49 protein-coding genes and 1 pseudogene (2 of these 50 cut by a window edge) are annotated in these 57671 nt (G+C 44.6%); 11 read left to right on the plus strand and 39 right to left on the minus strand.

Annotation, left to right across the window (positions count from 1 at the left end):
• The 15 genes from ACYVRS_RS06735 to ACYVRS_RS06805 all read right to left on the minus strand — a co-directional run.
• Positions 1–470: the 5' portion of an ABC transporter ATP-binding protein gene (locus ACYVRS_RS06735; RefSeq protein ID WP_312497437.1), read on the minus strand. It extends 418 nt beyond the left edge of the window; only the first 470 of its 888 coding nucleotides appear in the window; its start codon is at positions 468–470; its stop codon lies beyond the left edge, outside the window.
• Positions 471–472: 2 nt separating this feature from the next.
• Entirely contained in the window at positions 473–1303 is an 831-nt protein-coding gene (locus ACYVRS_RS06740) for an ABC transporter permease (protein ID WP_054116127.1), read from the minus strand.
• Positions 1303–2262 (minus strand): ABC transporter permease, encoded by a 960-nt coding sequence (locus ACYVRS_RS06745; protein WP_054116126.1) that lies wholly within the window; start codon positions 2260–2262, stop codon positions 1303–1305. The genes ACYVRS_RS06740 and ACYVRS_RS06745 overlap by 1 nt, the downstream gene beginning before the upstream one ends.
• A gap of 66 nt (positions 2263–2328) precedes the next feature.
• On the minus strand, positions 2329–3912 hold the full coding sequence (locus ACYVRS_RS06750) for an ABC transporter substrate-binding protein (RefSeq protein WP_461203011.1): 1584 nt from the start codon (positions 3910–3912) through the stop codon (positions 2329–2331).
• Between the two features lie 14 nt (positions 3913–3926).
• On the minus strand, positions 3927–4754 hold the full coding sequence (locus ACYVRS_RS06755; RefSeq protein WP_461203012.1) for a MetQ/NlpA family ABC transporter substrate-binding protein: 828 nt from the start codon (positions 4752–4754) through the stop codon (positions 3927–3929).
• A 273-nt stretch (positions 4755–5027) separates the two neighbouring features.
• Positions 5028–6122, minus strand: a complete 1095-nt coding sequence (locus ACYVRS_RS06760) for a PLP-dependent transferase (RefSeq protein ID WP_461203013.1) — start codon at positions 6120–6122, stop codon at positions 5028–5030.
• Between the two features lie 11 nt (positions 6123–6133).
• The gene (locus tag ACYVRS_RS06765; protein WP_461203014.1) at positions 6134–7342 is read right to left on the minus strand and encodes a MalY/PatB family protein; all 1209 of its coding nucleotides are present in this window, start codon (positions 7340–7342) and stop codon (positions 6134–6136) included.
• Positions 7332–8300 (minus strand): homoserine O-succinyltransferase, encoded by a 969-nt coding sequence (locus ACYVRS_RS06770; RefSeq protein WP_312497432.1) that lies wholly within the window; start codon positions 8298–8300, stop codon positions 7332–7334. The genes ACYVRS_RS06765 and ACYVRS_RS06770 overlap by 11 nt, the downstream gene beginning before the upstream one ends.
• A 405-nt stretch (positions 8301–8705) precedes the next feature.
• Positions 8706–9473, minus strand: coding sequence for a C39 family peptidase (locus tag ACYVRS_RS06775; RefSeq protein WP_461203015.1), 768 nt, complete (start codon positions 9471–9473; stop codon positions 8706–8708).
• Positions 9474–9553: 80 nt separating this feature from the next.
• Complete coding sequence (locus ACYVRS_RS06780; RefSeq protein WP_461203016.1) at positions 9554–9868, minus strand: GNAT family N-acetyltransferase; 315 nt, start codon at positions 9866–9868, stop codon at positions 9554–9556.
• The gene (locus ACYVRS_RS06785; RefSeq protein WP_461203017.1) at positions 9798–10085 is read right to left on the minus strand and encodes a hypothetical protein; all 288 of its coding nucleotides are present in this window, start codon (positions 10083–10085) and stop codon (positions 9798–9800) included. The genes ACYVRS_RS06780 and ACYVRS_RS06785 overlap by 71 nt, the downstream gene beginning before the upstream one ends.
• Positions 10086–10282: 197 nt before the next feature.
• A complete protein-coding gene (locus tag ACYVRS_RS06790) occupies positions 10283–10897 on the minus strand; it encodes a hypothetical protein (RefSeq protein ID WP_461203018.1) in 615 nt (204 codons plus the stop codon).
• A gap of 178 nt (positions 10898–11075) precedes the next feature.
• Entirely contained in the window at positions 11076–11957 is an 882-nt protein-coding gene (gene rsmA, locus ACYVRS_RS06795) for a 16S rRNA (adenine(1518)-N(6)/adenine(1519)-N(6))-dimethyltransferase RsmA (RefSeq protein ID WP_461203130.1), read from the minus strand.
• Complete coding sequence (rnmV, locus tag ACYVRS_RS06800; protein WP_312497428.1) at positions 11954–12529, minus strand: ribonuclease M5; 576 nt, start codon at positions 12527–12529, stop codon at positions 11954–11956. The genes rsmA and rnmV overlap by 4 nt, the downstream gene beginning before the upstream one ends.
• Positions 12519–13292, minus strand: coding sequence for a TatD family hydrolase (locus ACYVRS_RS06805; protein WP_461203019.1), 774 nt, complete (start codon positions 13290–13292; stop codon positions 12519–12521). Before ACYVRS_RS06805 ends, rnmV begins: the two co-directional genes overlap by 11 nt.
• A gap of 185 nt (positions 13293–13477) precedes the next feature.
• Between ACYVRS_RS06805 and ACYVRS_RS06810 the strand changes: the two genes are divergently transcribed.
• Both ACYVRS_RS06810 and ACYVRS_RS06815 read left to right on the plus strand, forming a co-directional pair.
• Entirely contained in the window at positions 13478–14197 is a 720-nt protein-coding gene (locus ACYVRS_RS06810) for a hypothetical protein (protein ID WP_461203020.1), read from the plus strand.
• A 171-nt stretch (positions 14198–14368) separates the two neighbouring features.
• On the plus strand, positions 14369–15223 hold the full coding sequence (locus ACYVRS_RS06815; RefSeq protein ID WP_312540461.1) for a metallophosphoesterase: 855 nt from the start codon (positions 14369–14371) through the stop codon (positions 15221–15223).
• Positions 15224–15311: 88 nt separating this feature from the next.
• On the opposite strand, the gene ACYVRS_RS06820 is transcribed toward ACYVRS_RS06815, so the two are convergent.
• The 3 genes and pseudogenes from ACYVRS_RS06820 to ACYVRS_RS06830 form a co-directional block, all read right to left on the minus strand.
• Positions 15312–16211, minus strand: a complete 900-nt coding sequence (locus ACYVRS_RS06820) for a metal ABC transporter solute-binding protein, Zn/Mn family (RefSeq protein WP_461203131.1) — start codon at positions 16209–16211, stop codon at positions 15312–15314.
• Between the two features lie 60 nt (positions 16212–16271).
• Positions 16272–17072: pseudogene (locus ACYVRS_RS06825) on the minus strand (iron chelate uptake ABC transporter family permease subunit); the annotation flags it as partial.
• Position 17073: 1 nt separating this feature from the next.
• Positions 17074–17796 (minus strand): metal ABC transporter ATP-binding protein, encoded by a 723-nt coding sequence (locus ACYVRS_RS06830; protein WP_461203021.1) that lies wholly within the window; start codon positions 17794–17796, stop codon positions 17074–17076.
• 228 nt (positions 17797–18024) lie between these two features.
• Between ACYVRS_RS06830 and ACYVRS_RS06835 the strand changes: the two genes are divergently transcribed.
• Positions 18025–19542, plus strand: a complete 1518-nt coding sequence (locus ACYVRS_RS06835; protein ID WP_461203022.1) for a flavocytochrome c — start codon at positions 18025–18027, stop codon at positions 19540–19542.
• A gap of 125 nt (positions 19543–19667) precedes the next feature.
• Here the strand turns inward: ACYVRS_RS06835 and ACYVRS_RS06840 are convergent, their stop codons facing one another.
• The 15 genes from ACYVRS_RS06840 to ACYVRS_RS06910 all read right to left on the minus strand — a co-directional run bounded on the left by ACYVRS_RS06840 (position 19668) and on the right by ACYVRS_RS06910 (position 39743).
• Complete coding sequence (locus tag ACYVRS_RS06840; protein WP_461197795.1) at positions 19668–20630, minus strand: D-2-hydroxyacid dehydrogenase; 963 nt, start codon at positions 20628–20630, stop codon at positions 19668–19670.
• The gene (locus tag ACYVRS_RS06845; RefSeq protein WP_461203023.1) at positions 20627–21946 is read right to left on the minus strand and encodes an APC family permease; all 1320 of its coding nucleotides are present in this window, start codon (positions 21944–21946) and stop codon (positions 20627–20629) included. The genes ACYVRS_RS06840 and ACYVRS_RS06845 overlap by 4 nt, the downstream gene beginning before the upstream one ends.
• Positions 21947–22067: 121 nt before the next feature.
• Positions 22068–23282, minus strand: coding sequence for an MFS transporter (locus ACYVRS_RS06850; protein ID WP_313538709.1), 1215 nt, complete (start codon positions 23280–23282; stop codon positions 22068–22070).
• A gap of 209 nt (positions 23283–23491) precedes the next feature.
• On the minus strand, positions 23492–24997 hold the full coding sequence (locus ACYVRS_RS06855) for an aldehyde dehydrogenase family protein (RefSeq protein ID WP_461203024.1): 1506 nt from the start codon (positions 24995–24997) through the stop codon (positions 23492–23494).
• Positions 24998–25157: 160 nt separating this feature from the next.
• On the minus strand, positions 25158–25760 hold the full coding sequence (locus tag ACYVRS_RS06860; RefSeq protein ID WP_054116107.1) for a YczE/YyaS/YitT family protein: 603 nt from the start codon (positions 25758–25760) through the stop codon (positions 25158–25160).
• A 119-nt stretch (positions 25761–25879) separates the two neighbouring features.
• Positions 25880–27364, minus strand: coding sequence for a response regulator (locus ACYVRS_RS06865; RefSeq protein ID WP_461203025.1), 1485 nt, complete (start codon positions 27362–27364; stop codon positions 25880–25882).
• Positions 27354–29102 (minus strand): sensor histidine kinase, encoded by a 1749-nt coding sequence (locus tag ACYVRS_RS06870; protein ID WP_461203026.1) that lies wholly within the window; start codon positions 29100–29102, stop codon positions 27354–27356. Before ACYVRS_RS06870 ends, ACYVRS_RS06865 begins: the two co-directional genes overlap by 11 nt.
• Positions 29095–29715, minus strand: a complete 621-nt coding sequence (locus tag ACYVRS_RS06875) for a YesL family protein (RefSeq protein ID WP_461203027.1) — start codon at positions 29713–29715, stop codon at positions 29095–29097. The genes ACYVRS_RS06870 and ACYVRS_RS06875 overlap by 8 nt, the downstream gene beginning before the upstream one ends.
• 255 nt (positions 29716–29970) lie before the next feature.
• Positions 29971–31440, minus strand: a complete 1470-nt coding sequence (locus ACYVRS_RS06880; RefSeq protein WP_312497413.1) for an ABC transporter substrate-binding protein — start codon at positions 31438–31440, stop codon at positions 29971–29973.
• Between the two features lie 23 nt (positions 31441–31463).
• A complete protein-coding gene (locus ACYVRS_RS06885; RefSeq protein ID WP_461203028.1) occupies positions 31464–32384 on the minus strand; it encodes a carbohydrate ABC transporter permease in 921 nt (306 codons plus the stop codon).
• A 13-nt stretch (positions 32385–32397) separates the two neighbouring features.
• On the minus strand, positions 32398–33279 hold the full coding sequence (locus ACYVRS_RS06890) for an ABC transporter permease (RefSeq protein ID WP_313538337.1): 882 nt from the start codon (positions 33277–33279) through the stop codon (positions 32398–32400).
• A gap of 209 nt (positions 33280–33488) precedes the next feature.
• Positions 33489–34871, minus strand: coding sequence for a glycoside hydrolase family 1 protein (locus tag ACYVRS_RS06895; protein WP_461203029.1), 1383 nt, complete (start codon positions 34869–34871; stop codon positions 33489–33491).
• Positions 34868–35737, minus strand: a complete 870-nt coding sequence (locus ACYVRS_RS06900) for an ROK family protein (RefSeq protein ID WP_312540446.1) — start codon at positions 35735–35737, stop codon at positions 34868–34870. The genes ACYVRS_RS06895 and ACYVRS_RS06900 overlap by 4 nt, the downstream gene beginning before the upstream one ends.
• A 3-nt stretch (positions 35738–35740) precedes the next feature.
• Complete coding sequence (locus tag ACYVRS_RS06905; RefSeq protein WP_461203030.1) at positions 35741–38422, minus strand: alpha-mannosidase; 2682 nt, start codon at positions 38420–38422, stop codon at positions 35741–35743.
• A 31-nt stretch (positions 38423–38453) separates the two neighbouring features.
• On the minus strand, positions 38454–39743 hold the full coding sequence (locus tag ACYVRS_RS06910; protein ID WP_461203031.1) for a glycoside hydrolase family 125 protein: 1290 nt from the start codon (positions 39741–39743) through the stop codon (positions 38454–38456).
• A gap of 158 nt (positions 39744–39901) precedes the next feature.
• Between ACYVRS_RS06910 and ACYVRS_RS06915 the strand changes: the two genes are divergently transcribed.
• From ACYVRS_RS06915 to ACYVRS_RS06940, 6 genes are all read left to right on the plus strand, one after another.
• Positions 39902–40960 carry a GntR family transcriptional regulator gene (locus ACYVRS_RS06915; protein WP_313538325.1) on the plus strand — a complete coding sequence of 353 codons (1059 nt, stop codon included), beginning with the start codon at positions 39902–39904 and terminating at the stop codon, positions 40958–40960.
• A 5-nt stretch (positions 40961–40965) separates the two neighbouring features.
• Complete coding sequence (locus ACYVRS_RS06920) at positions 40966–43113, plus strand: GH92 family glycosyl hydrolase (protein ID WP_461203032.1); 2148 nt, start codon at positions 40966–40968, stop codon at positions 43111–43113.
• A gap of 251 nt (positions 43114–43364) precedes the next feature.
• Positions 43365–45200 carry an FAD/NAD(P)-binding protein gene (locus ACYVRS_RS06925; RefSeq protein ID WP_313538321.1) on the plus strand — a complete coding sequence of 612 codons (1836 nt, stop codon included), beginning with the start codon at positions 43365–43367 and terminating at the stop codon, positions 45198–45200.
• 82 nt (positions 45201–45282) lie between these two features.
• Complete coding sequence (locus tag ACYVRS_RS06930) at positions 45283–46221, plus strand: AAA family ATPase (protein WP_054116096.1); 939 nt, start codon at positions 45283–45285, stop codon at positions 46219–46221.
• Positions 46222–46223: 2 nt separating this feature from the next.
• Positions 46224–47258 (plus strand): DUF58 domain-containing protein, encoded by a 1035-nt coding sequence (locus ACYVRS_RS06935; RefSeq protein ID WP_461203033.1) that lies wholly within the window; start codon positions 46224–46226, stop codon positions 47256–47258.
• Positions 47255–49411 (plus strand): DUF4129 domain-containing transglutaminase family protein, encoded by a 2157-nt coding sequence (locus tag ACYVRS_RS06940; protein ID WP_461203034.1) that lies wholly within the window; start codon positions 47255–47257, stop codon positions 49409–49411. The genes ACYVRS_RS06935 and ACYVRS_RS06940 overlap by 4 nt, the downstream gene beginning before the upstream one ends.
• 86 nt (positions 49412–49497) lie before the next feature.
• Here ACYVRS_RS06940 and ACYVRS_RS06945 read toward each other — a convergent pair whose 3' ends face one another.
• Positions 49498–52146: a cation-translocating P-type ATPase gene (locus ACYVRS_RS06945; RefSeq protein WP_461203132.1), complete on the minus strand. Its 2649-nt coding sequence runs from the start codon at positions 52144–52146 to the stop codon at positions 49498–49500.
• 365 nt (positions 52147–52511) lie between these two features.
• On the opposite strand from ACYVRS_RS06945, the gene nfsA reads away from it, so the two are divergent.
• Entirely contained in the window at positions 52512–53255 is a 744-nt protein-coding gene (nfsA, locus tag ACYVRS_RS06950; RefSeq protein WP_312497403.1) for an oxygen-insensitive NADPH nitroreductase, read from the plus strand.
• A gap of 58 nt (positions 53256–53313) precedes the next feature.
• Here the strand turns inward: nfsA and ACYVRS_RS06955 are convergent, their stop codons facing one another.
• Positions 53314–53670 carry a hypothetical protein gene (locus tag ACYVRS_RS06955; RefSeq protein ID WP_461197805.1) on the minus strand — a complete coding sequence of 119 codons (357 nt, stop codon included), beginning with the start codon at positions 53668–53670 and terminating at the stop codon, positions 53314–53316.
• 198 nt (positions 53671–53868) lie between these two features.
• Here ACYVRS_RS06955 and ACYVRS_RS06960 point away from each other — a divergent pair, with 198 nt between their 5' ends.
• On the plus strand, positions 53869–54177 hold the full coding sequence (locus tag ACYVRS_RS06960; protein WP_461197806.1) for a DUF5960 family protein: 309 nt from the start codon (positions 53869–53871) through the stop codon (positions 54175–54177).
• Between the two features lie 13 nt (positions 54178–54190).
• Here the strand turns inward: ACYVRS_RS06960 and ACYVRS_RS06965 are convergent, their stop codons facing one another.
• The 4 genes in view from ACYVRS_RS06965 to ACYVRS_RS06980 are tightly spaced (each overlapping or abutting the next) and all read right to left on the minus strand, a layout consistent with a single transcriptional unit that may run on beyond the window.
• Positions 54191–54874, minus strand: coding sequence for an ABC transporter ATP-binding protein (locus ACYVRS_RS06965; protein ID WP_312497401.1), 684 nt, complete (start codon positions 54872–54874; stop codon positions 54191–54193).
• Positions 54875–56110 carry a hypothetical protein gene (locus ACYVRS_RS06970; protein ID WP_461197807.1) on the minus strand — a complete coding sequence of 412 codons (1236 nt, stop codon included), beginning with the start codon at positions 56108–56110 and terminating at the stop codon, positions 54875–54877.
• On the minus strand, positions 56103–57119 hold the full coding sequence (locus ACYVRS_RS06975) for a hypothetical protein (RefSeq protein ID WP_461203035.1): 1017 nt from the start codon (positions 57117–57119) through the stop codon (positions 56103–56105). Before ACYVRS_RS06975 ends, ACYVRS_RS06970 begins: the two co-directional genes overlap by 8 nt.
• Positions 57092–57671, minus strand: partial view of a hypothetical protein gene (locus tag ACYVRS_RS06980; protein WP_461203036.1) — the 3' portion only. It continues 122 nt past the right edge of the window; 580 of the gene's 702 nt are visible here — the last part of the coding sequence; its start codon lies off the right edge, out of view; the stop codon is at positions 57092–57094. Before ACYVRS_RS06980 ends, ACYVRS_RS06975 begins: the two co-directional genes overlap by 28 nt.

Genomic DNA, 57671 nt, shown 5'->3' on the forward strand with positions numbered 1-57671 from the left:
ATCACCCGCTGCCGCATTCCCCCAGACAATTCATGGGGATATTGTTTCATTCGTTGTGCAGGTGATGGAATCCCCACTTTGGTCAATTCCTGGATTGCTGCAGTTTGGGCCGCTTTCTTACTGATCGATCGATTGCGGCGAATAACTTCGACTAAATGATAGCCAATCGTTCGCAGCGGGTTCAAGGAGGTCATCGGATCTTGAAAAATCATCGCGATCGGCAATTTCCGACGATTGCTGATGGCTTGCCCATCAAATTCATAATGGTCAAACTGATCACTGACATGTTCGGGCAAGAGGTCCATCACACTTTTCATGGTCATACTTTTGCCACTGCCTGATTCGCCCACGATCCCCACCACTTGCCCTTTGGGGATCGACAGGTCAACATCTTTGACCAACTGTTTTTGGCCTTGCTTATTACTGAAGGTGACCGAAAGGCCTTTGATCGATAATAATTCCTTTGTCATGGTCACACCTCTCTTTGAAGGACATGTTTGATCATGTCGCCAATATTATTGAAAGAATAAATGGTAAAAATCACGAATAACCCTGGTAAGATTGCCATATACGGTGCCCGTTGCAAGCTGTTTTGGGCGTTTTGCAACAGACTGCCCCACGAGGCCATAGGCTGCTGAATCCCCAGACCAAGGAAACTTAAGGCAGATTCAGTCATGATGGCACTGGAAATACTGGCAGAAGCCGCCACGATCAGGGTTGGTAAGACTGCCGGGAAGATATGTTTAAATATAATACTGATGGCGGAACGACCGATAAATTTGCCATAGGCAACATACTCTCGCTCTTTGGCCGCCAATGTTTCCCCACGGATCAAGCGGGCGATGCTCATCCATGAAAAACCGCCGATCACAATGATGATCGTGGTCAAACCAGGACGCAAAAAGACACTTAATACGATCACAAGAACCAACCATGGAATCGAGGAAAGAACATCCACGATCCGCATCAATAGACTGTCGATCCAGCCACCGAAATACCCTGCTGTCAGTCCTACCAGCGTTCCGATACACGTCGCAGTGATCATCGCCAAAACCCCAACGAATAAGGAGACACGGCCGCCATAGACCACACGGATAAAGTAATCTCTCCCCACTTCATCGGTCCCAAATAAGTGAGTCCAACTTGGGGGTTGTGACATATTGCTGACATCCGTAGCATTGGGATCAATGGGAATCAACGGCGCCGCCAAGGATAGGATGATCAGTAATGTCAAAAAGATCACTGAAAACAGATAGACAGGAGAAGACAGGATCGTTCTTCTCATTGCTTTTAATCGTTGCATTATTTGCTGCCCCCTTTACGGATCCGAGGATCAACCACCGAGTATAATACATCGGCCAGTAAATTCCCCATGATGACCAGGGTTGCAGATAGCAGCATGATGGCCATGATCACAGGATAATCTAAACTTTTGGTCGCACTCATCAAGTATGGCCCAACACCTGGCCAGCCATAAATCGTTTCGGTAATAATCGCACCAGTGACCAGCATCGGCAAAGCCAAGCCAATCTGTGTCACGACTGGAATCAAGATATTACGGCTGATATGCCGGCTGAAAATCTGCCATTTACTGGCATGAAAAGCTTGCTGAACCATGACGTAGTCTTCTGAAACTTGTTGTGTTGCTGAAGCGCGAATATATCTCGTCAAGTCAGGGAAAAAAGCCACTGTCAATGTGACATAGGGCAAGATAAAGTGCTGAATAAAATCACCAAAATCTCCTTCTTTGCCCACCGTATGCATCCCGATGATCGGAAACATATTCAGCAGATAACCGAACACATAAATCAAGATCATGGCAAACCAAAAAGTTGGTACCGCAATGCCCAGAGAAGCAATGGCATCAATGATCCGATCCCAGATTTTCCCTTTATTGGCTGCTGCCAATAAACCTAAAAGAATGGCTAAGATCAATGCAGTCAAATAAGCCGGCAAGACCAGACGAATCGTGTTCGGGATCCGCGTAGCCAATTCGGAGGAGATACTATTTTGAGAAACCAGGGAAAATCCTAGATTTCCGGTGAAGATATTTTTGATCCATAGGAAATATTGGACCAAGAATGGTTGATCCAACCCATAACGTTGACGCAGCAAGTCGACTTGCTCTTGCGTCATGTTGGGCGTCGTGATCGAGTCGATCACGTCATACGGTGCGATATGTATGAGAGAAAACACAATAAACGATATCACGAAAAGCAAGGGGATCGCTTGCAAGATTCGTTTGGCAATATATTGGAACATGACAGACCTACTTTCTTGTTCATCAAAAAAAGGCTGTGATAAACACGCTTTATCACAGCCAATGGATTACTTGATCGTCAATTTAGACATATCTTCGAAAGTGTAGATTGGGATCAAAGATGCGTCCTCTACATTTCCGATTCGGTTATTGACCGCTAAAATTTTCTTGTTGTCAACGATTGGATAAATGATGGCTTCATCTGCAATAACTTGTTGTAATTCATCATATAGATCCGCCCGTTTGTCAGCGTCTAGCTCTACAGCAGCTTCTGCAAACAACGTATCGATCGATTCAATGTTGGCTTGGAAGTAGTTAGAACCACCACCTGTCGTAAATAGACGCGCATACAAATCAGGATCATTCCCCATGATATAACCGCCAAGGAATAGATTGTATTTGGTTGAGTCCGCTTTTTTCAATTCAGTGAAAATCGCTGTGCCATCGCCACCTTCAAGATTGACTGTGATGCCAGCTTGTTGCAACTGTTGTTGGATCAATGTCGCCTGGATCGTTTGTGCTGGATCTGTCGATGTGAAGGCGATGTTCAGTGTTAAATCTGATACGCCTGCTTCTTGTAACAGTTCTTTGGCTTTATCGACATTGGTGTCATATTTTTCCACATCTTCTGTGACATATGGATTATTTGGCGGTAAGAATGAGTATGGTGTGGCATAATACTCGTCACTCAAATACGCCCCTTGATTCAATTCATCTTTGTTCAAGGCATATAACACGGCTTGACGGACTTTGACATCTTTCAATTCATCAGTATTGGTGTTCAAGCCTAAGTAACCGATCCGGTTTTCGGTGTATGGATAGACTGTGATTTGAGAATCGTCTAAATCTTCAATATCAGAAGGCAAGACCACCGCTGCATCAACTTCACCTTTTTGCAAGGCCACTTTTGCTGTATCGGTACTTTCAATGATTCGCAACGTCACATTTTTGATCGATGGCGCACCTTCAAAGTAGTTTTCATTGGCTTCAAAGGTGAAGTATTCGCCACGTTTGTATTCTTTTAATTTATATGGACCGGTACCTACTGGTGATTCAGGCAATTCTGCCACTGAAAAATCCGTTACATCTTTATAGATATGTTCAGGAATAATGTATGTTTCAGTCGCGATATTGCTGACTGCGGAAGCGCTTGGTGAAGGCAATACAAATTTCACCGTGTAGTCATCGACTTTTTCGATCGAGATCGGCTGATCGTCAACCCATAATGAATCCGCATTGCCGTTCTCTTTTTTGACTTTTTGTTCGTAAGTGAAGACCACATCATCTGCGGTAAAGTCTTCGCCATCAGACCATTTGATGTCTTGTTTCAATTTAACAGTCACAGATAGACCATCATCAGCAGCTTCAACCGAATCTGCCAAAACATTTTTCGTTGTGCCATCTGCTTCAACTGCAACTAAAGGTGAATAAATCATGTTCGTTACAGTCAATCCCCAGCGGTCACTGGTATTGATTGGGTTTGTTGATGAAGGATCGCCACTGATCGCATAAGTGAATGTTGAATCATCTGCTGCTGCAGTGGTTGAACTATTTGTCGTTTCATCCGTACTATTTGAAAAACCACAAGCTGCGAGCGCGAATCCCAACCCGATCACAGCGATACTTGCTAAACCTTTTTTCCAATTTTTCATATCCATCCTACTTCCTATTCCCATACAGGTATACTCGATTTTTTTGTTACATCCTCTATAATTGCTTTGACTTCATCCGTCTGATAATACTTGACGACCGTTTGATAGACTTCGTTGTCTTTTTCATCCGCACGCGCGGCGATCACATTGTAATATGGTTGAGAAGAATCTGCCACTGGTTCCAGATAAATCGCATCTTCTGTCGGGATCAAGCCGGCATCTACGGCCATACCATTGTTGATCAGTGAAATATCGACATCCGTCAATGCCCGAGCGGTTTGATTGGCATCCAACAATTCGAAATTCAGTTGTTTCGGATTATCCGTCACATCGCTGGTTGTAGGCAATAACCCTTTGTCTGCATCTAAAGTGATCAAGCCAGCTGTTTGCAGCAACAAGAGCGCGCGACTTTCGTTGGATACATCATTGGGCAATGCCACTGTTGCGCCATCCGCTAACGCACTGATATCGCTGATTTTCTCCGAATAAATCCCCAACGGATTCAATGTCGTATAAGCAATAGTCGTATTTGAATAGCCGCTTTCTTCATTGACATTGTCCATGAAGATCTCTGTCAAGGCAGCATGCAAATCGATGGAGCTATCTTCTAGCGCCACGATGGGCTGCCGATAATCGGTAAATTTAACGAGTTGCAAATCAATATGTTCTTTTTCTTTCAATTCTTCTTGAACATGTTCCCACGCTTCATTTTGCTCTCCGACAACACCCAATTTGACCACTGTTGTTTCCTCTGCTGCATTACTGTTGCCGCAGGCCGCCAGTGCCCCAATCGTCAATAAGCTAACCAAGCCGATCGACAAATGAACCGAATATTTTTTCATCTTCCTTTTATCCCCTTTTGTTCCCTCCTCAGATCAGCCAATTGCCTTGAACGAATGTCGCAATGGCAACTAGACCAATTGCCGACATCCGCATCTATTCGCCTTGCCTTTCTTCAAACAATCGATTGAAGAGCCACAGTACGTACGCAAAGACATCGGAATGACCATTCATATGTAGTGTAACTTTATCCTATACAACTGAAACTGTCAATAAAATCACTTCATATTAAATGGACCATTTTTTGGCATATACCGAACTGATCTTTGATCGGTTTATTGAAACACGTGCAACGCTTGTTCTAAATCATTGATCAAGTCTTGCGGATTTTCGATCCCGATCGAAATCCGCAACAAATCCGGCGTCAGACCATATGATTCCCGTAATTCTTTCGGGATATCAGCATGGGTCTGGGTCGTTGGATAGGTGATCAGACTTTCTACACCTCCTAAACTTTCAGCAAATGTAAATACCGTTAATGCCCGCAAAAAGGCACTGATTTTCTCCGCATCATGGACACGGATACTGATCATGGCACCAGCTTCTGGATAAAGCACATCTTTGACCAGTGGATGGTCTTTCAAGTAGGCGACGATCGCCTTGGCATTGGTTTCTTGTTTTTCAAAACGCAGCGGCAAGGTCTTTAAGCTGCGGATGAATAACCACGTATCGAAACTGCTCAATGTAGGTCCTGACGTATTGGCAAGAAAATAGAGTCTTTCCCCTAATGTCTGCGTCTTCGCCACGACGACGCCCGCCAAAATATCATTGTGTCCAGACAAAAACTTGGTGCCGGAATGGATCACGATATCCGCCCCTTCTGTTAAAGGCAGTTGTCGTAAAGGCGTCAAAAAGGTATTATCGACGATCAGCAGTGCCTCATATCGGTGGGCAACCTCCGCCGTTGATGCAATATCTGTGATCGTCATCAACGGATTGGTCGGTGTTTCCAGAAACACCGCTGTTAAACCAGGCGCGGCTTTTGCAGCCAATTCTTCGATTGAACTGAAGGTATCAAACGTGGCGATTTGGCGCTTCTCCAATTCATCAAAGTAACGAAAGCTGCCGCCGTAAAGATCACGGGAAACTAAGAAGCGACTACCGCTAGGAAACAAGTCAAAGATCAAGGCAATCGCGCTCATGCCTGAACTGGTCACCACCGCTTTCGCCCCTTTTTCCAACTTGGCAAGGCCGTCTTCCAAAATATCCCGCGTAGGATTTTTGGTGCGGGTGTAATCATACCCCGTACTTTGACCGAGTTCTGGATGGGCAAACGTCGTAGATAAATAGATGGGGGCACTGATTGCGCCGGTTTGTTTGTCTGAACGATTGCCTAGCTGTGCAAGAAATGTTGCTGTATCAATTGTCATGGGTATCCTCCTCAAATGTCTGTTGTTTGTATCTGTTGTTTGTATCTGTTGATAGATCGAATCAATTGATCTAACGCTGCTGCAATGATCGCCGGTGTTGTCGCAAGATTCAGACGAATAAAACCAGCATATGCTTGTGAGAACCACGCCCCATAATCAACGGCCAATCCTGCCTCGTCTTGCACCAGTTGTTTGAGATTGTCTATGCCTAATCCGCGCATGTCGATCCATAACAAGTATGTTCCTTCAAGTGGCGCTGTCTGCACTTCTGGTACCGCTTGTCGCAAACCATGTGCCACAGTCTCCGCATTTTGTGCCACGATGGCCAAAATATGTTCAAGCCATTCATCTCCATGTTGATAGGCGGCTTTGGCGGCGGTCAACCCAAAGATATTGACTTCTGTCTGTTTGTATTGTTTGGCCCATGCATCGTATCGCTGCTGGAGTGTTTCACTTGGCAGCCAGATATGCGAGTGCAGCAAACCGGCTAAATTAAAGGTTTTTGATGGCGAATTGACCACGATCACGCCTTCAAAATCTAGGGATGCCGCAACGGTCATTGCAGATACAAATCGATGGCCCGGTAGAATCAAATCACCATGGATCTCATCTGCGATCACCAGCACCTGGTATTTTTGGCAGATCGCCAGCAACTGTTTGATCTCATCTGCATACCAGACCCGTCCTGCCGGATTATGGGGCGAACAGAAGATAAATAGTTTCACCGATTCTTCTTTGATTTTGCGTTCAAAGGCGTCAAAATCAATTTGGTATGTATCGCCTTGTGCTTGTAATGGTGCTTCGATGATTCGCCGTTTGGTATCTTTGATACTATCGAAAAACGGATAGTACACAGGGGGCTGGATCAAAATCGCATCTCCCGCTTTTGTGAAACAATGAAGCAAATCATACAATGATTGGACCACTCCTGTGGAAAACCTTAGCCAATCCTCCTGGAACGACGTTTGCCAATGTCGCTCTTGCCAGCCTTGATACGCGGCGACATAATCCTTGGGCACGATGCTGTATCCAAATGCCCCTTGCGCGACACGGCGATGCAATGCCTCGGTCACAGCAGCAGGTACTGCAAAGTCCATATCTGCCACCCACAATGGCAGCAAATCTTTGCCGTCAAATCGTTGGTCCACCAGATCCCACTTCAATGAATCGGTCTGCGTCCGTTGACGTGCATATTCTGAAATAAAGCTGTCAGTCGTCATTGATATGCGCTCTCCCCTCCAATTCACTGCCAATCCGATAGCCTTCTTTGGTCGGTTTGATGGTCAGATCGTATGGTGTCCGTTGATAGGTTTCATTGATCCAATTGCTAAAGAACAGTGAGGCATGTCCACGCCAGCGATTGGTGATTTTACCACCTAAATGATCGTTCGCAAAATAGTGGCTAGGTAACGCTGTATCTAATCCCCGTTCCATGTCTCGCAAATATTCTTCATTCAACGTGGTGGTATGGTATTCAAAATGCCCCAGCAAAAAAACATTTTTATGATTCTCAGAAACAAACATGGTCGGTCCTGTTTCTCGGCCAGCTGCCAATACTTCTAGTGGTAGTTGTGGCAGCTTGGTTTCATCAATTCCCGTATAGCGCGAGTGGGGTGTGTAGAAAACATCGTCAAACCCACGAACCAATGGATGAAAATGGGTGACTTCTTGTTCAAAGACACCAAATAGTTTTTGCGGATACCTGACTTTATCGATGCCATAATGGTAATAAAGTCCAGCTTGTGCCCCCCAGCAAATATGCAAGACTGACGTACAGTTGGTTTGGCTCCAGGCCATGATTTCTTGTAATTCTTGCCAATAATCAATGGCTTCAAAAGGCATTTTTTCTACAGGCGCCCCAGTGATGATCAAGCCATCGAAGCGTTGCTGCTGGATCACAGAAAATGCTTCATAGAATTTTTCCATATGGTTCAAGGAGGTATTCTTACTTTCATGGTCGGCCATTTTTAATAACGTGACCTCGATTTGCAACGGGCTTTGGGAAAGCAGGCGCAACAGTTGGTTTTCAGTAGCGATTTTTTGCGGCATCAAATTGACGATGGCGATTTTTAAAGGACGTATCTCTTGCTGCGCTGCTTTGTGCTGCAATAAAGCGAAGACATTCTCTTTTTGCAGGACCGTCGCGGCTGGCAACTCTTTGGGAATAATGATCGGCATTTCTTTCTCTCCTTTTGCTTTGATGGTGCATTTCTTATGGGGGAGATATTTTGATCGATCGCGCGAACAAAATACAAAAAAGCCGCCCCTTTTGCCTTACAGCAAAAGGGACGACTGACGCGCGTTACCACCCTCATTCGTGTTATTCTCACAAATAACACCTCAACAGTACACTATGATACTTGGCGCGGTAACGGGCGCATTCCGTTTGTTTGGCGTGAACCAAATAAAAAACTCGGAGTTCATCTTCACAGATCGCCTCATTCTCCTTTCTCACCAACCGGAGTCTCTGTACCTTCGTCGATCTGCTACTCTTCTCTTCAACGTTCATCAAATTCTATACGTAATTTTCAAAAATTATAATTGTTTTTTCATCTACTGTCAACGAGAACTTTCAGCATTTTTTCATTTTTGTAAATAAAGATACTGTTGCCCCATCTTCTCGTAAATTTCAGCAAGATCCGTTTTACGGACCGCACGGTCTTTGTAACCATAGGGATCATTGACGTACATTGTCTCTTCATCGATGCCAGTGATGACGACGCTATGGATCAACGCAGTCACATAGATCGGGCCATTTTTGGTTTCCCACCTGAAAAAATCAGCGTTTGTCGGCACCTGCAGCTCCAACGTTGCGATCATCCAGATAGGTGTTCCGGATGCTAAGACCGTCAAAAGCTCAGAAAAGCTGCGATCACGACCGCTGACAACTTGAACATCTTCTGGTACGACTTTTTTTGCCACTTCAGCGATTGGTTCAACATCCACACCCATCGCCGCATCGCCCCCATAAATATTCCCGACAAAGCCTTCTCGGGGATCACCTCGATAGCTGCCCTCTTCATAGACAGGCACATAGTTGAGGATTGAGGCTAAGGTGTTTTTATCAGTATCGATAGCATAATAATTCAACAGCATCGATAATGCGGTGACTTCACATCCATTGCCCAATGCCACTTCATCAAACTGGTTTTCAAGCGGCACATCTAAACGAATCGCTTCTGCTGTTTCCCCGTTGCTTGATGATGTGGCACTCGTTCCTGCTTCATCCACTAACTGATCCTGCTGAAGGATGAAAGGGGATGCCCCTTGCTCGCTGTCAAAAAAACACCAAAAGAAGACTGCACCAAGGATCAAACATGAAACAATAGCCATAATTGTTTTTTTCTTCATTGGTCCCCTCCTTGCATGCCTTTTATTCATTATACCGAAAACAAATGGACCCGCCTATTCAGATGGATTGTCATTGTGTACTATAGTTCAAATGCTGACGAATATCTCAATGTGCCTTGAACTGACTGGAGCGCTTGCGCATACAATGGTTTGATCATAAATGCCTCATCAGGCACTTCAGCAGAAGAAAAAATTTGATACTTGCTTGCCCGAACATAATGAAATCTAGCATAGTAGGTTGGATCACCTAATATACTGACAAATCGGTCATTCCCTTTTTGCGCTCTTTTGTCAAGTTCATTGACTATTTCTCCGCCAATGCCCTTACTTTGATAGGAAACTGAGACACTCAAGGGCGCCAGCACCAACCCTAAAAAAACGTGCTCCTTTTTCATTGATTACTTCACATGGACTCATCAGTCCATGGCCAACTATTTTCCCGCTTTCAGTGACTGCCACAACTTCTAAATCCTGCACGTAACCTGAGCTGTTGCGAATATTCGTGACTAGTTTTGCTTCATCATTGTATCCGTGATCTGATTGTTCAAAGACTTCGCGAATCAACTGTTCAATTTCTTCCTCATCTTGTGTTTGAATGGTTCGAATGTCCATGCGTCTTTCCTCTCCTTCATGTGCGCTACAATCATATTATATCCTAGAACTAGTTATCTAAAACACGCTTTTTTTTCCTTTACCTACTTGCTTTCTCTTAAGCAACACGTACGATAAAAAAGGCAGAAATGAACGATTGCTCGTCCTTTCTGCCTTTTTGATGCAAGAAAATATCTTATAGTCCTAACCCCACGCTTTTATGAACCCAGCTCTTTTTGTTTTTTCAAAAAACGCTGCTTCGCTTGTTTGAATGCGTTGATTTCAAATTGTTTGCTAAGTGCGCCAGCCACAAAATAGGCCAGATTGAAGTCAATCAAACTATGGATCAATCCGCCAATGCCCATCAAGACAAAGAGAAAATAGTAAAAATTGCCATCAAAAGAAGTCCCTGGGACATTCCCTGTAAAGTAAAAGAGTGCAACCACACCCATCTCGATCACGGAATGGATCAACCCAATCACCAAATTAAACAATTGTAATCTTCCGTTAAACAACGTCGGCTTGCCTTTTTTTAGCAAAATACCTGGATGATTTTGCAAATAAAGGGCACCGATCACGGCAAAAATCACATGGGACAACGCCCGCAACGCGATGATTGGCGGTAATGATAAAAAGAACCCAAATGTCGTCCCTAACGCGACGGCAATTGCCATCGCTGGTAAGAAAAACATCGCAACAAATACTGGTACATGACTGGCCAATGTAAATGACGCCGGTCCGATCACGATTTTGGGCATGACCATCGGTATCACGATCCCCATCCCGATCAGTAAAGCAGCAATGGTCAAATGACGAATAGAATGATTTTTCATTTTTTACGAACTCCTTCAATGTGTCTTGACACGTTTAATGAGCTTATTCTACCTGTATTTATCTCAGGTGTCAAGACACAAGAGGCGCAACACTAGATTCTATACGTCATTGTCTAAAGTCAATAAAAAAAGGAAACGAATCAATCGTTTCCCTCAAAAAATATGTGCGTCAAGCAGATTATTTCCGCGCTAGCATCTCATTACTCAAACGAGCAAACTCTGCCAAGGATAGTGTCTCACCGCGACGTGTAGGATCGATGCCGCTGGCTTCGAGGCTGTTTCGCAACCATGCTTTGGTGTCTTCATCTTTGCCATAAGTATTTTGCAGATTATTCCACAATGTTTTGCGGCGCAATTGAAAGGCTGATTTGGTCAACTTGAAAAATTCTTTTTCGTCCGTTACTGCCACTGCTGGGGTTTCACGCCGGGTTAATTTCAAGATTGCGGAATCAACATTGGGCTGTGGCACGAAGACAGTCTTGGGAACGATAAAAGCCAATTTGGCCTCCATGTAATATTGGACTGCAATCGACAATGAACCATACGCTTTGGTGCCAGGTTCTGCTGAAATACGATCAGCAACTTCTTTTTGCATCATGACAACCATTTCTTGCACAGGCACATTGGATTCCAGAAAGTGCATCATGATTGGTGTCGTGATGTAATAAGGCAAATTGGCCACTACTTTCAGCGGTAGCACTTGATCGAATGCTGTGCTGATGGTCGTTGCCAAGTCTGCTTGCAAGACATCTTGATGAATGACTTTGACGTTTGGATAAGGACGCATCGTATCAGCCAATACCGGGATCAGCCGATCATCGATTTCGAAGGCCACGACTTGTTTGGCCTGTTTGGCTAATTGCTCGGTCAGTGCACCAATGCCCGGTCCAACTTCAATGACATTGGTGTCTTGATCGATTCCAGCTGTATCCACGATTTTGCGCAAAATGTTCGGTTCTGTCAAAAAATTTTGCCCTAAGCTTTTCTTAAAGGTAAATCCATGTTTTGCTAAAATTTCTTTGGTTCTCGAGGGGGTAGCAATATCTCGTTCTTCCATTATTGTTCATCCTCCACTATTTTCATCGCAGCGGCAAATTCAGCTTCTGTGATCCGAAACATTGCCAGCCTTTTTTCTAATTGTTTGCCATTCGTATAACCGATGCGCAAAATATCGCCAAGCCGCTCTCGCTTCTCTTTCGCCCCAGGTCCGGCAATCAAGCCAAAAGCCAACAGCAATTGGCGGTCGATCGGCTGGTTCTCTGCAGCGTCTTGGTCATTGATTGGTGTCACGACTTTTTGCAAAGCTTCTTTCAAGGCCTGATGACTCGCATGTTCTACACCTAAGCTGCCTTTGCCTTTTGGTGCTGCTTGACTACGAGGCAAAAAAGCATGCTTGGCATCAGGAACAGCTTCCATGATTATTTTACGGATTTTTTCTCCTGAAAAATCTGGATCGGTAAAAACGATCACGCCCCGTGTTTCTTGTGCCAATTCAATTTGATCTAAAATGCCTTGATCGATCGCTGAACCAATGGTTTCAATGGTGTCAACATTGAATACTTCTTGGAGTCTGCGGGTATCGTCTTTGCCTTCGACGACAATGATTTCTTCGATCTTTGGCTTAGTTGCCATCGATGTTGAACAGCCGATGGGCATTTTCTCTGGTATAGTCAGCGACTTGTTGCGGTGTCTGATCCCGCAAAGCAGCAATTTGATTGACGACATAATGGGTGTAGCCAGGTTCGTTGCGTTTGCCACGATAAGGAACAGGTGCAAGATACGGCGCATCCGTTTCAACGAGCAAACGATCTTGCGGCACGATTTTGGCTGCCGCTTGTACATCTAATGCTTTCTTGAACGTGACAACGCCGCTAAAAGAAATGTGCATACCTAGGTCAAGAAATTTCTTGGCCCATTCATCATCGCCGCTGAAACTATGCATAATGCCGCCGATATCTTGAACTTTCTCCTCTTTCAAAATTGCATAGGTGTCTTCGATCGCGTCACGGGTATGGATACTGATCGGTAAGCCCCGTTCTCTTGCGATAGCGATTTGTCGGCGAAAAACCCGCACTTGCACATCTTTGGGATCTTCCATCCAATGATAATCCAAGCCAATTTCACCTAAAGCCACAACTTTTGGCACGTCCAGTCGTTCTTCGAGGAATGCTTCAACAGCTGGCGTATAACTGCCCGCTTCAGTAGGGTGCCAGCCGATAATACTATAAATGAACGGATATTCCTTGCTCAACGCAAGTGACTTTTCCACTGTTGGATGATCAAACCCTACCACAGCCATCTCAGTCACACCAAGTTCTTGGGCGCGGGCAATCGTTTCTGGAATATCTTCATTGAATTGTTCTGCATTTAAATGAGTATGGGTATCAAAAATCATGATTAGCCTCCTTAGTTCTCCTATACTCTAGCATATTTTGCGACTTTAAGAAACGAATCATGGTTGCTTTTTTCACTGACTTTAGGAAACTTTCAGCAAGTGGTAAAAAATCCGCCTCAGGTTGGAGGAAGTTCCCCCTGGATTCTCCTATACTGAGTAGTAGATAAACCTATGGAGGTGTAAACATGGAAAAATCAAAAGTTATCGGCAGCCGCTTTTTTTCAACGGATTCGGATTTCCGAAGCAAATCAACGATGAAAAAGCGCTATCAATATTATCGACAACAAAATGCCCACCGACAATTTGGGCCGGATTTCAAACGGGAATTCCAGCACGACTTTCCAAATTTTGCCACTTGGTTGAAATTGCAGCAGCAAGTGCCGCAAACCAATCAAACAAATACCTTTTCCCATTGGGCGATACTCGGCACGTTCACCCTTTTCACTGCAGCGACATTTTCTCAACAGCTCTTATTCCTTTTTGTTCTATTGATCGTTGCCGCATTGGTCAAAGGTCCTGGCATGATCCTGTGGGGGATCCTCTATTCGTTTTTGGTCAGCTTGTTTCCACCTTTAGGTTTGTTGCTTTCAGCCATATTCTTTTTATTGACGATTCGCCAATTGACCAAGAATATGACCTTTGTCCTATCGGCTCTTTATTTCTACAGCTATCCTATCTTGATCACTGTATTGCATCAGTTTACAACATGGAATGACCAATGGTTGTTTTACGGTAGTATCGCATGTGCTTTGATAAGCGGCCATCTGATTTTGAAACGTAATTATCTGTTTGCTTCAAGCAAAGGTGTGGCTTGGGCGTTGATGACGGTGCCCTATGATTGTATCATGGCGCTCGTACCGAAAAAACATAAGGCACGTTTATTTAAATCTCCTAAAATGAAGTAACAACGATTTGTTCCGAAGCACTGGCTTGATTGCCGTTCTTCGGTTTTTTTATGCTTATTGACCAGCCCAAGTTGGGCATCTTTTATTTAGATTTATACGCACTGTTGGATTGCTTTTTGTGCGAGAATCTACTATGCTAGATAAGAGAAAAATCAAAAAAGGAGCCTCGCCATGCTGACCCTTATTATCCTTGCATTCCTCGTCATAGGCGTGCTGCTATACTCCTTTATCATAGAACCCCATCGGTTGACTCAACGCCATTATTTGATTAAAAAAGACAAGCAGACCGTACTGGATATTTCGAAAGCGTATGATATGTATCAAGAGAATGAAACGATCGTGATCGCCCATATCAGTGACTTGCATGTTTCTCACTGGTATAAACCGCGACGCCTGAATCGCATCATCCGTTCAACGATCCAGCAACAACCGGACTTGATCGTTATCACGGGTGATTTGATCGACAATTACAAAAAATGGCCCCATCGTTCCACCAATCGATTAGTCGAAAAACTCAAAAAATTACAGGCACCGATGGGCAAATTGGCTGTCTTGGGTAATCATGATCATCTCCATGATGGTCATTACTTTGTAGCAGAAGTTTTTCGAAACGCAGGTTTCACCCTATTGGACAATGAATCGGTCTTTGGCTCTGACGAAAAAACATCGATGTCGATCACTGGCATTGATATCGACAGTCCGAAAGTCAACTTTTCATATGAATCAACCTTAGCAGAATGGCAGATTTTGTTGTTGCACGAACCTGATTACATCACACGCCTCACCAATCTCCACAGCTATGATTTGATTTTGTCTGGACATAGCCACGGCGGACAGATTCGCTTGCCCTTTTACTATGCGAAAACCAAAGGCGCGCTCACCTATACGGATGGTCTATATATTTTCGGGAAAGAGACACTTCTCAGTGTGTCAAGCGGTATTGGGATGACAAAAATCCCCGCCCGCTTAGGGGTGCCTCCGGAAATGATTTATTATCACTTGGTGCCGCAAAAAGACGACCAATAAGTCAAAAAGAAAACCAGCAAATACAACATTGCCCATGGAGGCATGCTGTATTTGCTGGTTTTTTTAGGTAATAAGATGGGGCTGGTGTTTATTCTTGCGTCAGCCCTGCATAAATAGTCTCTAAGTTCCATTGCATCATTCGATAATAACTATCCCCCTCTTCACCAGGTTCGGCGATCGAATCGGTAAAGACTGTATCATAGATCGGAATGCCTGAATCTCGGGACACACTTTGCATCGGTCTTGTATTGACGCTGCTTTCGACAAACAAGGAAGCCACTTCAGATGATTGCAACTGATCGACCAAATCTTTGATCTGTGCAGGTGTTCCTTCTTCTTCCGTATTGATTTCCCAAATATAGGCTGAAGGCACACCATAAGCTTTAGAAAAGTATTTAAAGGCGCCTTCACTAGTAACGATCAATTTTTTCTCATCCGGGATCGAGGCAAAGTTGGCTTTGGCTTTCTCGTCCAGGGCCGTTAAATCTGCAAAATAATTGTTGAGATTTTCTTCATAGTAGGCTTGGTTATCAGGATCTTTTTCAATTAATCGCTGCGCGATATTTCGCGCATAGATCATGCCATTCTCCAAATTCAGCCAAGCATGAGGATCTGCTTTGCTGTGGTCTTCATCATCAGAAAGGTATAACACATCTACACCGTCGCTGACGGCAAAATAGTCTTGATCTGCGACTTTGTTGGCATTTTCCATCAATTTGGTAAACCAGCCATTTCCCCCTGTTTCCAAATTCAATCCATTATACAAAAGCAAGTCTGCATCTGTCGCCAATCGGACGTCTTCTGCTAACGGTTCGTACTCATGAGGATCTCTGCCTACTGGAACGATACTGTGCAGATCGATTTTGTCACCAGCGATGTTTTTCGTGATATCTGCAATGATCGAATTGGTGACCACAACAGACAGTTTGCCCTCCGTTTGACTAGACGGATGATTGCTTTCTGCCAAGAAGAAGCCGCCAGCTATCACTGCCACGGCCAAAGCAGCAGTTGCTGACCACCGTTTGACTGGACTGGTTTTTTGTTTTGGTGAAAAAAGAAAGCCGAATACAAAGAAGGCACCTGCTGTCAGGACAATACTTGAACCTGCTGCAATATTAAAGGTGTAGCCGATAAACAGACCGACAAAAGATGCCAAACCACCTAACGCGCCAGCAATCAGCATCATCTTTTTCAATTCCTTCGTAAACAAATACGCGGTGGCAGCTGGTGTCACCAATAAGGCCACGATCAAAATCGTACCGACACTTTGCATCGCTGTCACAGCGACTAATGTCAAAAGAAACATCAGCAAGTAGTGATATCGCTGCACTTTCATCCCAAAAGCTTTGGCCATCATTGGATCAAATGAGGTAATCAATAAGGGACGGAAAAAGACAATAATGACTGCCAACACCACCAAAGCAATGATGATCGTCAACCATTTGTCACTATCCTGCACCGCCAAGACATTCCCAAAAAGAATATGGAAGAGATCCGTAGAACTATTGGCCACCCCGATCAAAATAACCCCTAATGCCAAGAAAGAACTAAAGGTGATGCCAATGGCGGTATCACTCTTGATCAAACTATTATTAGAAATATACGTAATGATCATCGAAGCCAACAGACCGAATAAAATCGCGCCGACAAAAAAATGGATCCCAAAAATATATGACAAGGCAACACCTGGCAAAACTGCATGGGAAATCGCATCTCCCATCAATGACATGCCCCGCAAAATAATAAAGCAACCAATCACACCCGCCACGATGCCAATCGCTACTGCTGTGATCAACGCATTCTGCAGAAAATGATAGGTGCCTAAACTAGTAAAAAAAGTTGTGACCATTCTACATCCCGCCTTTCACAATGATCGTATCGCCAAACGTACGTGTTAGATTGGCATCCGTGAACACATCTGCCACAGACCCATAAGCAATCAAGAGTTGGTTCAACATCACCAGCGCATCAAAGTATTCTGTGATTTTCCCTAGATCATGATGGACAATAAAAATCGTCTTGCCTGCCTCACGCAATTGTCTGAGTAATGCCACAATAATCGCTTCACTCGCAGCATCGATACCAGCAAAAGGTTCATCTAGAAAAATGAAATCAGCCTCTTGCACCAATGTCCGTGCAATTAAGACCCGTTGAAATTGCCCACCGGACAACTCGCCAATTTGGCGATCCGTAAAATCGGTCATCTCCACTGCAGCTAAAGCTGTGTTGACTTGCGCCCATTGAGTGGGACGAATCCGCTGCAACAAGCGCATATTCGGATACAGCCCAAGGGATACCACTTCTTTGACAGTAATTGGAAATGTATAATCAATCGCTGATTTTTGTTCTACATACGCAATACGCCTTTGAAATGCTGCTAAAGGCTGATCATCCGCTGTGACAGACCCGGTGGCCGGGATCAATTGCAAGGCCGCTTTGATAAATGTCGACTTCCCTGCCCCATTCGGTCCAATAATCCCCACGATCGATGGCTTTTCTGTCGCAAAAGAAACCGCCTCGACTGCTTGATGTATGCCATCGTATGTAGCAGATATCGATGAAAAAGTAATCATATTCTCACTCCATTTCTATAGTTAAGGTTTATTTATTTTATTTTTTAGGCTAACCTAACTTATCTCTATTATACAAAACTGATTTGGTTTTGCAAGAGGGAGTTTATTTTCAGATTGATAGAAAATAAAAATATTCTCATTTACATGTGATATATTGAACAAATTTTAAAAATATCCGTCGTTTTATGGTACCCTATTAGTTGGAAAAAAGTTTTTAGGAGGAATAAAATGAAGAAATTGGGCAAAACATTCGCAATTGTCGGGGCACTTACGCTGTTAAGCGCTTGTGGTGCTGATTCACAAACAAGCAGCAGCGCAAGCAGTAAAGCTGTCAGCAGTGAAGAAACAGATGCAAATTCAGCTGCATCTGGTCAGGAGTACACGGATCCTAGCGAGTTGGCAGACAGCTATGATGTCGTGATCGTCGGGGCTGGCGGTGCAGGAATGGCGGCAGCCATCCAAGCCAAAGACGCCGGTGCCAATCCAGTCATTTTAGAGAAAATGCCGATTGCTGGCGGCAATACCTTAAAGTCTTCTGCAGGTATGAATGCTTCAGAAACCAAGTTCCAAGAAGCTGAGGGAATTGAAGATTCAAACGACTTATTTTATGAAGAAACATTGGCTGGTGGTAAAGGAACAAATGACAAAGAATTATTACGCTACTTTGTTGATCACTCAGCTGAAGCCATCGATTGGCTTGATTCAATGGGAATCACACTGGATAACTTGACTGTCACAGGCGGGATGAGCGAAAAAAGAACCCACCGCCCAACAGACGGTTCAGCGGTAGGCGAGTATTTAGTCGACGGCTTGATGCGCAATATCCATGAGAACGAAATTCCGATTTTCGTGAATGCAGATGTCAAAGAAATCAATGAAGTTGATGGCCAAGTCAATGGCGTCACCGTCAATGTCGAAGGCAGTGAAAAAACAATCGATGCCAAAGCAGTCGTTGTCACTACCGGCGGATTTGGTGCCAACATGGATATGATCGAAGCATATGATCCAGAGCTAAAAGACTATGTGACGACAAACCAAGAAGGCTCTACTGGTGATGGAATCAAAATGATCGAGGCACTAGGCGGCCAAACCGTTGATTTGGACAAGATCCAAATTCACCCAACCGTCGATCAATCGAAATCATTGTTGATCACTGAAGCTGTTCGCGGTGAAGGTGCGATTCTGGTCAACGCTGACGGTCAACGCTTCTATAATGAAATGGACACCCGTGATAAAGTTTCGGCAGCCATTATTGCATTACCAGAAAAATCAGCCACGTTAGTGTTTGATGCCGGCGTCAAAGAACGGGTGACAGCGATTGACTTTTATGCCTCTCAAGGCCTAGTCAAATCTGCGGATACCATTGAAGCTTTGGCTGAAGAATTATCAATGCCGGAAGAGACATTAGCAGAAACAGTTGCCACTTGGAATGACAGCGTGGCTGCTGGCAAAGATGAGTCTTTTGGCAGAGAAACAGGGATGGACCATGACCTGTCTACTGGTCCTTACTACGCCATCGCGATTGCCCCTGGTATCCACCATACAATGGGTGGCGTCAAGATCAATACCAATACGGAAGTCATCTCAACAGATGATCAAACGATCCCTGGTTTATTCGCAGCAGGAGAAGTCACCGGCGGTCTTCACGGTGATAACCGGATCGGCGGAAATGCCGTTGCAGATATCATTATTTTCGGGCGTCAAGCAGGAACAAAATCTGCGGCCTATGCAGCAGAACAAGAGTAAACAATAAGAAAAACAGCAATGTAAAAGGCGCGGGGCGCTTTTACATTGCTGTTTCTTTTTGAAGAAAATATTCTGCCATCTCTAACGCTAAATAGACTACGGCCTCAGCCATCGATCATTTGCTTTTAGGAAACCACATTTTGCGGCGTATCATTGACAAATGCAGCCAAGTTGCCAACAGCGATCGCCATCAAACGCTGTCTTGTTTCTGTTGGGGCCCAAGCGATATGAGGTGTGAGGTAACAATTCGGTGCTTGCAGCAATGGATTATCCGCTGCTATCGGTTCTTTCGACACCACATCTGCTGCCAACGCTGCGAGTTTCCCTTCAGACAAGGCTTGTGCCACAGCGGCTTCATCCAGCAAGCCACCACGGGCAGTGTTGACCAAGATCGCTGTATCTTTCATATGGCCTAACGCCGTCTGATCAATCATTCCCTCTGTTTCAGGAAATTGCGGAACATGCAGACTGATGATATCTGCTTCTTGATATAGGGATTCTAATGTGACTTGTTTGGCCCACTCAGCTTGTGGGGCTTTTGGCCGATGGTTATAGTAAATGACCTGCATGTGAAAGGCATGGGCGATCGTTGCCACTGCCTGAGCAATTGCACCATACCCAATCAAGCCTAACGTTTTGCCTGCCAATTCCGTCAATGGTGTCTGCCAATAAGAAAAGTCCTTGCTTTGCTGCCAATCCCCCTGATGGACGGATCGATTGTGGTGGCCGACTTGATTGGTCACTTCTAACAACAGTGCAAAGGTCGCTTGCGCCACAGCATTCGTACTGTAACTCGGAATATTGGTCACAATGATTCCTTGTGCTTTGGCTGCTTTTAGATCAACCACATTATAACCAGTGGCCAATACGCCGATATACCGTAATTCCGGACAAGCCTGTAAGACGTCTTCGGTCAATGGCGTTTTGTTGGTGAAGACCGCTGTTGCCTCCCCAATCCGTGTGATGATTTCTGAAGGATCCGTATAGGAGGTTCGATCATATACCGTCAAATCGCCAAGTGCTTCCATTTCCCGCCAATCCAAATCTCCTGGATTCAGCGCATAGCCATCTAGTACAACAATCTTCATTTGATTGCTCCTTTCGCTTTTGCATAATAGATTGGGATCCCCAATGCTGTCACACCTATCCCAATGATCGCGAGCCCTGGGGTCGTGATCATAGTCATCACCAAAATAAAGCAACCGCCAAGTAACGCGATCAATGGCGTGATTGGATACAACGGGACACGGTAAGGTCGGTTCATGTGGGGATCGCGTTTGCGCAATAACAGCACACCTATAAACAATAATACACTAAAGAACCACATCACGAAAACCAGCATATCAGTCAATAAATCGAAGGTACCCAAAAAAATCATGATGCAGGCAATACTGACTTGCAAGATAGCCGCCGCATAAGGGGCATTGGTGCGCTTGCTCAAAGTCGCAAATGTCCGGCTAAAAGGAATCTCGTCGGCCAAAGCCATCGCATAAGGCACCCGCAGACCGGTCATGGTATAGCCATTCAATGCCCCATAGACAGAAATCAAAATCCCGATCGTCACCAATTTACCGCCAAAGCCGCCAAATAAAGCCATCGCTGTTTCTGAAGCACTATTCAAGTTCCCTGCGATTTGATCGATCGGCAAAGTTTTGAGAAAAGCCACATTGATCAACACATAGACCAGTGTCACAAAACTCAAGCCAAAAATAATTGCTTTCGGCAAGTCTTTTTCCGGCTGTTTCATCTCTCCTGCCACATTTCCGACACCTAACCAACCGTCATAGGCAAAAAGCGTGGCCAATAAAGCACTGCTAATACCTGCCAATACTGAATCTTGATTGTTTGAAGAAAAATCAACAAGGGAAACCTCCACCTGACCCGGCAAAATCAATCCAGCCAGAATGATCAACGCGATCGGGATCAATTTGATCGCCAAGGTAAAAGACTGGACCCTTGCAGCTGCTTTCGTCCCCAGCAAATTGATACATGTCACACTGATTGCAGTCACGATCGTCAATGGCATCAAATAATGGCTTGATAAATGAAATAAGTTGATGCATTGCGTCGCGAAAATAATACTTAAAGCCGCGACATTGGCAGGAAAGTAGATGATACTTTGCGCCCAACCAAGCAAAAACGAGGGTAGTTTGCCATAAATTTTTTCAATATAGCGAATAGCCCCACCCGTCTCAGGAATCGCTGTCGCCAACTCAGCCACAGTCAATCCACCGCAAATCGTTAGAAAACCAGCAAGCAGCCAAACCAATATCGTCAAACCGGTTGACTGGGTCTGCTGCACAACTGCGGCGGCTTTAAAGAAAACGCCCGCACCAATCACAGTCCCCATCACGGTCGATAATGCCCCAAAAAAACTGATTTCTTTTTTTAATTGACTTTTCACACCTTCACTTCCTTCACCTTGAATTAGTCAAAGTATAGCGGATAGCTGTAAGCTTGACTAGCACTTTTTGACAAATAAAAAAAGCAAATGCTTTCATCTGATCAGCACTTGCTTCACTCAATTAATCTTGATTTGACAGTATTTCTAGGGGAACTTGTTCTGTTCTGCTGATTCGGTGCAAGAAGGTCAAAGCGACCAATAACAGGAGCGGAAATACAACTGCCGCTAAAATCCCCAGTTGCAGGCTCGCCCCGGACCACTCTACGACATTGCCGACAACAGCTGGGCCTAATGAACAGCCTAGATCACCAGCTAAAGCCAAGTAAGCAAACAACGCTGTGCCGCCATTGCGAATATACTGTGCCGAAAAGCTGAAAATACCTGGCCACAAAATTCCAACTGCAAAACCGCTGATCCCGCAGCCTAAGAAACCAATCAATGGCATCTTTGCTAAACCAATCATGCCATAGGCAATCAAGCACAGGCTTAAACTAAAGACCATAAAGCGCTTGAGGTCGATCCGTTCGCCAAAACGGCCATAAAGCAATCGAGAAGCGCCCATCATGAGGGCGAAAACCATCGGGCCAGATAAATCACCCACCGTTTTTGACACCCCTAAGCCTTGTTCGGCAAACGTTGAAGCCCACTGGCTGACTGCTTGTTCAGACGCACCCGCACAGACCATCATCACAAGCAGCAGCCAAAACGTTTTTAATTTAAATAAGCCGCGCGTAGATAAACCCTGCGCTCCTTCTGCTACGATTGGCGCCAAGGGTACTTTCATAAAAACAAATAAATTGGCTATCGGCAACAATGACCAAATCATCGCCAACAGCTGCCAGCGAACGATCCCGAAAACCGCAAAGAAAAGCGTTGACAACAAGACAACCCCCACATAGCCCCAGCAATAGAAAGAATGCAGCAAACTCATCGCCTTTTCCTTATGGTCAGTTGGACTGGCTTCAACGATTGGGCTCACCAACACTTCTAAAAGCCCCCCGCCAATTGCATATAGAACCACTGCTGCTAACAACCCGCTGAAAGGGGAGGGAAATATGGCTGGAAAAACGGCCAAACCAATCAAACCAGCAGCAGCAAAGCCATGTGCCGCCACGATCGATGGACGATACCCGATGCGGTCGACAAAGAAAATCGCCGCAAAATCAACCAACAATTGGGTCAAAAAATTGATACTCACCAAAAGGGTGATTTGAGTGATTGGTAATTGATACTGAGATTGAAAGGTCAAAAAAAGCAATGGTGCAAAATTGTTGATGATCGCTTGAACAATATACCCCACAAAGCAAGCGGTCAACGTTGCTTGAAAATTTTTCATTTTGTTCCTCCTTTATACCCTCAGTATACGCAATGTTTAGCCGATTAAACCATGGAAAAAACACGCTTTTATGCTAGATTATCTTCGTATTATGTGCTGCCATCCTTTTTAATAAAAAAAAACGTTCCTTTACAGGAACATTTTTTTCTGATGGATAGAGGCGCATACATTATCAAGCGTGAATCTCCGATGACTTCTTATTTGTTACGTTACTGTACAAAAAAGCCAGATGGTGCATCACTGGTGTCGATCATGATGTTTTTTGTTTGTGAATAGGCCTCCAGCATCGATTTGTACGTTTCCCTGCCAATGCCGGATTGCTTATACCCGCCAAATGGTGCACCTGCTGGAATTTGATTGTAGGTGTTGACCCAGACACGCCCAGTTTCTAAGCGTTTGGCTACATCGAGGGCCGTATTCAGATTCTGGGTCCACACGCCGCCACCTAGCCCATAAATGGAATCATTGGCCATCTCTACAACTTCATCGACCGTGTCGAACTTGATCACCACAGCCACAGGGCCAAAGATTTCTTCTTGAGCGATGCGCATGTCGTTGGTCACATTGATCAGCAATGTTGGTTCCATGAAACAGCCCCTGGCCAATTGGTCACGAGTGATGATCGCTCCTCCGGCTTTGACGATCGCCCCTTCACGCTTACCGATGTCAACATATTCAAGGATCGACTGGACTTGTTTTTCGTTGACCTGTGCCCCCATTTGGGTGTCTTCCTCCCATGGTAAGCCAACGCGCACACGCTTGAAACGATCCGCCAGCATTTCAACAAATTTGTCATAAATACCAGATTGGACGAATATTCTCGAACCCGCACAGCAGACCTGTCCTTGGTTAAAGAGGATGCCCAACTGCGCCCCATCCAATGCTTTTTCTAGTGGCATATCGTTAAAGAAAATATTCGCCGACTTGCCGCCTAGTTCCAATGTGGCAGGAATCAAACGTGCTGCAGCTGATTTTGCCACATTGTAGCCAACCTCGGTCGAGCCAGTAAAGGCCAACTTCGCGATACCTTCATGGTGCAGCATGTATTCACCAGACTTGCTGCCTTTTCCTGTAATGACATTCAAGACGCCTTTTGGCAGAACATCTTGAATCAAACGGGTAAATTCTAAAATACTTAATGAGGTCGAGGATGACGGATGGATGACGATGGTATTACCGGCAGCCAAAGCTGGCGCAATTTTCCACGCAGCCATCAAAAAAGGAAAGTTCCATGGGATGATCTGACCGACCACACCGATTGGTTCCTTTAAATTGATACTTAGTGTATGTTCCCCGAGAAGCTGCGCCGTTCCTTCTTCTGCTCGGATCACACCCGCAAAATAGCGAAAATGATCTGCACTAAACGGCACATCAATGGCTTTTGTTTCTCGGATCGGTTTGCCGTTATCCAATGTTTCGATCAACGCCAGGTGCGCCGTATTTTCTTCAATGATATCGGCAATTTTCAACAATAAGCGCGAACGTTCTTCGAGGGAAGTTTTGCGCCAAGACGTTAAGGCTTGATTGGCTGCCGCAACGGCTCGGTCAACATCCGTATCAGTTGCATCCACAAATTCCGCCAAGACCTCGCCAGTTGCTGGATTGATGGCGTCGATAGTTCTTCCTTCCGATCCCGAAGTCCATTCGCCATCGATAAATAAGTCAAAATGCTTTTTCTCTTTGGACCAATCTTCCACTAATGCTACACTGTTCATATCATTCCGCCTTTCTCTTTTGTGAAAATAGTTTCAATATAATTATAGCGCTTACATTCAGAATTATCAAAAAAATTTCTAATATAAAACAAAAGCATGATGGCTGTGTAACAGATCCATCATGCTTTTGTTTTTGTGTACAATTCGGGTGCGCATTTTTTTATCCCTCAGCTGGTGCATGAGCAGCCAGAAATTTCAATGTTGCTTCAAAAATCGGACCAATGAAGACGATGCAAAGCAATGTTCCTAGCCCCACACTTGCCCCCAAAGCAAAACCAATCAAGACCATAGCAGCATCTAAGCCGATACGAATCGTTTTTTGGGTCAATTTTGTCCGTTTATAAATCAAGGCAGTCAGCGCCTCTAAAGCCGCAGAGCCTTTGTTGGAAGATACATAGATGCCTGCGCCAATCCCAAATAAAATCGGTGCGGCAATAATTGCCAACCAAGAATAAAATGGCAGGTGGACTGAGATTTTATCCAATATAGGCTCAAAGATCCCAATCAGTAATCCTAGACCGATTCCGTTGATGATACTGCCGATTCCCAATTCTTCACGGCCCAGCAAGGCAACGATCAACAAAACAATGCAGTTGAAACAAAGACTGGCGATCCAAAATGGGCTCTCTACAAAGTTTAAGATACCTAACAAAAAGGTACTGATCGTATCATAGCCTTGATGCGCAGTGATCAGCAAAGATACCGCCAATGCAATCATCCCTGTGCCTAAAAAAACTTGTCCTATTTTTTTTGATTCTTTCACGACATCACACTCTTTTCATCTCATAATCATTCAAATCACTTATTTCAGTTTACCTTGAAAGCGGTCAAATTACTATCTTTTCTGAAGTATTCATTCATTTTTTTGAGAATCATGCCCAATCATTCCAACGATTCATATTGTTGGCTATATTGATCGCGAAATTCCTTTGGTGTCAAACCAGTCAATTTTTTGAACATTTTCGAAAAGTAATTGGTATTGTTATACCCAATCGAATCACCGACTTCGCTGACTGTCTGCATGGTGTGCAAAAGCAGTTTTTGGGCTTGTTTGATGCGTACACGATTGACATATTGGTTGAAGCTCATGTCTGTTTCTTTTTTGAAAAGCTGACCTAGATACACGACACTGACATGGAGTGCTTCGGCGGCAGCTTTGACCGTCAAATCATGGGTGAATCCTTCTTCGATCAGCTGAATCGTTTTTTGTACGATTTCAGAATAGCGTTTTTGACTAGGTTTATTTTTGACCAGCCGCAAAATATCATCAAATAATTCTCGCAGATCTGCCAAAGATTGCGCTTCTTTGATTTTGTTCAAAATCGCCTCATGGTTCTCATCAGACAATGCAGGCAATTGACGGTACATATCATTGAATAAAAGAAATGCTGTATAGCGGACATGTTCTGGATCAGTTTGCGCTTGGGTCAGTGTACCGAAAATATCATCCAACTCTGATTGAACCGTTTTTCGATCACCAATCGTTAAGGCCTTATTAAAGGAAAGCAGTGGTTGCTCTTCATTTCGTTCAAGGATCGATACTGGAATGATTGGTTCTGCCATAAACAGATCTGGATAAAAACTTTGCAAGGATTGTACTTGCTTGATTTTTTCATAGGCATGATAGACATCTTCCCATGCGATAGCCGTTTCGCTGACAATCACTTGACAAGCTTCTTGCTTTTCTTCGATCACTTGATTGAGGCGATCGATGACTTTTTGTCGTTCGCCCACAGCAATCACTGTCAGCTGCCCTTCCTCGATTCTGCCTGGCAGGACGAAGGGTTGGTCTGCCTTTTGCCACAAGCGGCTGATCGTTGTCAGTTGCGCTGGTTCGCCTAAAAATTGCATAACGGTGTAGGGTGGTTTGACATCGCCGTTTTGCATGGACAATAAATGCTGATACTCAGATTCGTTCAATTCATCATTGAGCCACAGCAACAAGCTAGACTCTTGATACAGCTCTTTTTCTGCGGCTAGTTGCTGTTGCGCAGCCAATTCTTCGGCGATTGCGGCGACGCTAGTGCGCAATTCGGTTTTGTTCACGGGCTTGACCAAATAATTGCGCACGCCAAGAGCCATTCCCTGCTTCACGTAATTAAATTCTTGGTAACCGGAGAGGATGATCGAAAAGAACTGATTGCCTGCATCTTGCGCTTGTTGGATCATCTCAATACCATTCATTTCTGGCATTTGGATATCGGTGATCAGCAAATCGACGGTATGATTGGCCAAATACGCCAAAGCATCGGAGGCGTTCTTTGCTGTATAAACCACTTCGAAACCCAACTCGTCCCATGGCACGATCATCGTCAATCCTTGGAGGATCATGTATTCATCATCCACGAACATTGCTTTATACAACATGTGTCATTCCTTTCTTGAGCGCCTCTGGTGTCAAATAGATCGTGATCAAAAATCCCGCATCTTTTTTGGCATCGATCTCCATGCGATACGCTTTGCCGAATAGTCCGCGTAACCGTTCATGGACATTTTTGATGCCGATCGAGGTTTGTTTTTCGATTTCTGCGATTTTCAAAGTATCATTGATTTTCGCAACTTCTTCTGCAGTGGCTCCCTTGCCGTTGTCTTTGATCTGGATCACGATTTGCCCTTCGTCTTTGTATGCTTTGATACTGATTGCATTGTCATTGCGCTGATAATCAATACCGTGGACAAAATAGTTTTCCACCAAAGGCTGCAAGGTGAATTTAGGCAAATACAATTGCGCTAATTTAGGATCCACGGTGACATGATACGCAATCTTGTCTGGATAGCGCATTTGATACAGATAGACATATTTCTCACAAAAAGCGACTTCTTCCGCAAGGGTTTTGACCTTTTCTTGTGTGGTATTATTCCGCAGCAATGCCGAAAATGCATAGACGACATCCGCAAGCTCTTCTTGGTTGCGGCTCAAGGCATACATGCGGATGTATTCCAACGTGTTGTACAGAAAGTGGGGATTGATTTGTGCCTGCAGCGCCCGCATATCCGCATCCCGCTGTTTGATTTCCAATGTATAGATATCCTCGATGTAATCGTTGATACTGACAGTCATTTGGTTGATCGCTTCTGCGATTTCTTTCAATTCTTGTTGCACATTTTTCGTATCGATTTGATTTTTAAAATCTCCTTGGCTAACCGCCTTGGTAGCAGATACGATCGTCTTCACTTGCCATGTATACCGTTTGAAGGTCCGTTGCAATATCCAGAGCAGCAAACCGATGACCGCTGCCCCGATGGCAAAAATCACTAGGGTTTTTTGAATGATTTCTCCCCAGATGATTTTTTTGGACAATAATACCAATGAAATCTCGCCGCTGACTGTCTGCTGACGCTGCACATAATACGCTTTGTCCAATATAGCATCGCCTTGTCCACGGGCCATCACATCATCGATTTGTTGTATTTCTTCTTCACTCAGACCATCAGCACTTTGAAACAATTGCTGCCCATTGGCGGTGTACAAAAAACTGCTCACCCCATGCAGTTGATTGTCTTGTGCTTGATTGGCCATCACAGTATCTGCTTGAAACACAACATACACTTGCCCCAAAGGTTGGGCATAGTTGCTGGGCTGAGAGATTGGGCGGGCAAAATACAACCGATTCGCCAAATCAATCCGTACGTCATTGTGTTTGCCCCCATAAGGTGCTTGTGGGGAAGCGATCAACAAATCATCACTTTCATCTAATTGGACGATTATTTCTTCGATATCAGCGTGTTCTCGCAACAATCGGTACAAAATATTCGGCAAATAGACACTTTGTCCAGATTGACGAAAAATCTCATTGCTATAAGAAAAGTAATCTGGCAAAGACAACTGCAGATAGTTGCGCAACGATTCAAAAGCCGTATCCGATGTCGTAAACTCTCCCAGCACCGAAGAAACAACTGCATTGCGTTCTTTGACGTAGGTGTCTAATTGCATGCTGCTGTTCTCAGCCAAACGATTGCTGGTATTGAAACGCTCGATGCCTGTATAAATACTGAGGGCAAGCATAATCACCAATGCCATCAGGATCAGTAGAAAACTATACAGTTGCATGAGCTGATTGATCAAAAAATCATGCTTCAAGAAGTTGACTTTCGGCTTACGCATCTGTCAAATCCCGTTCAATCAATTCCCGTTCTTGTTTCAGCGCCCCATGGACCCACAATAGCAGCAAACTAAAGGTCCCAAAAAGCAGCAAACCTTTCATGGTCCACGTGATCAAGAGAATGCCCGCAAGGCCGAATATCAGTTTTAAACATGTGCCCATCCGCAAAAATAAGCTGATGAAGGACAGTTTTAGATTGTTGACAAAAGAAAGCTCATAGCACGCATCAAACGTGACTGAAAGCAGATAGAGCAAGATCGATAAGCCAATGACCACGAATAAAATAAAAGAAACCACCAGCCACATCAATCCTTGAAATTGTGTCGCTAAGTATAAATTATACGTAAGGAAAGCAGTCAGTCCTAAAAAAAGATAAAACTGTTTGTTTGCCCGCCAAAAGCCAGCTTTCCAAATCTGCCAGCTTTTGCGAAAGGTTTGTGCCTCATAGGCCAAGCCATCCGACTCAATGAGTGAACTGACTGTATAAAATGCTGGACCAATGCCAAAAACGATGCCCCCTGCCAGTGTCATTCCTACAAAAAACAAGTTCAATTTCATGATTGCCCATATCATGCGGAATCCTTTGACCAATCCGCTACTCGCTGTTTCTTCCATTCATTATTCCTCCCTTATTCATTCAATACTCAAAATGTAGCATGTTTTTCTATTCTTTCTCAAGTTGACTGAGAATCTTTTAATCAAACTATGTACAAATGTCAATATCACTTACTTTATATGTCATCAATGTTATTTTTATTGACTTTTTTCAGAAAATCTCAAGAAAAAAAAGGGCAAAGAGGATTGCATGAACCTGTCGTTCTTGGCAATCACTCTTTGACCAGTCCTTTACTCAAGGGTCAGAAATCGTGTTTATTCTTGACTCGCAAGATACTCGTCAAATTGTTTTTGCATTTCATCTCGCACTGTATCCCAACCTGCTGTTTTTAAATCTTCCACAAGTTTTGGTACATTTTCTTCAGGATCGATCGTCCCTGTTGTCAAACTTGATTTGTAGCGATTCATGACATTGGCAATATTGGTGATCTCAGTTTTGACGCTATCCGTTTTGAAATTGAAGCCTAAAAGTGGTGAAGCTTCCGCATTGGCGATATTTTCATCACGTTCTGCAATCATCTCATCTGTGATCGATTCTTGGGTATACAAGATCATGTTGTTCCCAGTGTTCCAAGCAGACATCCGGGTATTTGGCAGATAACCGTCCAACAAGCGGATCTTGTTGTCCTGGCCTTCAACTTTCTCCCAAGCTTCGCCTTCGACGCCCCAAACTAAGCCGTTCAATAATTCTGCATCACTGTTCAACAAGCCTAAGAATTCAACGGCTTTTTCTTTGTTCTTCGACACATTAGAGACAACAAAGTTGGCCATTTGTGTTTGCGCCGTTGTTTTCAATTGTTTGGTGATTGGTTGTGACACCAATTCTTGGCCAGCCGCATTGGTCAAGATCGTGTCACCGTAATCCATAGGCCCTTGTGTTTCTTCACGCATGAACCAAGTATTTCCTTCCAAAGGATAACCCGTCGTATTGGTTGCCGCATCAGTTGGAATCAACCCTTCGTTGTACCATTTGTGCATCAATTTCAAGTTTTCCATCAATTCTTCATCATCATATTGATTGATGATCTCTGTTGAGTCACCATCTAATTTGACTGCAAAAGGATATTCTTTGCCCATCACATAATCATAGTCCCCAGAAATGTTGTAGGATTGGCCGATCGCAAATGCAGCGATGTTCGGTTCATTTTCATGGAATGTTTTTAAGACTTCTTCTGCATCTTGGTATGATTCGATGCCGCTGATGTCAATATCATATTTGTCTAAATATTGTTTATTGAAGGTCAGAACTTGCTGTGCATAGATATTGCCATTCACAGGAAAAGCATATAATTTACCGTCGATCGTATTGCCTTGGATATAAGACTCATCCAACATATCATACGCTTCTTTGGCATATTCAGGTGCCAATTCAGTCAGATCGGCATACGCGCCTTTCTGGGCATTCGCTACATAATTCGATGCCAATGAAATATCATAATTTTCACCAGAAGAGATGATGGTACTCATTTTTTGGTCCCAATCGCCCCAGCCGATATACTGCAGGTCGATTCGTACATTGATTTTCTCTTCGATTCGTTTGTTGGCGATCTCCATCAACTGATCAAAATTATCTGGTTTGTCCCCGACTTGATACATGAGTAAAGTAGTGACACCATCCGCATTTGTGCTTGAATCTGAAGTATCCCCGCCAGTGCCGCAGGCAGCCATCCCTAAAGCCGTAGCTGCTGCCATACCAGCAAATGCTGTTTTTTTCCACAATTTCATTTTTGTTCCTCCCTCTACTTCTATTATTCTTTCACGCCGCCGATTGTCAAGCCACCTACGAAATATCTTTGGAAAAATGGATAGGTGATAGCAATCGGCAACGTTGCTACAACAACGATTGCCATCCGAGCAGTTTCGCTTGGCAACGCGGCCAACCCGCCTTGGATCTGAGCAGCCATGCCTGAACTTTTGGCTAAGTAGTCCAAGTTGTTTTGGATCCGCATCAAAAGTGCTTGTAAAGGCACTAAAGAATCTTTTTGAATATACAACAATGCATTGAACCAATCGTTCCAATACCCTAATGCTGCAAACAAGCTAATGGTTGCAATACCTGGCACAGCCAATGGTAAGACGATCGATGTAAAGATCCGCATTTCACTTGCGCCATCAATACGAGCTGATTCAATGATGCTGTCTGGCACAGTTTTCTTGAAGAAAGTCCGCATGACCAAGATGTTGAAAGGCCCTAAAGCCATCGGCAAGATCAATGCCCAAATCGTATCTTTCAATTGGATCAAGTTGACCATCACTAAGTAGTTGGCAACCATTCCTGGTGCAAATAACATGGTGATCAATGCAAAAAGTGTAAAAAATCGTCTGAAAGGGAAATTCGACCGTGAAATCACATACGCATACAGTGATGTCATCGTTGCGTTGATGAATGTCCCAAAAACTGTAATAAAGATCGACACGCCAAATGCTTGGAAAATCTTCCCGCTCATGCGACCGCTAAAGAGATAGCTGTATGCCGCGAATGAAAATTCTTGCGGCCAAAAGCGGTAGCCATTTTCTGCCAGCGATGTTTCGTTGGTCAGTGAGATGGCGATCACAAAGAGAAATGGAATCACGCATGAGATGGCGAACAAGGTGATCACAATATTGAAAATCAAATTGACCGTTGGATTGAAGGTGCGAATCTCCACTTTGGTTACTTTCTTTTTCATTTGATTCACCCTCCTAGAATAATGCTGAATCTGGTTCTAATTTACGGACCACCAAATTCGCTGCCAGCAACAGCAATGCCCCAACAACTGATTGATAAAGTCCCGCAGCGGCAGTCATACCGAAATCGCCTGTGGCAGTCAATCCGTTATAAATATAGGTATCTAATACTGCTGTGACTTGATACAATGCGCCGGAATTTTGTGGCACTTGATAGAACAAGCCAAAATCGGCTCTAAAAATACCACCGATGTTCAAAATCAATAATACGGAAATCATTGGCAACAACTGCGGCAAAGTGACATTTTTGATTTGCTGCCACTTGTTGGCCCCATCTACCATCGCAGCTTCATAATAGGATTGATCGATCCCCACCACTGATGCGTAGTAAATGATACTGTTGTAACCCAAACTTTTCCACACATTCATAAAGACGAAGATAAACGGCCACCATTTCGGATCGGCGTACCAGTTGATACTTTCGCCACCCATGTTGTTGATCCATTGGTTGATGATCCCTTTATCTGGGCTTAAGAAAGCATACACGAAGTAAGAAATGACTACCCATGATAAAAAGTATGGCAGCAAGGACATCGTGTGGTACACTTTGACCAATTTTTTATTTCGTAATTCACTCATAATAATGGCAAATGCAATAGCAAAAAAGAGATTGAATGCCAAAAAGACAATATTGTATAACAAGGTATTTTTAGTGATCAGCCACGCATCATTCGAGGCAAATAAAAATTTAAAGTTATCGAACCCTACCCATGGGCTTTCTCTCAAACTGGCCAAAAAGCCATCGGGGGAAATGTGGAAGTCTTTAAATGCCACCACATTCGCTAATACTGGTATGTAGAAAAAAAAGATAAACCAAATGACGCCAGGCAAAGCCATTAATATTAACGCTTTATACTGCCAGACATTTTTCAAAAAACCCTTTTTCTTCACGTTTCATCATCTCCTTCTGGTATAAGAATAACGCTTTCATGGTTAGAAATGAATGAACAAACTAAAGGTAAAATGAAACAAATTAAAGGTGTTTAGAAACAAAAAAACTACCCGCAGTGAGGCTTGCGGATAGTTGCACTGTTGATGAAGGGCAATTAAAACCCATTTTCTTGAATCACTTCTTTAAACCAGTAACCAGACTGCTTGATCGTGCGTTCTTGGGTCTCTAAATTGATGGAAATAAAGCCATAACGATTCTTGAAGGCGTTCAACCAAGACCAATTGTCCGTAGCCGCCCACATATGATACCCCAGACAATGCGCACCTTCTTCGATTGCTTGATGGACATAACGTAAGTGGTCTTTGACAAATTGAATACGATAATCGTCTTCGATCATGCCTGATGCATTTTTGAAACGCCCTTCATCTTCTACGCCCATCCCATTCTCTGAAATAAAGCAAGGAATATTGCCATAGTTGTCTCGCAGATTGATCAAGGTATCATAAATGCCTTTTTCGTAGATTTCCCAACCACGATACGGATTGATTTTTTTGTCTGGCCAGTCATAATAATCGAAGTAATCTTCTGGCATTGGCCGCTGTTCCTGTTTCGACGATCGTTTCTGTTGGACGCGCCGAGGTTGATAGTAGTTGACACCTAACAAATCCACTGTATTGTCGCGGATCACTGTCAAGTCTGCGGCTTCAGTGACTGGAAGGATACCTAAATCATCGAGGACCGCCACCAATTCCTTAGGAAAAGTCCCTTTGACGGCTGGATCTAAAAATGACCGGTTAAAAAAGGCATCCGCAAGCACTGCGGCTTGTTGGTCAGCAGGATCCTGCGGGTCTTTGGGATAGGTGGGGGTAAGATTTAAAATAATGCCGATTTGCCCATCACACGCAGATTGGCGGAACTTTTGGATCGCCAAAGCACTAGCCAGCGCTTCATGATAGCCCACTTGTACAGCCATTGATAAATCCACCACTGCTGGATAATGTTGTTGGTACAAATACCCCATTTCGACGGGAACGATGGGTTCATTTTGTGTGAACCAGTGTTTGACTTTATCACCAAACAAATCAAAACATATTTTGGCATAGTCGCCAAAAGCCGTGACTGTTTCTCGATTGAGCCAACCCCCTTCATTTTGCAGCGCCATCGGCATATCAAAATGATAAAGATTGACAAAAGGTTCGATTCCTCGTGCCAGCATCTCATCAAAATACTGATGATAAAAAGCCACCGCTTCTGGATCAACTTTGCCTCGACCTTTTGGGATCAACCGGCTCCACTGGATAGATGTCCGAAAAGAATTGAAGCCGATTTCTTCCATGCAGCGCAAATCTTCTTGAAAATGCGTCAGTACTTGGGTGGTTTGTCCTGGGCCTTGACCTTGGAAAAATTTTTCAGGATTGGTTGTATACCAATGGTCCCAGATGGACGTTCCTTTGTTGTCATTTGGCAAACGGCCTTCTGTTTGCGGACCGCTGGCAGCGGCTCCCCACCAGAATCCTTTGGGAAAGTGGATCGTCATTTCTGCCCCACCTTTTCTTGCGCCAACAGCAGACAACCTGTGATGCCGCTTTGATTTGGTAAAGCCCATGCGGCAATATAATCATCCACAGGTGGTGTTTCCATGTAACCCGCCATTTGCTGCACAAATGCGTCTTTGATTTTTGTCAATAAATGCGGTTGGTTCATCACGCCCCCGCCAATGATGATTTTCTCGGGTGCCAAGGTTAATGTGATATTAACCAACGCTTGGCCGATATAGAAGGATTGCAGGTCCCATACAGCGTGATCTGCTGGCAGATCTTGTCCTTTGATCCCCGTTCGTCCTTCCAATGACGGACCTGCAGCCAGACCTTCCAAGCAGTCATGGTGATAAGGACATGTCCCTTGATAGCTATCTTCTGGATGCCGTTTGACAAAGGTATGCCCAATTTCTGGATGGCCGATTCCTTGGAATAATGCCCCTTCTCTGACAACTCCTGCGCCGATCCCTGTACCCACCGTCATATAGACACAGCTGTTTTTGCCTTGGGCTGCCCCTAAGCGCAGTTCTCCGTAAGCAGCCGCGTTGACATCGGTCGTCCAAATGATTGCCGTATCCGGCCATTGGCTGGACAATGCACCGACCAAATCTATTTGCTGCCAGCCAGCTTTGGGTGTTGCCAAAATATGTCCATAATTGGCCTGTTGCGGATCAATACCGATTGGCCCAAATGACCCAACCCCCACCGCCTTCATGGGATAGGGCGCAAAAAAGTCAAAAATGGCTGTCAACGTTTCTGTTGGTGTGGTCGTAGGAATGGATATTTGGTCAACGACCGTCATCGCTTCATCTGCGACGGCACAAATCATTTTTGTGCCGCCAGCTTCAATCCCGCCAATATACATCTGCTATCTCTCCTTTAACCCAATCGTTCGAATCTCGTAAGGTTTGATTGTCTGCGTTGGCATGTTGTCGGTGCCTTCTTCTAAAAGATTCAGCACTTCTAAGTTCATTTGGTCTTTTTGTACGTGAAACGCTGTTTCTTGATCGGCCAAATTATACCCGCGCAAGACGATTTGGTCTTGGTTGCGGCTGCGTTTGAATGCGGTGATTGCTGTCGTATCACCTTGTGCGTTGATATAGTGCACAGCAGGTGCCAATGTACCAGTTTGATGGGCAATTTGTGCCGCGGTCCATGGAATTTGTGCTGCCTGGGCTTGTTTATATGTGTCATATCTTTCTTCTGGCGTGCCATGGAAAGCAATGCCATAGTCAAAAGTATGTTGACCTAAACATTGCGCTTCTGGTGTTGGGAAATAGCCCCAATCGCCAAGTTCACCAGTACAACGCAATAGCGTTAAACAAATTGTATCATCCACGATCTCATATTCGTTCAAACCAAAGTTGGACACAGTCACCCCTTTATGGTCATCATGCAAATTAGCAAAAGCATGCTGATGCTGAGGATTCGTTGGATTCTCCCAATGGCTAGATACCTTATTGGGCCGTTTGACCACTTCATAAATACTGTCTGCCTCATGGAAATCAACATGGATTCCAGTTGGGAATAATGCCCGCAAACGATGGTCTTTGCTCTGGTTATTGACTGTCGTCTGAAATGCTACTCGCTGACTATCCCGCTCTAAACGTACTTGTGTTGTCAGTGTGAATGGCACCAAGTCTTGATTTCGCTGCGCTTTGCGGAATCGAAAATCAACGACCGCTTTTTGTTCTTCTGCTAAACGTTCATCTGCCGCAGAGGGAATCATCAACGTTTGACGAATCTCGACCACACCTACTAGGTCAGTATTTTCGATCACGTTGATTTGATGAGGGAAAGCAGTGGAGAGAATCGCTTGATCTCCTTCTGGTTGTTTAAAGATATATTCATTGGCAATATCACCGACATTTTCAAAGACCAATAGATTTTCAAATGTATCGCCAGTCTGATGATTGGTGACCGCCAAACTGCCATTGTCGGCAATATCGATTGTCAGATGCGCATTCGCCAGTTGCCGCCCCTCTTCTTTCACGATCAAATCAGCCATTGAGCCAGCTGCTTCGGATTCCACTAAGGCATAGGTTTGCCAAGAAAATTCAGCCATCTCTTGAACGGCCACTTGAAGTGTCACAAAGCGTTTCATGTAAGGGATTCTGAACGCATCTTTTGGCAAGTCATAATCAAATAATACTTCTTCCTCTTGAATGATTGCTTCAACTTGGTTTCCAGCGGCATCAATCACCTTATAATTGCTTTTCGGTTTATCTTTCAATGCCTGGTATAGTTTGCTGGGCATGCCCTCTCTAAAGGTCTTTCTCTCCAGTTCAACAGTGACTGGCACAAGACCAGAACGCGCTGTTCCAGCTGTATTGAAGACCACAAAAGGACGGCTATTTTCTGGAAATACAGTTGTATCGATTGCTTCTGTCAACTGACGCAGGGCTTCTTCAGCCACGTATTTGCCGATTTCATTGGCTTTTTCGAATCGCGGCATCATTTCTCGGTGCACTTCATCCACTGAGCAGCCGCAAATACTGTCATGGGGGTGGTTTTGCATCAAGGTCTTCCAACCAAAATCCAAGATATCATGCGGATAGTCTTGTGTTAGGTCATAGGCCATCGTTGCTAATGGCTCAGCGACATTTTCTAGTTGCCGCGAGACGCGGGTGTTCCATTGTTTCAAATAGACCCGTGTAGAAGCCGTGTTGGCTAAAGTATACCATCCGTCTGTTTCTTGACTGGTTAATTCGCCAGTAATGGTACCAAGATCGTCTGGCAGATCTTCTTGCACAGCTGCCAAGTATTCGGTAAAGCTGGCATGTTTGAATTCATATTCCGGATATAATTCATTGGCCAATCGAATCGCCGCTGAGATATCTTTTTGCACTGGCTGATGATCCACGCCGTTCATCATCAAGTAATGATTGGTGGCGCCAAATTTCTCTACATCCGCCAATTTTTGATCCCAAAAGGCTTTGGCCGCTTGTTTCTCTGCAGGAATCTCATTGCCGTTCGAATACCAGTTGGCAAATAGCAAGCCAAAAATCTTACTGCCGTCTGGTCCTTCCCAGTGCATTTCAGAATATTGCGAAGTGAATTGATCATCTGGCAAGACTTCATTGTCAAAACCAATCGGTTTGACACCGCGGCCAAATGCCGCACTCTCAAGGTTGGCTTGCAGCATCATTTGCGGCGTTTGCCCCATGTTGCCAAAGGTATCTGGGAAGTAGCCCAACATCACTGGTGTGCCCCATTTTTTGCTTTCAGCCATGCCAATCAACATATTGCGGGTGTTCGATTCAGCACTGATCAGGAAATCATCTTGCAAAATATAGAATGGCCCAATCTGCAATTTGCCTTGTTGGATCGCTGCTTGAACGGCTGCTCTTTTTTCTGGCCGCACTTCTAAATAATCATCCAAGATGATCGTTTGTCCGTCTAAGTGAAAACTATGGAAATCAGGGTCGGTGTCGATCAATGACAAAAGATCGTCCATCAATTCGACCAAACGCATATGGTGCTGTTCATAAGGCATGTACCATTCTCGATCCCAGTGACTGTGGGAAACGATATAGACTTGTTTTTTCATCGCTATTGCTCCTTGCTCTATTTTCTTCTCTTTATTTTTCTACCCGAATATCGAAATAGTCCATGACCAATTCGCAAAACATCATATTGGCCCATGAGAACCATTCTCTTGTATATTGATTTGGATCATCGACATCAAATCCTTCATGCATCAAATTGGTTCCAGCATCGGTCGCTACCAATTGATCAAGAATGCGTTTTTTCTCCGCTTTATCCGCCGTCGTCATCCCTTCCATCGCCATCGCGATCGGCCAAACATAATTTTCTGGTGTATGCGAGCTGCCGATCCCTTTGGCAAATTTTCCTTCATAAAAGTATGGATTTTCTGTACTTAAAAGCGTTTTTCTTGTAGCTAGATAGGTTGGATCATCGATGGTCCCATACCCTAGGTACGGTCCCGCAATCAGATTAGGGACATTGCTGTCATCCATCAGCGATGCACCGCCAAACCCGTCCACTTCATAGGCATAAACTTGTTCGCCTGCTTGATTGGTCGTCATGCCATAGGTATCGATCCCGGTTTGGATCTCTGTTTGCAAAGTTTTGGCTTGGGCAACGATCGTTTCATCTGTCAGAACGCTTGAAAATAGTTCTTGGATATAACCCAGAACGACCACGGCAAACATATTAGATGGTACCAAGTAGCCATATTTACACGCATCATCACTCGGCCGAAATCCTGACCAAGTCATTCCTGTCGGCTTCACCGGCGTACCCTTGCCTTCATGCGTCAAGGTATCTTCTTTGCGCCAAGTATCACGTTCAAATAGGTATGGGGATGCGTCATGGTCTTGCTCCGTTTTGAAAACCATTAGGACTTTCTTGATACCGCTGACAAAATCCTCGTTGAATTGATCGGTTCTACCGGTATTTTTGTAAAGCAGATAGGCCAGCTGAACGGGATAGCACAATGAGTCGATCTCATACTTGCGTTCCCAGATCCAATCATTCATTTCCGTATGGTCCGTTTGATGACCAGCGCCATTGGCTGTTTCATTGAAGGCATTCGCATAGGGATCGATATTGATATAATAAAACTGTTTCTTCACTAGACCGCTGATCATGGCAGCCAAATCTTCATCTTCTTTTGCGATCACTAAATATGGACGTACTTGCGCAGTTGAATCCCGCAGCCACATAGCAGGAATATCACCAGTTAATAAAAATGTCGTGCCATCTTCGTGACGTTTGACAGTTGTTAGTAAAGTATTGGCAAATGCAGCATTGAAGTTTTTTGCCCAGTCAGCGTGTTCTTCTCCGCATTTCTCGGTAATCGTTTCCATAAATGTTGCGACTGATTGTGGTATTTGTTTGTAGACCATGAAGTCACCATCCTTAAATTTGATATATCATTTCACGAGTTCAGTATAACCATCTTTAATCTTGATGTCTAGCTAAATTTTATAAAAATTAAAGGGTTTTCATTTTTGTTTTTTTATGCTATTCTGTTGAATATGATATATCAAAAAGGAGCATGAGTATGAAAGAGCCTCTATATAAACAAATTTACGATGCGTTGCACGATGCCATTTTGACCGGCACACTGGCTCCTGGCAGTCGTGTCCCGACTGAAAAAGAGTTGTCTGAAACCTATCAAGTCAGTCGGATCACCTCAAAGCGGGCTTTAACAGAACTTGAGCAGAATCAATTGATTTATCGCGTACAAGGCAGCGGCAGTTTCGTTCGACAAAAAACAAGTCGTGTCGCTACAGGCAAGATCCTCTTTGTTTTGCCATTTGCCAACGACCTTTCTCTAGGAAATTTTACTGAAGGCATCTATCCAATCATGCACGCGTATGGCTATGAATTACTGATGACGCCGGCAGATTATTTAGAGAAGACCTCTCCGCAGGAATTGATGCAGGAATTTGACGGGATGATTTATTATGCCAGCAACACAAGTTCTTACTATGATCTGCTGTTTACTTGTCAGCAGCATGGCTTTCCTGTCGTGACCTTAGACAAACAACTCCATGATTTTGCGTTTCCAGCAATCTTGCCTGATAACTTTGAGGGCGGTCAACTAGCCGCTGCGCACTTGCTTTCATTAGGACATCAGCGGATTGCCTATATTTTTGGCAGTCGTCATCATCCGCAATCTGTGCGCAAACGTTATTTGGGCTATGTTGAAACAATGCAACGATCTGTCGATTTTTTGACAAAATTGGATGACGGTCGTGCAGTTTTAACGGAAGCAGTGACGTATATCCAAGACCAGCAAATCACTGCCGCTGTCTGTGAAAATGATTTGGTCGCCATCGAGCTCATGCGGCATATCCGCCAACACCCACAGATACCCGCTGATTTTTCGATCATTGGCTTCGACAATATCCAAGCAGCTGCATTGGTCGATCCAGCTTTGACCACTATCGGACAGAATTTTGCCGAAATGGGGCGTTTGGCTGGTTTGAAGGTCATCGAACAAATCAATCAATCAACAGATGCTGCTCGGGAAAAAAATCACGTATCAATAGAACCGGCTGCCCAATTAGTAGCGGTATCTTTGATCATAAGAGAATCTACCAAACCAAAGGAGTGACTGAAGTGAACGTTTCAATGATCGATACAAGACATGGCACTGACAATCAATATAGTTTTTCTCATGGCAATTGTTTGCCATATACAGGGGTCCCATTTGGGATGAATTTTTTCGCCCCGCAAACCAGCAATCAGCGGGGAAGCTGGTGGTTCCATCCTGAGGACCGGACGTTTCAAGGTTTCCGGATCACCCATCAACCAAGCCCGTGGATGGGTGATTTCAGCCACATGACACTGCTGCCGTTGAATGGTGCAGTCAGTGAGCTGAGTCTCTTCCACGCACAAAGTTCATACCGACCAGAAGAAAGCTGCTTCAATCCAGCCTACCTGAACATCAAGACCCAACGCTATCAATCTACAGGCACCCTCGTTCCAAGTATGTACGGCGGCCTGCTGGCTATCGAAAACTGCGGGGTGAATCCTGGCTTAGGCTTATCCTTCCCTGGTACCTTTACGGTCAAACAAATCGATGCGCAGACGATCGCTGCGACGCTGATCGTTTTCTCAGGTTGTGAAGATGATCAATTTACCTTCCATTTTGTCTGTAAATTTGCCAGTTCGATCGTTGCGCTAGAAGGACCTTTAAGCGGTGAGGAAGGCTTCGTCATCGTTCGCTTTAAAGATGAAATACAAGAAGCTGTGCATTTTGCCACATCCTTTATTAGCGAAGAACAAGCTTTTGTCAACTTGCAGCGAGAAGCGAATTGGACTTTGGCGGATTACAAAGCTTCCGCAACTGACCAATGGAATGATTACTTGTCACGGATCAAATTGACCCATCATGATCAAAAACAAGTCAGCACCTTTTATCATAATTTTTACCGTTTGTTTTTATTTCCGCAGACTTTCTATGAAATTGATGCAGATGGCCGCAAAGTCCACTGGGATACATTGGCAAAAACGGTTAAATCAGGCCCGCTTTATACGAACAACGGCTTTTGGGATACCTATAAAACCGTTTATCCACTGTTCTCACTGATTGCAGTTGAAAAACTGGAAGAAATGTTGGAAGGTTTCTTGAACAGCTATCGAGAAAGCGGCTTTCTGCCTAAATGGTTATCACCAGATGAACGAGGCCTGATGCCAGGAACGTTGATCGATGCAGTGATTGCTGATGCGGCTGTCAAAGGCATTCGTCCTGACTTGATGCCTGAATTGTTGACAGCCATGAAAAAGGCAGCGACACAGCAAAGCGAGAACAGCAACTATGGTCGACAAGGAACCCTTGACTATTTGACTTATGGCTATGTCCCTCTTGATTACCATGAATCTGTCAATCACACGTTGGACTATTGCTATAGTGATTTTTGTATCAGCCAAGTAGGCAAACAAGTGGCTGACACTGAGATCGCCCATTATCAAAAACAAAGTCTGAACTATCAGCATATATTCGATCCAGAAACTGGCTTTATGCGGGCCAAAGACAAAGAAGGCCGCTTCCGTCCTGATTTCAACCAGCATCGCTGGGGCAAAGACTATGCAGAAGGCAGCGCGTGGCAAAGCAGTTTTGCTGTCTATCATGACTTTGCAGGATTGATCAATGCCCATGGCGGCGAAGAACGATTTGAAGCAAAATTGATCGACCTGTGTAACCAAGACCCGCAGTATACGACCGAAGGTTATGGCTTTGAGATCCATGAAATGAGTGAAATGGCTGCGATCGACTTTGGACAGTTGGCGATCTCAAATCAGCCAAGTTTCCACTATCCTTATTTATTCAGCTATATCGGCAAACCTGAAATGGCACAGCCATTGATCAAACAATTGTTGACCCAGTGCTTTGACGACAGCCCCAAAGGTTTCCCAGGAGACGAAGACAACGGCAGCATGGCAGGCTGGTATCTCTTCAATGCACTAGGCTTTTATCCTGTCACACCAGGCAGCGGGGAGTATGTCATTGGTATGCCTTTATTTGATCAAGCAACCATCAAATTGTCTTCAGGCAAGATCTTAACGATCCAAAGTACACCAAACAAACCGCAACAATTATTTGTCGATGCGGTCACGCTCAATCATGCACCCGTAGACAAAATGTTCTTCACCCACCAAGAGTTGATTGCTGGAGGCAGCATTGATTTTAAATTAGGTGTTGTGCCTCGCAGCCGCACCTGGTCAAAAGATGCGTATCCATTCAGCCTAAGCAACAGGTCATAAAAAAACAGCATAATGAAGCTGAAGCGCCCCTCAAAGTGAGTAGATCCTTCTCACTTTGAGAGGTGCTTCATTTTTTTACCGCATTGGCTGATTCATTCCCTGCTGCAGATGCAAGACACATTGAACCTTTCTTCTTTCTTCTTTCTCCTTTCCCCTCCCTCCCCTCTCCCCTCTTCTCATCTTGCTTTACTTTGATGCCTTCCCTCGCTATACTTAACGCTATCAAATGTGCTTGAAAGGTGGTGTTTTACTTGCAAATCGTAATCATCGGTGCCGGCCCTCGGGGATTATCTTTATGCGAGCGGTTGATTGCCCATGGAAAACAGCAGCAGAAATCTGCTTCCATCATTTTGATCGATCCTGATCTCCCCGGTGCTGTGTGGCGAACCACACAAAACCAAGACTTGCTGATCAACTCTGTCACAAATCAAGTGACCCTTTTTACAGATGATTCCCTGACCAGCGGTGGACCAGTCGTCAAGGGACCGACTCTTTACGAATGGGCTGACAGCATCGGAAAATCATTTGCCCAACAACATGCGCCATGGTTACTGGCTTTCTTTGACAACATCGATCCAAATGGCCACTGCCCCCGGGCTGTCTATGGCTTATACCAACAATGGTTTTATCAACAATTGGTCGGCAGCTGCCCTACGATTCAATTGACCTATGTCGCCGCCAAAGTACACACTGTGACAAAAGAAACAGACGGCTATCTTGTCCAAACAAAGGACCAAATGTGGATAGCGGACAAAGTCATTCTGGCAACTGGACATGGCGCTGCCCGCTTATCACTGGAAGAAGCAGAACTGGATGCCTTCGCCCAGCAAAACCATCTATTCTATTCTCCCCCTGCTAATGCAGCAGATGTTGATTTCTCCAAAGCAGCCCCTGGGACGCCTTTGATTTTACGCGGACTGGGGTTGGCTTTCTTTGATTATGTGACCTTACTGACCCAAGGACGAGGCGGGATATTTACTGAAACAGAAGGCCGCTGCCATTATCAGCCTTCTGGGGAAGAACCACTGATCATCGCCGGTTCTCACCGCGGCGTGCCCTATCATCCACGAGGAAGAAACCAAAAAGGACCCACCCAACAACGGCTGCCGCACTTTTTGACCGATCAGCGATTGGCCGCATGGATCAATGAAAAACAAGTGTCCGCTGACATCGTCTTGTACTATTTGGCTAAAGAAGTTGAACTGGTCTATTATCAGCAGTATCTCAAGGAAAAACAATATCGATCACCTGCAGATATCGCTTCCTTCACGACAGCCTTTATCCACCAGCATGGGCAGACTTCTGTCCTCCACGATTTTGGCATTCCGTCTGCTGCTATATGGGATTGGGCCTTTTTCGAACAGCCCTTCAGCAGAAAAACGGCCGCAGAATCTGTCCAATCTTTCTTGCTAAATTATTTAAAATGGGATCTTCAAGAAGCTGAACTGGGTAATTTGACCGGTCCTGTCAGCAGTGCGCTAGAAGTATTAAAAGATCTTCGCGAACCATTGCGGGTGGTCTTGCGTCATCAATTGCTGTCGCCGCAAGACCTAAAGGCATCATTTTGGCAATCATTTGTGCCGTTGAACAGCTTTTTATCTATCGGGCCGCCCTTGCAGCGGACGCGAGAGCTGATTGCCTTGATGGAAGCTGGGATCGTGACCTTATTAGGCCCAGACATGATCGTGGAAACAACCGATGTTTTCTTGACCTATGCCAAAGGGTTTCCACAACATACGTATCAAGCGTCCCAAATGATGGAAGCTCGGATTCCGACAACAGCGATCGAAGCCACGGCCAATCCGCTGCTCACTTCTTTGCTGGCACAAAAATTGATCCATCCAGCGATTCTTCATTTGCCAAATGGCGCTGATTTCCATACTGGCGCCGTCGCCATTGACCCTTTGACCAATCAATGTTTGGATCTCCAAGAACACCCCCAAGAGGGCCTCTATTGCTTTGGGATTCCGACTGAAGGTATCCACTGGCTGACAGCCGCAACTGCCCAGCCCGGTACCGATGCTTGGAACTTGCGGCAAGCCGATCAAATGGCTGCCCATATTTATGGTCATGGCAAACGGAAATAAGTCACTGATTCTTTTGCAAGAAAATTGTGTAAGCTTTTGAAAACCGATACAATAAAAGAAAAGCTTACAAGGAGGTTGTTACATGACCGCTGAATTACAAAAAATCAATGCCTTGATCGCTGAAGTCGAAAAGGTGATTCTGGGCAAGCATGACGTGATCCAGTTGACCGTTGCCGCTTTATTGGCTGGCGGACACGTTTTATTTGAAGATATTCCCGGTGTAGGCAAGACGATGCTGGTCAAATCATTGGCCAAAGCCATCCAAAGCGACTACAAACGGGTTCAGTTCACGCCTGATCTATTGCCAAATGATATTTTGGGGGTGTCGATTTTTAATGCCCAGAGCCAGCAATTTGAATTTCGACCGGGACCGATCTTCACATCGGTTTTACTCGCTGATGAAATCAACCGAACCACGCCCAGAACCCAAGCCTCCCTGTTAGAAGCCATGTCTGAAAATCATGTGACGATCGACAACCAAACCTACCCGCTCAGCCCGCATTTCTTTGTTTTGGCTACTCAAAATCCTAATGAATATGAAGGCACCTACCCATTGCCAGAAGCCCAATTGGACCGTTTTCTATTCCGATTGCATATCGGTTACCCTGATTTCCAAGATGAACTGGATCTTTTGACCGGCCAGCGTCAACAAAGTTTAGAACAGATCCAAACGATTTTGCATGCAGAAGAACTCACCGCCCTCAAATCGCTGGTAGATGATGTCTATGTCGATGATCAAGTCGCGCGCTACGCCCTGCAATTGGTCCAAGCCAGTCGCCAGCATCATGGCATTGAATTGGGCATCAGCCCTCGTGGCGGGATAGCCTTTTTGAAAGGCGCCAAAGCCTTAGCGCTGACTGAGGGGCGTACGTATGTCACACCGCAAGATCTGCAGCGGATACTGCCGGCTGTTTTTGGGCATCGCCTGTTAGTCAAAGGTGGCATCCATGCCAATGCCGATACACTGGCAGAATTGATGAAACAAATGATCCAGCGGGTACCTGTCCCCACGAGGAAATGACTATGGGCAGACAACTAGTAAAACGAATCCTGCGCCTGTTTGTTTTTGTCGCTGCCTACGTGATTTTATTGGCTTACTGTTTCATCTTCAACAACGATGCTGGTTGGAGCTTATGGTTTTTGCTTACCCTGATTTTACTCTTCGATTTCATGACTCTCATGCCTTCTCTGAAAAAAGTACACGTCACGATTGAAGAATCTTTACAAGTTGCGCAAGGCACATCGCTCTCGCTGCCAATCGAGATTTATTGCTATCGGCCGTTGTTTTTCCCGTTTGTCGCGCTATCCTTGTCCTTCGACGAAGGGTTTCACCAGCAAACCTTGCCTTTTTACAGAGGTACAGCCATTCGGACCCACGCCCAATGGCTTCCACCAAGCAGAGGCGTCTATGATAAATGTTCAGCAACTTTACGCAGCCGGGATCTATTCGGCTTCTTTGAAAAAAAACGTTCCCTCACGATTGATCAGTCCTTGCTGGTATTGCCTGCTTATCAGGCAGAGGCCACCGCATTGCTGCCATTGATCACTGAACAATCCCAACGTTACACCTATGGTGAACCAAGCTTCACGATCAAGCAATTTCGTTCCTATCGACCAGGTGATTCTTTGAAGCATATCGATTGGAAGTTATCCAGCAAGCAGCAAGCATTGATCTTCCGCGAACCTGAAAACCACAAGACCCAAACACTTGTCTTGATTTTCTGGGGTGAAGCAGATGCGCATTTTGAAGCGACCTTGTCCCTCTTTTTCTCTCTGCATCAACTGGTTCAGCAGCAACATGATGTACAAACGCTGTTGTTTGGCGCAGACATTCCTTCTCCCTATCATCCAGATGCGTTAGCTTATGCGCAGATCGCGCCTTTTGACCACTTGCCAGCCGGGATCCCCGCCCTTGCCAGTAAGCAGATCCTTGTGATCGCACCTGTTGCAACGGAGCAAGTCCAGCGCTATGTTGACCAGTCGCAGCGCCACAACAGTTGCCAACTCTTGACCTATGCGGACTTGATGGGGTATATCGCAGAGGAGGAACGTATATGAAAGCGTCCTTGATCAAAAAAAGCTTACTCGGTCTACTGACGTTTATCAGCTTGACCTTGATGATCCTGCCTTTTGTCGCAGTCTATGATTTGGGGAATGAAGCGACATTGCTGGCCTATGCCGCTTCTGTCTGTCTCTTCTTAGTGTTCATCCCGAAAGTGCGTTATAGTTTGCCTTTGCTGCTGCTTGGCTGGTTTGTTGTCTTGTATCGTATTTTCCCCTATGGTACCAGCTTTTCACTCGATTGGCTGACACGCTTTGGCTACGACTTCTTGCGGGCTGTTAGGGAAATCATCATGGGGGATGTTGGGTATATCACTGAACTGGCCGCCGTGACTTTGATCGTTACCTGGGTACTGTTTTTAGCGATTCTGCCAATAATCTTTCGCTGGTTCTTTTTCACCTATGCCATGATGCTGTCTTATTTGCTGACAGTCGTCATTTTCAACCGCTTTGATTTGACTTGGCATATCACAGGTATTCTAATCTGCGGCCTTGCCTCATCCCTCATTGCCCACATGCAGATACAGCACACACGCAAGCTAGGGGAATGGACGCTGGTATTGTCAACGTTGCTCCTTCTGATGGTTGCTGCTGTCTATTTGCCAAAAACAGTGATCAGGGCGCAATTGGTCAGTCAATCGACCATGATCCGCACCAATTTGAATCAAATCGGCTTCTATCGATTTATCGAAGAACATGGTACCCCGTCAGGTTCCCGAACTGGTTTTAGCGAAAACGACCGCCAGTTAGGCGGCCCTTTGCTGGATGACACCACTGTTTTATTCGAAGCGCAGCAAAACACCCGCCATTATTGGCGCGTGGAAAGTAAAGACTTTTATTCTGGCAAAGGCTGGATCAGCACGATTCGAGAAGAAGATTTCCGAACAGATCCCGTGTCGCTGACGGTCGCAGATGATCAATATCGGCAACCTTATACCGATACCGAAGACATCGCCATCGACTTCCTGAACCACGGTGACTATGTCCCATTGCCTTACGGTCGCAGCCAACTAACTGTGATGGCTGGCGCCCAAGGCCTGCAAGTGGACGACTCGGTCCGCAGAGTGGACTTGCTGTCTCCTGAATCTGTGTCACAAGTAACGATCACGTGGAACCAGCCAGATTATACAGCTGAGAATCTGCAAAACCTCTCCTTGCAGCAGCCAGACACCACTGTCAACTATACGCAATTACCGGACACACTGCCAGAAAGGATCCCAGCATTGGCACAGGAGATCACTGCCGGATCAGACTCACTTTTTGATCAAGTGACAGCAATCGAAAGTTATTTGAAAAATACCATCAATTTTCGCTATTCGAAAACAGATGCGGTCTATCCGGAAGATGATCAAGACTATGTCGATCAATTTCTCTTTGAGAGCCAAGTCGGCTACTGCGACAATTTTTCCAGTTCCATGGTGGTCTTGTTGCGCACACTGGATATTCCTGCACGCTGGGCCAAGGGCTTTTCTCCGGGTGATCCGGTCACTTCTGACGGAACGACCACCTATACAGTCCGCAACCAGAATGCCCATTCCTGGGTAGAAGTCTATTTTGCAGGCTATGGCTGGATTCCATTTGAACCAACGCCAAGTTTCCAAAATCCCGATCGGCCGGTATTGCAAACAGATACCACCACCGATGAAACGACACCAAGCGAAACCACTGCCGAAACAAACGAAAGCAGTGTCAGCAGTTCATCAAGCGAAACTACCGCCAGCACCAGCACCAGCAGTGCTGTAACGGAAGCGTCAAATGATCCATGGCTGACGACTGAATTGAAACAGCTTTTACGCAATGGCCTGATGTGGATGAGCGGTTTGCTTGTGGTTGGCTTGTTCTACATCTATCGGCATCGCCTATTTCGGATTCAAATTTGGGTGATTTGCCGCTGGTCAAAAACACCGCTGACACAAGCCTATCCACGCTTATTAAAACAAACCACCCGGGTCTTGTATCGACATGATGCCGAAACATTGCCGGATTATGCACAGCGGTTAGAATCAATGTATCCTTTGTTCCATGGTAGTTTTATCCAACTGACTGCTGCCTACGAGGCGTATCTATATGGCGGAAGTCAAGATCAAGGGTATCATCAATTGATCCTGCACACTGCTGAACAGATCAGTCAGTTGAAGGCGCTGAAATGAAATGCGTACTGCTGACTCGCTTTAGGCATATAGCAAGAAAAAAATCCACGCGACCCCATATTTAATGGCATCGCGTGGATTTGATTTTATTTCGCTTGACGATTTTGCACAGCAATAATGATCAGTTTGGTCATTTCCATTAACAAAACAGCACCGGCTGCCATGGCCATTGAAAGCCCCACATGACTCAGGGTAAAGGTCGTTGGGATCGCAAAGACTTCACGAACACCTGGTACCAACGTGATACTGTACAACCCACCACAAACCACAATGGCCAACCAGACCATTTTGTTGGCGAATAAACCCGCTTGCCATGCTGTTTCCGTATTTGAACGGGCAGGCAATGTTTGCAGTGTCCGGCTCCAGATCAATGTTGAGAATGCCATGGCTACACCCAATTCAGGCGATTGATTCATACCCAGCCATTGCGCCAAGATCACAACGGCAGCAATCAAGATTCCTCGATACGTCACAGAAATCAATGTTTTTCCAGTAAAGATACCAGCATTTGGATCCCGTGGTGCCCGTTCCATAATGGTTGGCTCCGCTTTTTCCATACCTAGCGCGATCGCTGGCAATGAATCATTGACCAAGTTGATGAACAACAACTGCAACGCGGTGAAAGGATTGTCCCATCCCATCACTAAGGCAAAGACAATCGCAATGATTGCGCCTAAGTTTCCAGCAAACAAATAAGAAATAGCCTTTTTGATGTTGTCAAACACATTTCTCCCCACTTCAACAGCGCGGATGATCGAGGCAAAGTTGTCATCAGTCAAGACCATCGCTGCTGCATCTTTGGCGACATCGGTTCCTGTTCCCATAGCAATCCCGATATCCGCTTGCTTCAGAGCCGGAGCGTCATTGACACCATCCCCAGTCATGGCAGAAATTTTGCCTTTGTCTTGCCATGCGCGGACGATCCGAATTTTGTTCTCTGGAGAAACACGGGCATACACCGTGATTTTTTCTAATTGATCTGCCAATTCGCTTTCTGACAAACGATCCAATTCTGTTCCTGTCAAAGCCAGATCGCCTTCAGCAGCAATCCCGATTTCCTGCGCAATCGCTACGGCCGTTGTTTTGTGGTCACCAGTGATCATCACTGTCTTGATCCCAGCTGATTTGGCATCAGCCACTGCTTGTTTGACTTCTTTACGGGGTGGATCGATCATTGCCATCAAACCAACTAAAATCAATTCTTCTTCATCTGCCAGTGTCAATTCCCGTTCTTGGCCATCAGCCATCGGGCGATATGCAAAGGCTAAAACACGTAGTGCGCGTTTCGAAAATTCTTCATTTTGATGTTGTAATTTTTCTTTGATGTCATCTGTCAAAGGTACCACTTGATCATCGATCAAGACTTTGGTACTGCGGCCAAAGACGATGTCTGGCCCACCTTTGGTCAACAGCAGCTGCTCACCGTCGATCTCATGAAGCGTCGACATCAATTTACGATCAGAATCGAAAGGCAGTTCTTGCAAACGCGGGTATTGTTGACGAATACTGCGGTAAGGCTGCTGCAATGTTTCGCTGTAATCAAGGAAGGCGATCTCTGTCGGATCCCCTAACTTGGTGCCATCTTCACTGATCGCCGCATCATTGGCTAAGACACTGATATCGATCAGGCGTTTTTCAGGCATGGTCCAGTGCGCTGGGTCATTCGAAAAGTCCCCTGTTTGACCATTTGGCAAATAGTAATCCACCACTGTCATTTTGTTTTGTGTCAACGTACCTGTTTTGTCTGTACAAACAATACTTGTTGAGCCCAATGTTTCCACTGCAGGCAATTTGCGAATGATCGCATGACGTTTGGCCATCTGTTTGGTCCCAATCGACAACACAATCGTCACGATCGATTGCAATGCTTCTGGAATTGCTGCAACAGCGACTGCCACGGCAAACATGAAGGCATTGACCAAGTCTTCTGTCATGTCGCCAGTACCGTCGCCTAAGAATAGACGCGCCACTTGCACACCAAGAATGATCAACGAGAGGACCAAAATCGCTACACTTAATTTCTTGCTAAATGAATCTAATCCTCGTTGCAACGGCGTTTTGTGTTCCACCGTATTTTCTAACAACCCAGCAACTTGACCGATTTCTGTGACATTCCCTGTGGCCGTGACGATAAAACGGCCACGACCATAAGTCACGATCGTACCACTAAAGACCATGTTGTCCCGATCGCCGATCGGCGCTGTCCGGTCAATGATGCCTAGCTCTTTTTCAGCAGGTGTCGATTCCCCTGTCAGCATTCCCTCATCGACTTTCAGCGATCCTTCTTCGATCAAACGACCATCCGCAGGCACATAATCACCCGCTTCTAAAATCACAATGTCCCCCACGACCAATTCTTTGGCCAAGACACTTTGCTCTTTGCCGTCACGAATGACTGTTGCATCAGGTGCCGACAAGCTCTTTAATGCATCCAAAGATCCTTCGGCTTTTTTTGTTTGGATCACGCTGACCACAGAATTCAGCAGCAATACCGCAAAAATAACGATTGATTCAACGTGGGCACCCATGATCATCTGAATGATGGCCACGATCAACAGCACGATCACCATCGCATCTTTGAAGGTGTCAAGAAACAACGCCCAACTGGATTTCTTCGGTGCTTCTTTCAACTGATTCAAGCCATTTTCTAAACGCTTCGCTGCTTCTTGCTGCGTCAAACCTTCCGGCTGACTCTGAACCTCTGCCATGATTTCTGTGATGTCCTTTTGATACATTTCTTTTGCCAATGTGTTTGCCCCTTTATCTGTATTTTTACCCGCTTAGGCATTTTTTTTTGAAAAAAAAGAGACCTAAGACAAGTTTATGCTTGTCTTAGGTCTCACCGTTTAAAATAATACCAGAAAGCTGCTGCCAGCTTACTTACTGTTGATATTACCGCGGCTTGCGCCACCAGTTACTCCCCTAAGGAATATTGATAATGTACAATTATCATAACGGAAAAACAGCCCATTGGCAACTATAAAATCTCAAAGATGACATTTTTTTGAAAACATTCTTTTTGGAATCGTCCCTTTTTTTCTGCTACACTATGGATAGACCAGAAAACTGAATCACCTATTTTCCCACTGGAGGTACGCATATGGACGTATTCAATCAATTTATCAACCACACATCCGTCAGAAATTTCACAGGAGAACCATTGTCTGACAACCTGAAAGCACAATTGATCCAGGTCGCCCAGAGTGGCGCTAGTTCAAACTTCGTCCAAGCTTATTCGATCATTGAAATCAAAGATCCGCAAAAATTGGCCACCATCGAAGAGATTGCTGGCGCACCAAACTATATCACCAAAACCGGTGTCTTCTACTTGTTTGTGGCAGACCTGTATAAACACCAGCAACTATTGGAACAAGCTGAATTGTCCAATCACGCATTGACGACCATGGAGCCTTTCATCGTTTCTGTCGTTGATACGACCATCGCAGCCCAGAATATGGTCGCGTATGCAGAATCACAAGGATTGGGCATTTGTTATATTGGCGGCATTCGGAATGATCTTTCCGCGATTGCCAAATTGGTCAGCCTGCCGAAACTGACCTTCCCCCTCTTTGGGTTGACCATCGGTTATCCTGAAAGCCGCAACGACGTCAAAGTCCGGTTACCTCAATCAGCGATCCTAAGTACCGATCACTATCAGCCATTGACCAAACAACTCGTTGATCAATACAACCAAACAACAGCCGCCTATTACGCCCAACGCGGCAGCAATCAGCAAGAAACCAATTGGCAAACAAAAATGACGGCGTTCTTCCGTGAACCGCGACGTCCAGATGTTGCTGACTTCATGAAACGTCAAGGATTTACCGGTGATTTTAACGTATAGCAAACAAACAAAAGAACCATCGTTTCGACAGCAAACGATGGTTCTTTTATTTGTTTGCCTATTGTTGACTCTCTGGCTTTGCTGTGACCGGACTTACTGGCAGCGCACAGTAAAATCTATCGATCAATTCTGTGAAAGACTGGTCCAATGCTTGTGCATCGCTGGCACTATTGCGCTGCAGATAGTTCATTGGTTGTGCAGCAACATCAAGTAAATAATAGGGAATTGCCCTATCTCCTTCACGACGCAGCTTGATCAACGGTTGATACAGTGATTCTCCACAAGGCCCCGTCTTTGAGAATGACAATTGAAAAACCGTTTCGTCCTCTTTGCTTATACGATAATACCCACCGTTTTTGGCTATCTTTTCTGCACCGAGTGTCTCATTCAGCGCTTCTACCTCACACCATCTCATCCCATTTCACCTGCTCACTGGTTTGATTCAAGATTATCTGAGCTCAGTTTATCATAAGAGAGGAACGATTTGTGCCTTTCTCTGGCGGTTTAAAAAAATATACCCATAAAATAAAACAGCGCGCCTGAATATTTAAATATAAATATCGCTTTACAAATAGAACAAACGTTCGTATACTTTCAGTGAGGAGTGATTGTTATGACCGCTGCACAAATCGCTTATGCAACGCAAGAAACCTATGCTTTAGAGAAGCACTATTATGAGTTGGTCACCTTGCCAACCCCTATTCATTTTCTATTCGACAGTTTTGCCCGTACCATGGAAAAAACCGGCAAAAATTATATCCTGATCCCTGCTGCTTATTCTACACTCCACGTACCGTTGTTTTTTGTCTTTCGCATCGAAGAAAATGAGGTACCCATCTATCACTATCAGCATATTGTAGCGAATCGAAAAATCGTTCGCCGTTACGATCCGCAGCGGGAATACTGGCCGGATGGTCGGTGACCGATAAAGCTGGCTATTCGCTCCGCAAGGCTTTTGAATCTAGACGTACGATTCGGTCACACATCTTCGCTAACGCTTCATCATGTGTGACTAAGATCACCGTCTGTCCTTCTTGATGTTTCCTAAGTAAAATCGACATGACCTGATGTGCATTGGCAGCATCAAGATTTCCAGTTGGTTCATCTGCCAAAATAATCGACGGATCGTTGATCAAACTACGGGCAATCGCTACACGTTGTTTTTGCCCGCCTGATAGCTTGTTGGGAAATTTTTTTAACAATGGCGCAATCCCTAATTCCTCAACAAGCGGTACCAACCGTCGCTGTGCTTCTTTTCGCAGATCAACTGGTAAATACTTGGTTGGTAAGAGAATATTGTCTTTAATGGTCATATCATCGATCAAACCAAAGTTTTGTAACACAAAGCCGATTTCTCGATTTCTTAAGCGGGCTTTTTCTTTTTCTGTCAATTGACTGCCTTGGTGCCCCATAATGAGATAGTCGCCTTCAGTTATGTTATCCACTAAGCCCAGTATCGATAAAAGCGTTGATTTTCCACTGCCGCTAGGTCCTACAACTGCAATGAATTCCCCTTTCTCGCACACAAAGGAATCAAAGGACAAGATTTCACGTGAGATTTCTTCACCATCAGGAAATATTTTTTTGACCTTTTTCAACACATATACCGGCTGTGTCATTTACAGCACCATCCTTTCACGATGAAAAAGCTTGCCAATCGCTATACCTAAAAATAGCAACATAAATAGACTCCATAAACCGATAGAACCAACAATCACTTCCAACGACCATACCTGTTTCAATACAAAGACATTCAAGAGATAAAGGATCAAACAATCCGTTATCAGCCAAATGGTATAGGAGAGAATCACATCGATACATAAGGTCTTCTTCGTTGAGCCCAAACCGTAAAATAGTTTATACACTTTCATCCTTTGATTTACCAAAAGTTTTAAAATAACGAAAATTTGCAATACAGAGAAAATCAAAAACAACGTGAGCTGGCTGGCTGCTTCATTTCTTTGTACCTCAACACCTTGCAGTGCAAAATATATTTGACTGTTCTCGTTTTGAAGACTTAACCTTTCATATCCTGTATCAGTCAACTTGCCTACTTCATTATGCAAACGAATCGGCGAAATATGCGTATCTTCATGATTGATAGGAAAAAAATAGAAAGTCAAATCTGGTTGCCAAAATGAGGCCGCGGTCGCTTGTTCTTCCGTTAAAGGAATCATTGCATACGTATCTAAAAGGATTGGTTCCAGATCAAATGTCATATAATTCAATATCTCTGCATGTTCGTCAAAAAAGCCAGCCACACGATACTGTATATCGTGCCCGATTATTTGGTCTTCTTGACTATCTACCAGCCAAGTCATGTCAATTTGATCGCCTATTTGATACACATCATGATAACCCGCGCCTAATATGATAGGAATGTTGCCGTCATTTGTTGGCGCTGCATATAATGTATGCACCACCTCGTTTTCTTGGCTGAGGGCTTCAGCCATCGGGCGATTCACTTGAAGGACATCTGGTTTCACATACATCTGATCGTTGATCAAAAATTGATCCGTATCGCTTAAAATCAATTTTGACGTTGGATCAACGACCACTTGTCCCCCGGCTTTGATAAAATAGTGGCCTTGACTCCCAGTAAATGATTCAACCGATGACACGACTTCTAACGGCTTACCAACGCCGCCGTTCTGGTCAAAGTTGCTATATTGCACACGCACAATTTGTTTTTCCAAAAGACTGCCTTGGTACATGTTCTCGAAGCTGGACAGCTGTGTTTGAAGCTGAAAAAAATGCAACATCAAATACAACAACAAAATCATGAGTATATTCAATCCGATTTTTATGGTCAAAAAACTCACGCACTCATTTACAATAAAGACTTGTCTATTCATAGCGCACCGCCTGCATAAAATCTTTGACTGTATACCTTTGCGTCATGAGGGCAATCACCAAGCCACTCATACAGAACATCCCTAGAAAGATGCAACTGCTGTATAAAACTGATTGGATCATCGTAGCCACAGAAAAACCCAAGGCCATGAACCAATAGGAACTGAGCAGCACAAAGAAGCTCACACTGGATACAAAAGCTAGTGTCAAACAAAGCGCATAGGGTGTAAAGCTATCTCTTAAAACTGCTAGGCGGGAAGCCCCCACTAGCTTTCTGACCCCAATGTTCAGCTTTAAGGCATCATATTGTTGATAACATTGCAGTACAAAAGCAATCATCGAAAAGAGGATCAACACAGCAAAGCGCTGTTTAAACTGATCGTAATTGTGTTGAAAATCTTTCCTATCTATTGCCCCTGAAACAAAGACCTGACTTGGGGTCACTTGCAAGAGATCCAAAAGCTGATCCATTTGCGTCATTATGACTGACTCTGCGCTGGAAATTGTAACAAATTCCACTTGTGTCAAAAACCGCTGCTGCACTTCTTGTGCTTGTCCATTGAACAAGATCACATGATCAAATGGGCTTTCGGCCAATACACCTTGGATTGGATAATCCACACCATCAAAGGATACGCACATGGTGCTTTTTTCTTGTGTTGTCAGTTGGTCATACACTTGCTTTCCTAAAACGACTTGTACCTGATCCTCTTCAAAAAAATGACCGGTTAACATAGGGGAATCAACTAAGATTTGATCATCTAACAATAAAGCCGCTTGATAGCCCCAGTTGTCACTTGGAAAATAAAGTTCTATCACAGAATCAGGATATACCGTAGGATCGATGGGTGTTTCTGAAACATTCGATACAAGAGCGCCTACCCGTTCGTTTTCAAAATAGCGTTGATAATGATCGTAAAATTGTCTTTCTTCTCTATTTAAGGAAAACAAATAAAGAAAAGCAAAAAAAACAAAAAATAAGGTCATAAACAAAAATCCATATTTTTCCATTGATTGTCATCCTCTGTAAATGTATAAGTGACTATTTCCTGATCGATACGTATCTGAAAATCGATGACGGGATGAGATAGATTCATATCATCAGCAGGAATAAAGAAACCCGCGGTCCATTCATTGAAACCTTCCTGGGTACTTCGCTGTTTGACTGTGCCTTCTGCAACATGGATGTCTTTGTTATTGACACGTACCATCAAGTTTAAAGGATCAATCGCTATCTCCTCAGGAACAAATAAGGTGATCATATAGAAATAGGTGCCTGTTTCTGCTACGTCAAATACCAAGTCTGGCTTGGTGACGACGGTTTGAACGATCCCGTCGTCTAGCGTGTCACTGGTACTATTTTCTTCCGTAACGTCTTTGGTAAATGATATACCCTCAATAAGAGTCACTGTATCTGTGACATAGATCATTTGATCAGCAATAGTGCCCATGAATACAATCGGCGCTTCTTCCATAGATTGAATGCCACTGTCATAAAGTAAGTCAGGTAATTGCGTGTAGATTTTATCGTACGTGACGATCGGTGTGACGGATAACGATTGG

Source organism: Enterococcus salsurae (assembly GCF_054784955.1).

Bases quoted from the DNA above. Each gene is read 5' to 3' on its own strand.
- ACYVRS_RS06865 (WP_461203025.1), bottom strand. From the start codon at position 27,364: ATGTTGTATAAAGCAATGTTCGTGGATGATGAATACATGATCCTCCAA.
- ACYVRS_RS06815 (WP_312540461.1), top strand. From the start codon at position 14,369: ATGCTGACCCTTATTATCCTTGCATTCCTCGTCATAGGCGTGCTGCTA.
- ACYVRS_RS06900 (WP_312540446.1), bottom strand. From the start codon at position 35,737: ATGTATATTGGCGGGATTGAAGCTGGCGGCACAAAAATGATTTGTGCC.
- ACYVRS_RS06870 (WP_461203026.1), bottom strand. From the start codon at position 29,102: ATGCGTAAGCCGAAAGTCAACTTCTTGAAGCATGATTTTTTGATCAAT.
- ACYVRS_RS06965 (WP_312497401.1), bottom strand. From the start codon at position 54,874: ATGACACAGCCGGTATATGTGTTGAAAAAGGTCAAAAAAATATTTCCT.
- ACYVRS_RS06910 (WP_461203031.1), bottom strand. From the start codon at position 39,743: ATGGTCTACAAACAAATACCACAATCAGTCGCAACATTTATGGAAACG.
- ACYVRS_RS06760 (WP_461203013.1), bottom strand. From the start codon at position 6,122: ATGACAATTGATACAGCAACATTTCTTGCACAGCTAGGCAATCGTTCA.
- ACYVRS_RS06930 (WP_054116096.1), top strand. From the start codon at position 45,283: ATGACCGCTGAATTACAAAAAATCAATGCCTTGATCGCTGAAGTCGAA.
- ACYVRS_RS06745 (WP_054116126.1), bottom strand. From the start codon at position 2,262: ATGTTCCAATATATTGCCAAACGAATCTTGCAAGCGATCCCCTTGCTT.
- ACYVRS_RS06755 (WP_461203012.1), bottom strand. From the start codon at position 4,754: ATGAAAAAATATTCGGTTCATTTGTCGATCGGCTTGGTTAGCTTATTG.
- ACYVRS_RS06935 (WP_461203033.1), top strand. From the start codon at position 46,224: ATGGGCAGACAACTAGTAAAACGAATCCTGCGCCTGTTTGTTTTTGTC.
- ACYVRS_RS06895 (WP_461203029.1), bottom strand. From the start codon at position 34,871: ATGACGATCCACTTTCCCAAAGGATTCTGGTGGGGAGCCGCTGCCAGC.
- ACYVRS_RS06805 (WP_461203019.1), bottom strand. From the start codon at position 13,292: ATGATTTTTGATACCCATACTCATTTAAATGCAGAACAATTCAATGAA.
- ACYVRS_RS06970 (WP_461197807.1), bottom strand. From the start codon at position 56,110: ATGAATAGACAAGTCTTTATTGTAAATGAGTGCGTGAGTTTTTTGACC.
- ACYVRS_RS06850 (WP_313538709.1), bottom strand. From the start codon at position 23,282: ATGAAAAATTTTCAAGCAACGTTGACCGCTTGCTTTGTGGGGTATATT.
- ACYVRS_RS06875 (WP_461203027.1), bottom strand. From the start codon at position 29,715: ATGGAAGAAACAGCGAGTAGCGGATTGGTCAAAGGATTCCGCATGATA.
- ACYVRS_RS06885 (WP_461203028.1), bottom strand. From the start codon at position 32,384: ATGAAAAAGAAAGTAACCAAAGTGGAGATTCGCACCTTCAATCCAACG.
- ACYVRS_RS06940 (WP_461203034.1), top strand. From the start codon at position 47,255: ATGAAAGCGTCCTTGATCAAAAAAAGCTTACTCGGTCTACTGACGTTT.
- ACYVRS_RS06880 (WP_312497413.1), bottom strand. From the start codon at position 31,440: ATGAAATTGTGGAAAAAAACAGCATTTGCTGGTATGGCAGCAGCTACG.
- ACYVRS_RS06890 (WP_313538337.1), bottom strand. From the start codon at position 33,279: ATGGCTTTGCCTGGCGTCATTTGGTTTATCTTTTTTTTCTACATACCA.
- ACYVRS_RS06775 (WP_461203015.1), bottom strand. From the start codon at position 9,473: ATGAAGAAAAAAACAATTATGGCTATTGTTTCATGTTTGATCCTTGGT.
- ACYVRS_RS06960 (WP_461197806.1), top strand. From the start codon at position 53,869: ATGACCGCTGCACAAATCGCTTATGCAACGCAAGAAACCTATGCTTTA.
- ACYVRS_RS06840 (WP_461197795.1), bottom strand. From the start codon at position 20,630: ATGAAGATTGTTGTACTAGATGGCTATGCGCTGAATCCAGGAGATTTG.
- nfsA (WP_312497403.1), top strand. From the start codon at position 52,512: ATGGACGTATTCAATCAATTTATCAACCACACATCCGTCAGAAATTTC.
- ACYVRS_RS06955 (WP_461197805.1), bottom strand. From the start codon at position 53,670: ATGAGATGGTGTGAGGTAGAAGCGCTGAATGAGACACTCGGTGCAGAA.
- ACYVRS_RS06765 (WP_461203014.1), bottom strand. From the start codon at position 7,342: ATGACGACTGACAGCTTTATTTCAGAATATGCACGTCAACGGACGCAG.
- ACYVRS_RS06790 (WP_461203018.1), bottom strand. From the start codon at position 10,897: ATGAAAAATCATTCTATTCGTCATTTGACCATTGCTGCTTTACTGATC.
- ACYVRS_RS06785 (WP_461203017.1), bottom strand. From the start codon at position 10,085: ATGGACATTCGAACCATTCAAACACAAGATGAGGAAGAAATTGAACAG.
- ACYVRS_RS06855 (WP_461203024.1), bottom strand. From the start codon at position 24,997: ATGAACAGTGTAGCATTAGTGGAAGATTGGTCCAAAGAGAAAAAGCAT.
- ACYVRS_RS06740 (WP_054116127.1), bottom strand. From the start codon at position 1,303: ATGCAACGATTAAAAGCAATGAGAAGAACGATCCTGTCTTCTCCTGTC.
- ACYVRS_RS06905 (WP_461203030.1), bottom strand. From the start codon at position 38,422: ATGAAAAAACAAGTCTATATCGTTTCCCACAGTCACTGGGATCGAGAA.
- ACYVRS_RS06975 (WP_461203035.1), bottom strand. From the start codon at position 57,119: ATGGAAAAATATGGATTTTTGTTTATGACCTTATTTTTTGTTTTTTTT.
- ACYVRS_RS06835 (WP_461203022.1), top strand. From the start codon at position 18,025: ATGAAGAAATTGGGCAAAACATTCGCAATTGTCGGGGCACTTACGCTG.
- ACYVRS_RS06915 (WP_313538325.1), top strand. From the start codon at position 39,902: ATGAAAGAGCCTCTATATAAACAAATTTACGATGCGTTGCACGATGCC.
- ACYVRS_RS06810 (WP_461203020.1), top strand. From the start codon at position 13,478: ATGGAAAAATCAAAAGTTATCGGCAGCCGCTTTTTTTCAACGGATTCG.
- ACYVRS_RS06945 (WP_461203132.1), bottom strand. From the start codon at position 52,146: ATGTATCAAAAGGACATCACAGAAATCATGGCAGAGGTTCAGAGTCAG.
- rnmV (WP_312497428.1), bottom strand. From the start codon at position 12,529: ATGGCAACTAAGCCAAAGATCGAAGAAATCATTGTCGTCGAAGGCAAA.
- ACYVRS_RS06750 (WP_461203011.1), bottom strand. From the start codon at position 3,912: ATGAAAAATTGGAAAAAAGGTTTAGCAAGTATCGCTGTGATCGGGTTG.
- ACYVRS_RS06830 (WP_461203021.1), bottom strand. From the start codon at position 17,796: ATGATTACTTTTTCATCGATATCTGCTACATACGATGGCATACATCAA.
- ACYVRS_RS06770 (WP_312497432.1), bottom strand. From the start codon at position 8,300: ATGCCGATCATTATTCCCAAAGAGTTGCCAGCCGCGACGGTCCTGCAA.
- ACYVRS_RS06780 (WP_461203016.1), bottom strand. From the start codon at position 9,868: ATGAAAAAGGAGCACGTTTTTTTAGGGTTGGTGCTGGCGCCCTTGAGT.